Below are 57671 nucleotides of genomic sequence, written 5' to 3'. Positions count from 1 at the left end.
GGATGCTAAAAAACCAGAAGGTGCTGCACCTGCTGTTGAAGCTCCAAAACAGGAAGAAGCTCCGAAAGCTGCTGAGCCTGCTAAACAAGAAGCTCCAAAACCAGCTGCTCCGGTAGCCGCTCCACAAACTTATGCAACAGGAGCTCCATCTCCGGCTGCTAAGAAGATCCTTGATGAAAAAGGAATGGATGCTGCTCAGGTTTCAGGAACAGGAAGAGACGGAAGAATTACTAAAACTGATGCTGAATTAGCAGCAGTACCTGCATTAGGAGGAAGTCCTCTTACTGCAACAGGTTCCAGATCTACCACAACAACTAAACTTTCGGTTTTAAGAAGAAAAATCGCTCAGAGATTAGTTTCTGTGAAGAACGAAACAGCTATGTTAACTACTTTCAACGAAGTTGACATGTCTGAAATCTTCAGATTGAGAAAGCTGTATAAAGAAGAATTTGCTCAAAAGCACGGAGTTGGACTTGGTTTTATGTCTTTCTTTACAAAAGCAGTAACAAGAGCATTACAAATGTATCCGGATGTAAACGCATCTATTGATGGCGACTTCAAAGTAAACTATGATTTCTGCGATATTTCAATCGCAGTTTCAGGTCCTAAAGGATTAATGGTTCCTGTATTGAGAAATGCAGAAAACATGTCTTTCAGTGCTGTTGAAGCAAATATTAAAGATCTTGCTACTAAAGTAAGAGACGGTAAAATTACTGTTGATGAAATGACCGGTGGTACATTTACTATTACAAATGGTGGTACTTTCGGATCTATGATGTCTACACCAATCATCAACCCTCCACAATCTGCAATCTTAGGAATGCACAACATCATCCAGAGACCGGTTGCTGTTGACGGACAGGTAGTAATCAGACCAATGATGTACGTTGCAATGTCATATGACCACAGAATTATCGACGGAAAAGAGTCTGTAGGATTCCTTGTAGCCGTAAAAGAAGGTATCGACAACCCTGTTGAAATTCTAATGGGAGGTGATGAAAGAAAAGGCCTTGGATTATAGTTTTTAATAAAATTATAATATAATATATGATCTCGCCTTAAAAAAGGCGAGATTTTTGTATTTATGAAGAAAATGCTACAATGATGTTTTCAAAAATGACTTCCAATATCAAAGTTTCAGTAATACCTGAATATGATAGTAAAAACAGTTATCCTTCCGAAAACCGTTACGTTTTTAAATACAATATCACGATAGAAAATGACGGAAGCTTTCCTATCAAAGTATTGAAAAGAAAATGGTTAATTTTTGATGTAGGATTCGGATATACAGAAATAATAGGCGACGGAGTGATTGGATTGACTCCTGAGATAGGAACCAGTGAAAATTTTGCTTATTTTTCCAATGTAATGCTTCGTTCCGGAGTAGGGAATATGAGTGGAAAATACCTTGTTAAAAACATGGATACACAGGAAACTTTTGAAATTGATATTCCAAAATTCAATCTGTTGTCTGAAGTGTTGAGCAATTAATAATTGATGCCCTGTATAATGTAAAGTTTTTACAAGAAACCCGGGTTCTGATGACTAAAGCTTTTTAATTTTTGCTTTCATATACTCATTTACTTCATCATTACTGGTGAGGAAGAGTTTTTCAAATGCCAGCAAAGATATTTTGGCACAAACTTCCGCATCAGCTCCTGCTCTGTGATGAGTAAAATCAATTTTATGATATTCTGCCAATGGCTTCAATCCATATTTTGGAAGATAATTCCATGATTTCTTGGCAAGCTGTATACTGCACAAATAGTTCAATTTTGGGGTATACATTCCGTAATGCTCCAGGCAGCCTCTTAAAACAGAAGCATCAAAACCAGCATTATGAGCAATCATAAGACTGCCATACATCAGATCCTGAGCTTCATACCATACTTCATCAAAAGTAGGAGCATCTTTTACATCTTCAGGATGAATTCCATGCACCGCAATATTGAATCTGCTGAAATAAGGAAAGCTGGGTGGTTTAATCAGCCAGGTTTTAGTCTCTACAATTTCAGAATTCTGTACTACACAAATCCCCATCTCACAAGCTGAACTCTTCTCATGAGTGGCTGTTTCAAAATCTATCGCACAGAAATCCATTTTTTAAAATTATAATTTGTTGGTTGGTTTTGTTTATTAGTTGCTTGTTGCTTGTTCTCTTGCCTAGAGTTTAATTTAAAGTTTAAGTTTAATTGAAGTTATGAATTTTTACTTAATGAGTTTTAGTTCATAATAAGAAAAGAAAACTGTAATTTTCCCTAATCCCTGCCGTCTATCACCTTCCTCCCAAAAAATGTTTAAAAATCAGCCATTTTGATTGGTAAAACTGATGTTTCTGGTATTTTTGGCGAAGCTTCCATGTTCCGGGAAGCTGGGTGTAAAATCCAAAATGAGCTCTTATGACAGCCCACAGATGTGGAAAGCCTTGCTTTAAACCAAAATAAATTCCGGCAACACTGTCCAAACATAATCTGAAAAAGATCAACAGGATCAATTGAGGAAAAGGAAGGTTTTTAAACATCATAGAAAGATTATTTCTGATGTTTAAATAAGTCTTTTGTGCACTCTGTTTGTTGAGCGTTCCGCCGCCTACATGATAAATTTTGGATTTCCCGGTATAATAAATCTTTTTTCCGGAATTAATAAGCCTCCAGCAAAGATCAATCTCCTCCTGATGAGCAAAAAACCTTGCGTCAAAACCATTCTGTTTCCAGAAATCTGTTGAACGGATAAAAAAGCAGCATCCTGATGCCCAGAAGATCTCTGTTTCATCATTATACTGTCCTTTATCTTCTTCCAGATCATCAAAAACCCTTCCTCTGCAGTAAGGATATCCAAGATTGTCTATCAATCCGCCTGCAGCACCTGCAAACTCAAAATAGTTCTTATTATGATATGATAAAATCTTAGGCTGTACTGCGGAAATAGAAGAGTTATTTTCCAATAATTCCAATACAGGCACTGTCCAGTTCTCTGTAACTTCTACATCAGAATTGAGAAGGCAGTAATATTCATTTTTGACAGCCTTTAACCCCTCATTGTAGCCGCCTGCAAAACCATAGTTTTTATCATTTTTAATAATATATACTGTGGGGAAATTCTTCTGTAGAAACTCTACGGAATCATCCGTAGAAAGATTGTCAATAACATAAATATCCGCATTCTGAGAAAATTGAACCACACCCGGAAGAAATTTTTCAAGCCAATTTTTACCGTTCCAGTTTAAGATGGCAACTGCCAGTTTTTTCTGCATGTCAATCTATTTTTTTTCAGAATCAAAATTTTTGATAGAGTTCTGATATTTCCATTTTCTGTGTGACCAAAGATAATTGTCAGGATTTTTGTATAAAGTATTTTCCAGTAATTTATGAAATTTTCTCACCACTTCATTTTCCGTGAACTTTTCACCATCCGGGTATATTCTGTGATAATTAACCTGATAATAACCACGTTTTACCTTTTTCATCTCACAATAGATAAAGACAAGATCCATTCTTGTAGCCAGCTTGTCGTATCCCACAAAAGCAGGTGTCCGCTGATTTAAAAATTCTAGTCCGTAAGTAATGTGGGCAAAATGAGGAGTCTGATCCGCAACAAACATATATGCTGAATCTCCATTATTTTTAGATCTGAAGATATTCAGAATTACTTCATTGGCTTCCAGGGCTTCATTCCCGAATTTATTCCTGACCTTCTTCATCTGATTTTCCCAGAAACTATTATTCACCTTTCTGTATACAGGATGACAATGAGCCTGGGGAACAATCTTTGCCAGTGCGTTAATCCATTCCCAATTGAAAACGTGTCCGGCAAGCAGGATAATATTTTTACCCTCCCTTTTGGCTTCATGAAACAGTTCCTGATTGATATGCTGCATTCTTACTCTTGCTTCTGTTTCCGAAATGCTGAAAGATTTTATAGTTTCTACCAGATAATCTGAAAAATTAAGATAGAATTTTTTCCGGATCTCTTTAATTTCTTCTTCAGATTTGTCTGGAAAAGAGTTTTTAAGATTTTGGGTAATAACATCTTTTCTGTAACCTACAATATAATAATTCAGGAAAAAGATGACGTCCGAAAAAATATATAATATTTTAAGCGGAAGCTTGGAGATCAGGTATAATATTTTGATTAGAAATTTCATAAAACACGCAAATTTAGTGATAATAAAATTATGGTTCTATTTTTGCAGAAGGATATATATTATTTTTTTTACCTTTATATTATGAAAAAATTGATAATATTCGCTTTCCTGGGATTAAGTACCCTTGCTTTTTCGCAAAATGTAAAAAAAGCAGCTATTGTAGTACCTGCAGAGCAAGCCAAATTAGAATCTCAGAAAAAGGCAGCTGAAGAAAAAGCAAAGCTTCCTAAGCCCTATGACCCAAAAGCTGACGCTCAGGCTGATATTAATAAATTGGTTGCCCAGGCAAAGAAAGAAGGTAAGAATATAATGATCCAGGCTGGTGGGAACTGGTGTATCTGGTGTCTTCGCTTTAATAATTTTGTACAGACTACTCCCGAACTGAAGGAATTGGCAGAGAAGAATTATGTATATTATCACCTGAACTATTCTCCGGAAAATAAAAATGAAAAAGTTTTTGCCCAATATGGTAATCCGGGTGAGAAATTTGGATATCCGGTGTTTATTATCTTAGATAAAGACGGAAAAATGATCAAAGTTCAGCAGAGTGATGTGTTGGAAGAAGGAAAAGGATACAGTAAAGAAAAAGTAAAAGAATTCTTTACGACATGGGCTCCTAAAAAAGGATAAAATATAGAAACTGCTTCAGTAATGAGGCAGTTTTTTTATTTAGGTCCGTAGAAAATAAAACTTTTAGAATTAAAGTAATTTTTTGATCCAGCTTAATTTTTTGTTAGAATATGGCGGATATTTGATATTCGGTTCGCCCCAGGTTGCTTTTTCAAGAACTGATTTTTGGTGTGAAAATGTTTCGAAGCCATATTTGCCGTGATAATTTCCAATCCCTGAATTTCCCACTCCTCCAAACGGAAGATTGTCATTACTTAAATGCATTACCGTATCATTGATACAACCTCCTCCGAAAGACAGTTTCCTTGTAAAATTTTCTTTTTCCTCAGCGTTATTGGTAAAAAGGTAGGCTGCCAGTGGTTTTTCAAGCTCCAGAATAGAGTTTAGTGCCACATTGTAATTTTGAAAGCTGATGACAGGCAGAATAGGACCGAAAATTTCTTCCTGCATAATTTTGTCATTCCAGTCTATACGATTCAGAATAGTAGGCTCTATATACCGTTTTTCTTCGTTGAAATTCCCGCCGCAATAGATTTTTTCCTGATCAATAAGATGGATAAGCCTTTGGAAATTCCTTTGGTTAATAATTCTTGTGTATTGATCAGAATCCGGCTCATATTTGAATTCTTTGATATATTTTCTGAGCATTTCCAGAAACTGTTCCTTAATGGTTTCTTCCACCAGCAGATAATCCGGAGCAACACAGGTTTGTCCGGAGTTGAGGAATTTTCCCCAGACAATTCTTTTGGCAGCAGTTTCTAGAGAGGCATTTTGGGTGACGATAGCCGGAGATTTTCCGCCCAGTTCAAGGGTTACAGGAGTAAGATGTTCTGCGGCTGCTTTGTAAACAATCTTACCGACTTTTGTGCTTCCTGTAAAAAATATCTTGTCAAATTTTAACTTGAGAACAGCAGTGGTTTCATGAATACCTCCTTCATATACATAAAGATATTCAGACGGAAAGTTTTCATTGATAATGGATGCCATAGCTTTCATTGTATTTTCTGCTATTTCGCTGGGCTTAAGAATACAGCAGTTTCCGGCGGCCATTGCCGCTATGACGGGAGAAAGGGATAGCTGATACGGATAATTCCAGGCACCGATTACCAATACACAGCCCAATGGATCAGCATAAATTTTACTGTTTCCCAGTTGGTTGACAAGATTGGTGCTTACTTTTTTAGGCTTTGAAAGAGATTTTAAGTTCCTGATATAATAATTAATATCATTGAGAATGAAGGATAATTCTGTAGTGAAAGTATCAAATGCTGATTTTCCAAAATCTTTTTTAATAGCTTCATACAACATATTCTCATTAGAAATAATTAGATTTTTCAGCTTTTCAAGGTACATTTTCCTGAAAGCGAGGCTTTTGGTCTGCTGTGTTTTAAAAAAATCCCTTTGACTCAGTAAAATTCTTTCAATTTCCATTCTTAAGCTTTTGTGTAATAAACGTTGCGGTTTGATCAATATTGCATCTTTAAAAATATGAACAATAAATCGGCCAAAGTAGTTGAAGCAGGAAGCAGAAAATTACTCTTTATCGTTTGAAGAGAGGGTGTTAATTTTATAAGAATTTGCTATTATCAGCATATAAACTGAGAAAGGATAAGTAGCGAGTAAGAGGTCCGGTTGCGTATTACCTGATAACAGTATCGTAAAGCACCTGTATATTTGAATGATGTAAGGTTTGCGGAAAACGAATAATATTGGTTGAGATGTTCACATTCTCTTCCGCTGAAGGGTGGATTTTTACAAAGCAAAAGGCAGGATAGTTCTGTAAACAATGCTTTACATAAAAAAACCACCTCAATAAATTGAAGTGGTCTTATATTGTGAGAAATTCTCAGTTGCTTATTAAGCTTCTTCAGTTTTAGCTTCTTCTTTTTTAGGAGCTGCTTCCACTGGAGCGTCAGATACGATATCAAACTCGTAGTTGTACTCAACATTTCTGTGAAGTCTGATAAGAGCTGTGAATTTACCAGTTCTCTTGATGGTATTACCAGGAATTTTGATGTATTTTTTCTCTACAGAAACACCAGCTTTTTCTAAAGCAGCAGATAGATCAGCATTGTTGATAGATCCGAATAATTTGTCACCAGCACCTACTTTTGCAGGAATAGTGATAGAAGTTTTCTTCAATTGCTCAACTACAGCGTTAGCAGCAGCGATTAATTTAGCTTCTTCTTCTTTTCTAGCTTCTAATGTAGCTTCTAAAGCAGCTTTGTTTTTAGGGGTAGCTAAAAGAGCAATTCCTTGAGGAATTAAGAAGTTTCTAGCATAACCTGGCTTTACGTTTACTGTATCAAACTCAAGTCCTAAGTTTTCTACGTCTTTTTTTAGGATAATTTCCATTGTTGTTGTCCTTTTTTAGATTTTAGTTTTATAGCTAAAATCAAGTTAGAATTAATGATTTATTCAGCAACAAAAGAAGAGGGAGACCTCTTCTTTTATTTATTTTTGTCTTATTTCAATAAGTCAGCTACGTATGGTAGTAATGCAAGGTGTCTTGCTCTTTTGATAGCAGCAGAAACTTTTCTTTGATATTTTAAAGAAGTTCCAGTGTATCTTCTTGGTAAAATTTTACCTTGTTCGTTTACAAATTGTAATAAGAAGTCAGCATCTTTGTAATCAACGTGCTTAATTCCGTATTTTTTGAATCTACAATATTTCTTTTCAGATTTTGTATTGATATCAAGCGGAGTAAGGAATTTTACTTCTGATTCTCCTCCAGCTGAGGCTTGTTTAGCCATTTCATCTATTGCCATGTCTTGTCTTTTTTAAAAAATAGGGTTAATAATTAAGCTTTAGCTGCTTTTACTTTAGTTCTTCTAGTTACAGCGTACTCAACAGCATGCTTGTCAAGTTTTGTAGTAAGGTAACGGATTACTCTCTCGTCACGCTTAAATGCTAATTCCAGATCAGCTACTACAGTACCTTCTCCTTTGAATTCAATTAGAGTATAAAACCCGTTCTTTTTCAATTGGATAGGATAAGCTAATTTTTTTAATCCCCAGTTTTCTTTAGCAACGATTTCGCAGTTCTTTTCTTTGATAAGATCTACATACTTGTTCACTGCTTCCTCTACCTGTGACTCAGATAGAACGGGAGTTAAAATGAAAACAGTTTCGTAATTGTTCATAATGTTAAATGAATTTGTTAATTATTTCGAGGTGCAAAAGTAGAGAATAATTTCCGCATATGCAAGAATGTTGGTGAAATAGTTGGTGTTTCCTGACAATATGTATTTGCTTTTATTTTAGTTATTGAATTAATTTTCATCTTTTGATCTGATTTCAGCCAGAAAATTCACCTTCAAAACATCATACAAAGAATGTCTGCTTACCAGGATTGAAGCAATAGAGGAGACCATTCCGGCAAGCATCAGATGGAATATCAGAGAATGCCTGTCCGTCATTTCCAAAACAATAATAGCGGAAGTAAATGGGGCTCTCGTAATCCCGGTAAGAAAAGCCACCATTCCGGCGAGAACGACTACATTGGTTTCGTTAGGCGTTAAATGTATGGCTCCTGAAATAACTGAGCCTATACTTGCTCCTGCAGTAAGAGCAGGAGCGAAAATTCCGCCCGCACCACCAGAAGTGAAAGAAAGGGCAGGGCCAAGCATTCTTAAAATAGGGACATACCACTCTTCATGTTTATTTTTGGTAAAAAGAACACGCTCCATAATTTCTTTTCCTGAACCCAGAATTTCTCTGTTGATGAAGTATGCAATGGAAGCGATAATTAATGCACAAATGATAAGAAAGATTACATTAGCCTTATCTGTTTTCAGTTTTTTCTTCTTCCAGCTATTGATTTTAAGCATAATGACAGATAGCTGGCTTGCCATAATGCCGGCAGTGGCTGCAACCAATATGATGGGAAACATAACCATTAAAGAAACATCATTGGTTTTCGGATATCCAAGATATAAATAAGACCCGGCCAATGTTTGAGCTGTTAAACCTGCGATAATCACCGCTGTAAATAAAGCAGTTTTAAAATAATTAATGTGGGTTTTTGACAGCTCTTCCACAGCAAAAACAATTCCTCCAAGGGGAGTATTGAACGCTGCAGCAAGTCCGGCAGCCGCTCCTGTCATAATCATGTTTTTCTTGGAAATTTTTGGCCACCATTCAGGAAGGTACTCATTCACTTTTCTGAAAACGGAACCTGCTATCTGAATCGTAGGGCCTTCACGTCCTACTGCACCTCCTCCGATGACCAGAACAACAGAGGATAGTATTTTGAAAAAAATAATTTTAATACTTAACAGATTCCGGATTTTCCGATGCTCTTTCGGGTTGGCAAGTTCTACTGCGGCCATCACTTGAGGAATACCGCTTCCTTTGGCATTGGGAGCAAATTCTTTCACCAGCCACCACGATAATACAAATCCTATGGGAGCAATAATGAAAATCATCCAGGCATGCCAGTTGAAAATAAAATTCATGAGATGTTCGCCCCAGGCAAATACCTGCGCATACATTACAGCAAAAAAGCCTGTAATTACAGATCCTATCCAAAAAGGAATGGCCTGAAGCAGGTTGTGTTTCAGCTGTTCGTTCCGGATATTGTCGAAGGAGTTTTTAAGAGATCTTTTTATGAGGGTGAAAATTTTCAGCATTTGTAGGTTTTGAAGGATAAAATTACGGTAAAATTCCGGAAATTGTATTTCGTTGAATTGAGATGATACTATAATGTGACTCAGAAAGAGGATTAAACCTCAGTCATTGGTTCTTCATCTTCTTTGGTGACATCAAAAAATCTTTTGATGTCATATTTACTATAATCTAAATCCATTTTCCAAATAATTTGTTTAAAAATAATGCTAATCAATCTGATTTCCAAAAAAATTAGTACAGTATATAAATATTTTTAATAATTATTGATTTTGTTTTTAATTATTGTTTTTGTTAAATATCTCATATTTATTTAGCGTAATATTTAATCTTTTATGATGTTGTCAAGCTTAAGTAATAAAAAAACAAAAAAACCTCCGATTTAATCGAAGGTTTTCATTTATATGATCAGTAATAAGTAATTTTGCTTATTACTGATTATTTATTACTTATATTTCTGTGTTCAGATCCCAGTTTTCAAGGTAGTCGTGAACGTGCTTCAGCATCATTCCACCTAAAGATCCGTCTACCACTCTGTGGTCATAAGAGTGAGACATGAACATTAAGTTTCTGATAGCAATTACATCTCCGTCAGCTGTTTCAAGAACTGCAGGCTTCTTAACGATTGCTCCGATGGCTAAAATAGCTACCTGAGGCTGAGGAATAATTGGTGTTCCCATAAGGTTTCCGAAGCTTCCTACGTTAGAAATTGTATACGTTGCCCCTTGAGTATCTTCTGGTCTCAATTTCTTGTTTCTTGCTCTGTAAGCTAAATCATTGATTGCTTTTGCAAGACCTGAAAGAGATAACTGATCAGCATTTTTGATAACTGGAACAATAAGGTTTCCGTCCGGAAGGGCAGTAGCCATACCGATGTTGATGTTTTTCTTTTTGATGATGTTCTCACCATTGATAGAAACATTGATCATCGGGAAATCCTGAATAGCTTTCACTACCGCTTTTACGAAAATAGGCATGAAAGTCAGTTTTTCACCTTCACGTTTTTCGAATACAGCTTTGTTTTTATTTCTCCATTTTACAACGTTGGTAACGTCTGTTTCGATGAAAGAAGTAACGTGTGGAGCAATTTGTTTTGCTTTCACCATATTTTCAGCGATGATCTTTCTCATTCTGTCCATTGGAATGATCTCATCACCTGCGCTCACCGGAATGGTAGCTGCCGGAGCAGATACTGCCGCTGGTTGTGGAGCAGAAGCTGCCGGTACCGGAGCTGCCTGTTGAACTGGCTTGCTTCCTCTGTTAGCAACATATGCTAGTATATCTTCTTTTGTAATTCTTCCTTCCAAACCGTTGCCTTTGATGGATTTCAGTTCAGTTTCAGAAATGTTTTCCTGTTGAGCGATAGACTTAACGAGTGGAGACAGATAAAGGTCTCCTGAGAATTCTACGTTTGAAGCAGCTGCTGTCTGTAGAGGCTCTTCAATCGCTTTTAAAGTTTCAGTATCAGGAGCAGCCGCCGGAGTTTCAGCTTTCACCTCTTCTGAAGCTGTACCTTCTCCTTCAATTTCTAAAATAGCAATGGCTTCACCTACTTTTGCAACTTCATCTTTTTGCTTTAAAATTTTCACAATTTTCCCCGAAACTGGTGTCGGTACGTCTGAATCTACCTTATCTGTTGCAATTTCTACCACGGAGTCATCCTCCTTTACGTTATCACCTTCATTGAATAACCAAGTGATAATTGTCGCTTCCATAACCCCTTCTCCCATGGAAGGAAGCAATAATTTGTATTCTGCCATTTTTGATTTTTAGATTTTGACAAATATATAAAAAAAATCGGTTTTTTTAAGAAATATATAATCTTAGCTGAATTCGATATAAATATTTTCACCCACATTTAGTCCAAACAGGCTTTTAGCGCCGTTTTTTTTGCTTCCTTTGTAGATGGTAAGCTCCAATAACTGACTATCATTGAATATTGCCGCAGACTGTCCGTGGAATTCGGTCTCCCTTTTCCAGTCTGAAACAACTTCTGTATGACTTGAAAATATTCTTGAAAGGCTTAAATTTCTGAATTTTATGGTAAAACTGCTGTAACCTTTACTGATGTTCTCAAAAAAATCTTTATTGATATTTGATATTATATTTCCGAAATTATCAATATAAGTCACTTCACCAATAATCATCCCTTCCGATTCATTATAAACTGCACGAGGGAACATTAGTTGTTTTGCCGTGTTTATTTTTCTTCCTATGACTTCAGGGAGTCCGCCATTGGCAAGATGTACCGCTGCAGGAACAAAAATGTCTGTAGAAGTGAAGTTGATAACGTCATCAAAACGGTTGTTCAGCGTAAGCTCGTAGATGGCTTCCGGTTTAATATCAAAAAATATAAGGCTTAAAAGACCATTGTCTGCCGCCAGGAAGTAAGATCCGTCAGCTTTATAAATAATATTCTTTCTGGATTTGTGATAAAAGCTGTCTACAGAAAGAATGTGTATGCTTCCTTTTGGAAAATATTTATAAGCATTTCTTACAATATACGAAGTCTGTATAAGGTTGAATGCCTGGATTTCGTGGGTGATATCAATAATATTAACCTCAGGGTTTAGAGACAGAATTTTGCCTTTCACAGCAGAAACTCTGTAATCTAAATTTCCGAAATCCGAAGTAAGGGTAATAATTGACATGAGCAATTTATAGAATAGTGTAGTATTGCAAAGTTATTTAAAATAAAAAGAAAGCCCGAAAGATTGTTGAAAAGAATTTGATATAAATTTGAAAAAAAGCTTTAATTTTAAAATCTAAAAATAAAAATACTGCATGTTTGAATTAACATATGATTTGGAAGATATCGATGCGAAAATCTTCTATGGAGTTAATAACCAATATTTCAACTTAATAAAATCAAGCTTTCCAACCATTAAAATTACAGGAAGAGATCATTTCATTTTTGCCATGGGAAATCAGGAAGCTTTAGACATACTGAAACAAAAACTTGACGATATTGTCAGTTTTATCTCCAAAAACAATTCAATAGGACTGAAAGACGTTGAAAATATTTTGAATATTAAAGACGAAAATGAGAAACAGCTGGTATTCGACCAGGACATTATCGTAAAAGGAGTTAACGGGAAAGTTATTAAAGCTAAGACGACCAATCTTAAAAAGCTGGTGAAGGAAACTGAGAAAAAGGACATGGTTTTTGCCATTGGGCCTGCAGGTACAGGAAAAACATATACCAGTGTGGCATTGGCAGCAAGAGCGTTAAGAGACAAGGAAGTGAAAAGAATTATCCTGACAAGGCCTGCTGTAGAAGCGGGAGAGAGCCTGGGATTTCTTCCCGGAGATCTTAAAGAAAAGCTGGATCCGTATTTGCAGCCGTTGTATGATGCACTTCGTGATATGATTCCGCACGAGAAACTGGAAGGTTTCATGGAAAAGAAAGTCATTGAAGTAGCGCCATTGGCTTTCATGAGAGGACGTACACTGGATGATGCTTTTGTGATTCTTGATGAAGCACAGAATACTACTCATGCACAGATGAAAATGTTCCTTACGAGAATGGGAATGAATGCCAAGTTTATTATTACAGGAGATCCAAGCCAGATTGACCTGCCGAAAAATCAACAGTCCGGGCTGAAAGAAGCCATGAGAATTTTAAATGGAGTAAAAGAGATCGGATTCGTTCATCTTACAGAAGAGGATGTGGTAAGGCATCCGGTGGTAAGAAAAATTATCCTGGCTTACAACGATGAGGAAAAAAGACTAAGAAACGACTAGTGAAAATAGGTGAAAGTTTTCGTTAACTTTTTATTAACCTTAAATTTGATGGTTAAAATTTGTTAATTTGAAAAAAATAATTAGTTTTGCAAACCTTAAATGTAAAACTAACTAAACATGAAAAAACTTTTACTTGTTGCGGCGGTCGCTGCTATGGGAATTTGTGCCAACGCACAAGAATTTCGATTTGGTCCAAAAGCTGGTTTCGCAATGTCTACTATTAAACTGGATGATAAGCAAGACGATCTTGACGGAAGAAAAATGTCTCCAAAATATACCTTCTATATCGGTGGAATGGCTGAGTACAAATTCAATGATAACTTTGCTGTTCAGGGAGAGGTTTTGTATTCTCCACTTGGAGCTAAAGAAAAAATTGATGGCGTAAACGCTGGAGGAATTTATTTTGGTGAGTCAACTAAAGTGAATTTTGGAACTCTTTTGGTTCCTGTTTCTGCCAAATACTTTATCACAGAAGGCTTCTCTGTAGCTGCAGGTCTTAATGTAGGAATCATTCTTACAGCTAAACAAAAGACTGTAATTGGTTCAGATTTCCTTGATGTGGAAGTGGAAGGTGAAGGCGGCGAGGTAGATATTAAAAAAGATATCAAATCATTAAACCTTGCTCCGTTCTTAGGTGTTGAATATATGTTGGAAAATGGACTTTTCTTTGATGCAAGATACAGCTTGGGAGTATCAAACCTATCTAATGACAATAGCGGAGGGACTGTAAAGAATAGCTTTGCTCAGATTGGCGTAGGCTTCAAATTCGGAGGAAACTAATTCTGAAATTTTAGCTTCAAAATAATGATAAAAAAGGCTTTCCGAACTTTTCGGACAGCCTTTTTTTTGATGACTCATATATAAGCTGTATGGATTTCTGATCAGAAATTTTTAATAGAGAGGATCTGTAATGATTAAAATTAAAGAAGATAATCCTGAATAATAAACATTTGTTTAAATTTTAAGAGTTAATAACTTTAAAATTAGAGATTTAGGTTAATTAATTTTAGCGTTTTTCCAGAATTCATCGGGTTTTATAAAAAATAAGAAAATTTAAAAAATTAAATATATTGTAGTCTTGTTGAAAAAATAGGATTTTTTTATTCATAATATTGTGAAAAAATCAACAACATCTCTTGATTAGGATTTATTTTTACAAAACCCTTAATTCCAGTAATGATATTAATCACATTAACAAATTTTAATATTAGTGGAGACCACTGTAAATTTGCTCTCAGAAAGTATTAAAATTTTTTACAATGAAAAAAATATTATTAGCGGGTGCTGTTGCACTTTTCGGTTTATCAAACGCTCAGATTGCTAAAGGAACTACATATTTATCAGGGTCTGTTGGTTATTCTCAAGTAGAAACTAACAATGGTAACCTTAAAACTGAAAACTTCAACGTATTACCTACAGTTGGATATTTCGTTAACACTAACTTAGCAATCGGATTAGGCGTAGGATATCAAACTGAAAAAACTACAGCTACTACGACTACGACTATCGGAAACGCTACAACTGTAAGCGAAAATGTAATTAAGCAACCAGCTTTCGTTGTTGCTCCATTCGTAAGAAAATACTGGACTTTGTCTGACAAGTTGTATATCTTCGGACAATTAGCAGTTCCAATGCAGTTCGGAAAAACTGAAACTGAAACTAGCTCTGTAACTACAGCTGGAAATACTACAATTTCTAACTCTACTTCTACTGAAGCTAAATACACTCAAATCGGTGTAACTGTTAAACCAGGTTTAGATTATTTCTTAAACAAGAACTGGTCTATCGAAGCTACTATCGGTGAGTTCGGTTATAGCAACTACAAGCCAAAAGATGGTGATGCTACCAACAACTACAACTTCGGATTGAATTTATCTTCTGTAACTTTCGGAGTTAAATATGTATTTGCAAAATAATAAACAAAGCATATAGCAAGAAAGCCCTGAGAAACTCTTAGGGCTTTTTTCTATACTAAACTAATATAATAATCATGAAAAAAATCGTATTGATGGGCGCTGTGGCGCTTTTCGGTTTGTCAAATGCACAGATTGCAAAAGGAACTTCTTATCTTTCAGGTCAGGTAGGATATTATCACAATGAGAAAAACGAATTTGAAACCAATAGAAAGGATGATGTGATCAGAATCCTTCCTACAGCAGGGTATTTCGTTACTAATAATCTTGCCGTGGGACTTGGTTTAGGTTATAAAAGTGCTGTTACAAAATACAGATTGGGCAATCCTGCCATCAGTAATGTATTTGAAGTTAAATATACAGATAATGCTTTTGTTGTAGCTCCATTCGTGAGAAAATACTGGACTTTATCTGATAAATTATACATCTTCGGACAGTTACAGGTTCCATTGGAGTTCGGTAAGGAAAAAATGAATGCAAACAGTAATATTAACGATGCGGATCCTTTGCTTACAGCTGCTTTGAACAGAGAAAATAATTATACCAATATTGGAGTGAATATCAAGCCGGGTCTGGATTATTTCCTGACTAAGAACTGGTCAATTGAAGCTACAATTGGGGAATTCGGATACAATACTTACAAAAGAGACATTGACGGGGCAAAAAGAACTGATGATTACAAATTGGGTATCAGTTTAACTTCTGTGACTTTTGGAGTGAAATATGTATTTGCAAAATAATAAACAAAGCATATAGGAAGAAAGCCCTGAGAAACTCTTAGGGTTTTTTTGTATTTTTGCGAACATTTTTTAGATAATAAATCATGAAAAAAATTTTATTAGCGTCTGCAATCACTTTATTTGCAGGTTTAAATGCACAAACTACATTCGGTGTAAAAGCAGGTTATGCTTTATCAACATTAAATTCTGATGTAAACAGTGTCGATTTTGGTGGGATAGGAGCAAATCTTGAATCTAAATCCGGTTTTTATATCGGTGGTTTGGTTGAGCATAAATTGAACAATAAATTTGCTTTACAAGGAGAAGTAGAATATGCTAACCTGGGAGGAAAAGCAGTGGTAAAAGCTTCCGGAGTTACCGTAACGGAAAAACTGCACTTTAACAGAATTGTTATTCCTGTATCTGCAAGGTATTATGCAACTCCTGAACTGGGACTTTATGCAGGTCCGTATGTAAGTTTCAGAACCAATACAAAAGCTAAAATTGAAGTGAGTGGAGCTCAGTCGAATCCAGGTGCTATCAGCGAAGGTGAAAAATATCTTGAAAACTATTTTGATGATGGGCTGAAGTCCACGGAATTCGGTTTGTTCTTAGGAGCTGATTATAATCTATACAAAGGATTATTCGTGGATGCACGTTACAGCTTTGGTCTTACCAATATGATTAAAAATCCTGTAGATGGAGAAAAACTAAAAATGAATTTTTTCCAGTTAGGCGTAGGGTATAAGTTTAAATAAACAGATATCTATATAAAATAAAAACTCTCAGAAATTCTGAGAGTTTTTTTATGAATGATTTTGTCTTTCTTATTTCCCGAACATTCCACCCATTCCAGGCATATTCGGCATTTTGCTCATCATCTGCATCATTTGTTTTCCCTGAGGTCCCTGCATCATCTTCATCATTTTACCCATCTGATCAAACTGTTTCATCAATTGATTCACATCTTCGATTTTTCTTCCGGCCCCTTTGGCAATTCTTCCTTTTCTCTGCGTATTGATGATAGAAGGTCTTCTCCTTTCTTCAGGAGTCATAGAGTAGATGATCGCTTCAATGTGTTTGAATGCATCATCACTGATTTCTACATCCTTGATCGCTTTTCCGACTCCAGGAATCATACCCATCAAATCCTTCATATTACCCATCTTCTTGATCTGGTTGATCTGCTTAAGGAAATCGTCAAAACCGAATTCGTTTTTAGCGATTTTTTTGTGAAGTTTTTTAGCTTCTTCTTCATCGAACTGCTCCTGAGCTCTTTCTACTAAGGAAACAACGTCTCCCATTCCCAGGATTCTGTCTGCCATCCTTTCCGGATAGAAAAGGTCTAAAGCTTCCATTTTTTCTCCTGTAGAGATAAACTTGATGGGTTTTTCAACAACAGAACGGATTGTTAATGCAGCTCCACCTCTTGTATCACCATCTAATTTCGTTAAAACAACTCCGTCGAAATTCAAGGCATCGTTGAATGCTTTTGCCGTATTTACAGCATCCTGACCTGTCATAGAGTCTACTACGAAAAGCGTTTCCTGTGGTTTGATGAAATAATGTACGGATTTGATCTCGTTCATCATCTGCTCATCAATGGCCAAACGACCTGCTGTATCCACGATTACAACATCATGACCGTTTGCTTTTGCAAAATTAATTGCATTTTCAGCAATCGTAGAAGGGTTTGTAGAACCTTCTTCGGTAAAAACGGGAACATTGATTTGCCCTCCCAATACTTTCAGCTGGTCAATCGCTGCAGGACGGTAAACGTCACAGGCTACCAATAAAGGTTTTTTATTTCTTTTTGTCTTTAAATAATTAGCAAGCTTTCCTGAGAAAGTAGTCTTACCAGATCCCTGAAGACCAGCAATAAGAATTACAGAAGGTTTTCCTGAAAGATTAATTCCTTCCTGAGAACCTCCCATCAGGTCTACCAGTTCATCATGGACGATTTTCGTCATCAGCTGTCCCGGAGTAAGGGAAGTAAGAACGTTTTCTCCTAATGCTTTATCCTGAACTCTTTTTGTAAGATCTTTCGCAACTTTATAGTTAACGTCGGCATCTACCAATGCTCTACGGATCTCCTTTACGGTTTCCGCAACATTGATTTCAGTAATTTTTCCTCTACCGGAAATATTGTGTAATGCCTTGTCTAATTTATCCTGTAAACTATTAAACATATTTATTGTAAATTATAGGTTTGCAAAAATAAGGAATTTTTAGCATATCCAAAGTGTTTGATCACGTAATATTATATATATACGTAATATTATTACAAACAAGAAAAATGATAAATATCAAATCATGGTATAATCCGATAGAAAAAGTCTATTTTTGCGATCAATTAAAATATAGAATGAAGATCAATCCCAATATTCTTGTTGTCATTTTATTCTTTCTGACCTTCCTGGTGCATTTTTCCCTTTGGAAATTTGTTTTTCACCTGGATGAAATTATAATCATTAAATTTTACCTTTTTCTAAGCGTCATGTTTATGATGATGATCACTCTTGTAATTTTAATTAATAGAGTAGCACCACAATTTTTAGGATTATCTGTTATTGGTTTGATCCTTTTAAAATTCGGTTTGATGTACTTAATCAGAAAAAAACTGGACTTTGAAGTGATTCCTGGCTACAAATTTCATTTTATTATGCCTTATTTTGTCCTGACAGCACTGCTTACATACTATGCGATCGGGTTAATTAATCATGATAAAAAACAGTAAAATTATTTATTGAAACTAGAAAAATTATCATATTTTTGCACAACGAAAAAAACCTATCAATGTTTAAGAAATTCGCAGTTTTATTTTACAGTATTTTTGTATTAAACTTAGTGTCTGCACAGCATGGTGAGGCCACCACGGGTGAGGCTCCTGCTCAAGAGCTTTCAGAGAAAGACAAAGTAACTAAAGAAAACAAAGAGTTCATCGATCATCACTTGTTGGATGCTCATGATTTCACATTGATGGTTGATAAAGATGGTCATCATATAGGTTTTCCTCTTCCTGTTATTTTTTATGATAACGGTTTCCACTCTTTTATGAGTAACAAAGAAGGTTTTATGCATGGAGAACCAACTGAAGTAGACGGTGCTTATTATGTGCTGCATCATGAGAAAATCTATAAAACAGACGAAAAGGGAACAATTACTCTGGATAAAGACCATCACCCAACACAAGAGAAAGTTTTAGATCTTTCTATTACAAAAAGTGTATTAATTATCATCTTAGTGGCGGTTTTCATGTTTGTATTGTTTGTTGGAATGGCTAAATCTTATAAGAAGTCAGCGGTTCCTACAGGAGCAGCAAGATTCTTAGAGCCTTTGGTGATTTTTGTGAGAGATGAGATCGCTCTTCCTAATATCGGACATAAGTATAAAAGATTCATGGGTTATTTATTAACTGTATTTTTCTTTATTCTTTTCCTTAACGTTTTAGGATTGATGCCTTTTGGAATTAATGTTACAGGTAATATTACAATGACATTCTTCCTTGCTATCCTTACGTATTTGATTACAACATTCTCAGCTAATAAAGATTACTGGAAGCATATCTTCTGGATGCCAGGTGTTCCGGTTCCAATGAAATTCATTATGTTGCCAATCGAATTATTAGGAACTATTACTAAGCCATTCGCTTTGATGATCCGACTTTTTGCCAATATGACGGCAGGTCACATCGTAGTAATGACTTTGATTGGATCTATCTATATCTTTAAAAACTGGATCGCAGGAGTAGCATTCCCATTCTTAACATTAGTAATTTATTTACTTGAAGTATTGGTAGCATTCCTACAGGCATATATCTTCACAATGCTATCGGCTTTATTTATCGGAATGGCTGTAGAAGAGCACGAGCACGAACATCATGCTGCTCACTAATTAGAAGGTAAAAAGAGAAATTAAACAAATATTAAAACAATTTTTTAAAATTATATATTATGGAAATCCCTAGAATTATTGGTGCAGGTCTTATCGTACTAGGTGTAGGTATCGGTCTTGGTAAAATCGGAGCTGCTGCTCTTGAAGCTATCGCTAGACAGCCTGAGCAATCTGGAAAAATCCAAACTGCTATGCTTATTGCAGCTGCACTAGTTGAAGGTGTTGCATTTGCTGCGTTATTCGCATCATAAGCCAAACAAAACAAAAACATTGTTGCAGCGGTTGGCTGCAGCAATGTTAATTTTAAAAAAAAAGTAATAATTATTTATACATTTATATAATGGAATTAATTCATCAGTTTTCATCAGGACTATTTATTATCCAGTCTGTTATTTTTCTAGCATTATTATTTTTGTTAGGTAAATTCGCTTGGAAGCCTATTTTAAAGTCAATCGACGACAGAGAAACATCTATTGTTGACGCTCTTAATCAAGCTAAATTAGCTAGAAAAGAAATGGAAACTTTAAAAGAGGATAACGAAAGAATCATTCGTGAAGCTAAAATCGAAAGAGATGCTATCCTTAAAGAAGCCAGAGAAATTAAAGACAGAATCGTAGGAGAAGCTAAAGATGCTGCTAAAGCTGAAGGAGACAAAATGATCGAAGCTGCTAAACAGACTATCAATGCTGAGAAAAATGCTGCTATGGCAGACATCAAAACTCAAATTGGTACTTTATCTGTAAACATTGCTGAGTCTATCCTGAAGCAAAAGCTGGACAACAGTGAAGCTCAAAACGAATTAGTTCAAAATTATTTAAACAAATCAAACCTTAACTAAGAATGCTTACATCTAAAGTAGCTAAAAGATACGCACAAGGTTTACTTGATTTCACAAACGAGTCAGGTCAGACAGCTACTGTATTTTCTGAAATGAAAGATGTAGTAAAGATCATGAAAGAGTCTGTGGACTTAAATAAATTTTTCATGACTCCTTATATTGATTCTAAAAAGAAAATAGAAGTAGCAAACGAAATTTTCAAAGGTTTATCTGTTTCTTCTCAGAACCTGATCAGATTGGTAATTAAGCACGGTCGTGAAAACCAATTGAAAAATATCGCTCAGGAATTCATCAACAAAGTAGAAGACCTTAGTGGTGTACAGAGAGTAACACTTACAACAGCAACTCCGCTTTCAAAAGAAAACCTTGACCAGATTTTAAGATCTACCCATCTTGTAAATGCTGATTCAAACTTTGATCTGAAAGTAAATGTGAAGCCTGAAATTCTTGGAGGATATGTTCTGAGAGTAGGTGACCAGCAGGTAGATGCGTCTGTGAAGACAAAACTGAACCAAGTTAAAAAAGATTTCCAATTAAATTAAGAAAAACAACCATACAATGGCAGAAATAAATCCGGCAGAAGTATCTGCGATCTTAAAACAGCAATTGGCCAACTTCGATACTCAATCCAACGTTGAGGAAGTAGGTACAGTTTTAACCATCGGTGATGGTATTGCTCGTGTATACGGGTTAGAAAACGTACAATACGGAGAGTTGGTGAAATTTTCTAGTGATGTAGAAGGTATTGTACTTAACCTTGAAGAAGACAACGTGGGGGTTGCTCTACTTGGTGAAAGTAAATTAGTAAAAGAAGGTGATACAGTAAGAAGAACAAACAGAATCTCTTCTATCAAAGTAGGAGAAGGTATGTTAGGAAGAGTAGTAGATACTCTTGGTAACCCAATCGATGGTAAAGGTCCTATTACTGGGGATTTATACGAAATGCCATTGGAAAGAAAGGCTCCTGGAGTAATCTTCAGACAGCCGGTAACTGAGCCTTTACAGACTGGTATCGTTGCAATTGATGCGATGATCCCTGTAGGAAGAGGTCAGAGAGAGCTTATCATTGGTGACAGACAAACAGGTAAAACTACTGTTGCTATCGATACGATCATCAACCAAAAAGAATTCTTTGATGCTGGTAAGCCAGTATATTGTATATATGTTGCTATCGGTCAGAAAGCTTCTACTGTAGCACAAATCGTTAAAACTCTTTCTGATAAAGGAGCTTTAGCTTATACGGTAATCGTTGCAGCTAACGCATCAGATCCGGTTCCAATGCAGGTATATTCTGCAATGGCAGGAGCTTCTATCGGTGAGTTCTTCAGAGACACAGGTAGACCAGCACTTATCGTTTATGATGATTTATCTAAACAAGCTGTTGCTTACCGTGAGCTTTCTCTACTATTGAGAAGACCACCGGGCCGTGAAGCTTACCCTGGAGACGTTTTCTACCTTCACTCAAGACTATTGGAAAGAGCGGCAAAAGTAATCGCTGATGATAACATTGCCAAGCAGATGAACGATTTGCCGGAGTCTCTTAAACCAATTGTAAAAGGTGGTGGTTCATTAACAGCCCTTCCGATTATCGAAACTCAGGCTGGTGACGTTTCTGCATACATCCCTACAAACGTAATCTCTATTACAGACGGACAGATCTTCCTGGAGTCTGATCTATTCAACTCAGGGGTTCGTCCTGCAATCAACGTAGGTATCTCTGTATCAAGGGTAGGAGGTAATGCACAGATCAAATCAATGAAAAAAGTATCTGGTACATTGAAACTTGACCAGGCTCAATATAAAGAACTTGAAGCGTTTGCTAAATTCGGTTCGGACCTTGATGCTTCTACGTTAGCAGTAATCTCTAAAGGAGAAAGAAACGTAGAGATCCTTAAGCAGCCGGTAAATGCACCACTTCCTGTAGAAAGTCAGGTAGCGATCGTATATGCCGGAACAGAAAACTTAATGAGAAACGTTCCATTGAACAAGATTAAAGAATTCCAACACGAATACATCGAGTTCCTGAGATCTAAGCACCCAGATACAATGGCTGCTATCAAGGCTGGAAAAATCGATAACGATATTACAGGTGTTCTTAAGCAGGCAGCTAACGATTTAGCTTCTAAATACAACTAAAAAATTCAATGTTTAAGGTTTGAAATATAGTGTTTTAGACCTTAAACTTTAGACCTTAAACTTTGAACCCAAATTAATGGCAAACTTAAAAGAAATACGAGGCAGAATTACGTCAATTTCATCTACGATGCAGATTACACGTGCTATGAAGATGGTTTCCGCAGCGAAACTTAAAAAAGCACAGGATGCAATCGTAATGTTAAGACCTTATTCTGAAAAATTACAGGAGCTTATCCAGAATGTAAATTCTAGCTCTGATCCTGATCAGATTTCTGTATATGCTCAGAAAAGAGAGGTTAAAAGAGTACTATTCATCGCTGTTACTTCAAACAGAGGTCTTGCGGGAGCTTTTAACTCTTCTATCGTAAAAGAGCTTAACCTTCAGTTCCAGAACAACGCTCAGTACGAGGTTGAAGTTCTTCCTGTAGGTAAAAAAGTATATGATGCAGTAAGAAAAAGCCGTACGGTATATACTAATGGAAGTTCTGTGTATGATAACCTGAACTTTGATGCAGTTGCTCATATCACTGAAGGGGTAATGGCAAGCTTCAGAGAAGGTAAATTTGACGAAGTTTATGTTATCTATAACAAATTCGTTAATGCTGCTACTCAGGAAGTAACTACAGAACAGCTTCTTCCCATCTCAATGCCGGAAAATACTGAGCCACAGGTTGAAACAGATTACATCTTTGAACCTAACAGAGCTGAGATTCTGGATAATTTGATTCCAAAGTCTATCAAAACTCAGGTTTTCAAAGCGATTTTAGATTCAGTAGCGTCTGAGCACGGAGCGAGAATGACTGCAATGCACAAAGCAACAGATAACGCTCAGGCTTTAAAGAATGATCTTGTGATCTTCTACAACAAAGCAAGACAGGCTGCAATTACCAACGAAATTTTGGAAATTGTTTCCGGAGCAGAAGCTTTGAAAAATTCATAAGGAATTATTTTACTATACAAATGAAAGCACCGAAATTATCGGTGTTTTTTTGTTTATAATTGACTGAAACCGTCATTTATTATTCAAAAATCGAGTTTTTATCATAAAACAGGAAATTAGTCCGATTGTTTTTTTTATTTAAAAACTGAGGTATTATATCGTGTCATATTTTCTTCCGAAAATTACTTCATGGAAATAATCTATCCCGGATTCAGGTTATTTTTATTTTGCATATCTTTGTAGTTAATAAAATTTATATAATCTCTAAATGGACTCGGACATAGTCAGGCTTTTGCTGGCCTTATTTCTTGTTTTACTCAATGGCTTTTTCGTAGCCGCAGAATTTTCAATTGTTAAAGTTCGTTACTCACAAATTCAGTTAAAAGCTGCAGAAGGAAACTCTATGGCTAAGCAGGCAGAACATATCATCAAGCATCTTGATGAATATCTTTCCGCTACACAATTAGGAATTACATTGGCATCCCTTGCCCTTGGTTGGGTAGGAGAAAGTGCCCTGCACCATATTGTTGAAAATATTTTCACGTCTTTGAGCATTAATCTGACTCAGACAACCATTACTACAATTTCGGTAGTGACAAGTTTTGTATTGATTACCATCATGCACATTGTGTTTGGTGAGCTTATTCCAAAATCAATAGCCATCAGAAAATCTGAAGCAACTACAATGGCAACAGCGGTTCCGTTAAGAGTTTTCTATACGATCTTTAAACCGTTTATCTGGTTGATGAACTCCATGTCAAATGGTTTCTTAAGACTTGTAAAAATTCATCCCGCTTCCGAACAGGAAATTCACTCTACGGAAGAACTTCAGCTTTTGGTGAAACAAAGTGCAGACAGCGGTGAGATTGAAGAAGAGAACTACGAAATTATTAAAAATGCATTTGATTTTACAGATCATTCCGCCAAGCAGATCATGGTTCCAAGACAGAATATTACTTCCATAGACTTTGAAGAAGATGTCAATGACATTATCAATAAGATCATGGATAGTGGATATTCCCGTATTCCTGTATATATCGATTCTATTGACAATATTATTGGAATTTTCTACACAAAGGAAATTATAAGAGAATTTGTGAAGAGAAAAGGAGATCTTGACCATGAAGACCTTAAAGATTTAATGCGTGATGCATTCTTCGTGGTAGAAAGTAAGAAAGTTTCAGACTTATTGAAAACGTTCCAGCTTAAAAAACAGCATATTGCCATCGTTATTGATGAGTTTGGAGGAACTGAAGGAATTATCACACTAGAAGATATTCTTGAGGAACTGGTGGGAGAAATTCAGGATGAAGAAGATGACGAAGAAAAAATAGTTGATAAAATAGCGGATAATACTTATTGGGTGCAGGCTACACAGCCTTTGGACGAAATCAACGAGTTTTTACCCAAAAGGCTTCCTCTTTCCGAAGAAAGCGAATACAATTCATTGGCCGGATTTATTCTTCATGAACTGGAAGAAATTCCGGAAGAAAACCAGGAGTTTGATCTTGAAAATTATCACTTCAAGATCCTGAAAATGAATAATAAAAGTGTGGAACTTGTGGAGCTGGTATATCAGGAACCCAATGCTATTGACCATTTAGCAGATAAAATTGGAGAAGTTTAAAAGAATAAGAATGAGTTTTTATAACAGCATAAAAGACTACGAAAACCCAAAACGTCAGTACGAGGAAGAAGTTCTCGTCTTAGATGATACAGATGAAGTTTATAAACTGGTACTGCATAACGATGATATTCATACATTTGATTACGTAATAGACTGCCTGATCGAAATATGCAAGCATACGTTGGAACAGGCTGAGCAGTGTACCATGCTGGTTCACTACAAAGGCAAATGCACCGTAAAAACAGGATCAATGGATGTTTTGAAGCCTATGCATGAAAAATTAATTTCGCGCGAATTAACAAGCGAAATCGTATAAAATACAAATCCGGCAGTTTGTCGGATTTTTTTATGGAATCCTGAGCAGAAAGCAGAGGAATAGCAACGAATCACAAAGACTGAAAGACTTCCGGCCAATCTTTCAATTTTTAAATGCTTTAATCTTTTAATTTCTCAATACTCTTACATTGTCATATTTTATCTAAAATAGTATATTTGTACCAACTATAAAGAAACAAAAAAACAATGCTTGTAATAGGAATTGCCGGTGGTACAGGATCCGGCAAAACTACAGTTGTTGATAAGATACTTCAGCAGCTTGATATTGAGGGAATGAATATCCTCTCTCAGGATAATTATTATCACGACAACCAAGGTCTTACATTGACGGAAAGAGAAGCTCTGAACTACGACCATCCAAAATCAATAGACTTTGACTTACTGATAAAACACGTAAAAGCTTTAAAAAATAATGAGCCGATTGAGCAGCCGATTTACAGCTTTGTTACCCATTCCAGAACAGGAGATCATGTCACTGTAGAACCTAAAAACGTACTGGTAGTAGAAGGAATTCTTGTTCTTACCAACAAAGAATTACTGAAAGAATTTGATCTGAAGGTATTTGTTCATGCTGATTCTGATGAAAGATTAATCAGGAGGATCAGAAGAGATACTCAGGAAAGAGGAAGAGATCTGAGCGAGGTATTACACCGTTATCAGACCACATTGAAACCAATGCATCAGGAATTCATAGAGCCGTCTAAAAATGAGGCCGATCTTATTATCCCCAATATGAAACAAAATTCCGTAGCCATTGATTTTTTAACTACTGTTATTAAAAACTCGTTGAAAAAACATTAAAAAAATGGAAGAAAACAACCTTATCAAAGACATTCAGCCGAAATCTGAAACATTCAAACTTATCCAGAAATATGTTTTGAACAAGTATACCATTACGATCTGTCTGTTTTTGGTATGGATGATTTTTTTTGATAAAACTTCATTTCTTGTTATTAATGAACTCAATGGTGAGATTCATAAATATGAAGAGCAATTGGATTATTATAAAAAAGAATACGAGAAAAACGATGCTTTTTATAAAAAACTGATGAACAACAAGTCAGAAAAAGAAAAATACGCAAGAGAAAATTATTTTATGAAAAAACCGAATGAAGAGATCTTCATTCTGGTGGTAGACAGCACAAAAGTGGCTAAAAAATAATAAAAGTTGAATAGAATTATATTAATGATGAAATGGATTTTTAGTTTAAAAAAAAATTCAGTTACGAAGCAAAATTCACTATTGATAATTCACAAATAATAAAAAACTAATGTCAAATACAGATATACTTTCAAACTGGGAAAATCTAGTCAAAAAACAGCTTAAAACAGAGGATATTTACCCTGTTTTAGAGAAACAGAATCTGGAAGGAATAGAGGTGAAGCCTTTTTACACAGAGGTTCAGAAACCTTTGGTAAACCTGCCAAGGGTTGAAGAAAGCACTCATCTGGTAGCTAGATATCATGAAAGTCTGGAAGAAGAAGTATTTGCATTTATGCTGGATCAGAATGTAGAAAATCTGGATCAAAAAACTCTTTTTGTTAATAATAAAGATCTGGCAGGACACATCAGTCCTAAAGAAGAAGATCAGTATTTTTCACTGATCGATGTTTTTAATGAAAAAGAAGGAAGCATAGATGATCAACTGGTAAGAGAATTACTTTCAAAAGATTTTAAAAGAAATATCTGTGTAGACATATCATTCCACCAGAATGCCGGAGCAGCCATCTGTCAACAGCTTGGAATTGCCCTTGCAAAAGCTAAGGAGTTAGTAGAAGTTTATGGATCCGAAATTTTAAATAAACTTATATTCAGGATAGCAGTAGGAGGAAGTTATTTCTTTGAGATGGCTAAACTGAGAGCTTTTAAGATCGTTTTTAACCAACTCTCAAAAGAATACGGTCTGGATGAAGTCCCTTATATATTTGCAGAGACTTCCCTTCGAAATAAGGCCGTTTCTGATAATGAAAACAACCTGATCCGTTCTACCCTGGAACTTGCTTCTGCAATGATCGGTGGAGCAGATGCTGTTTTTTCTAACAATTATCTTGTAGACAAAAGTACGGATAACTCGGAAGAAATCTCTTTCAAACAACAGATTGTTCTGGCTTACGAAAGTATTATCAACGTATTTGAAGATGCTTCTAACGGAAGTTATTATGTGGAAGATATTACCCAGCAGTTTGCAGAAAAAGCATGGGCTTTATTTGTTGAAATAGAAGAGGCTGGTGGATATCTCGAACTGTTGAAACAGGGAGTTATTCAGAAAAAGATCTACGATCATGCCATTGAAGAGCAGCAATGGATTGAAGAAGGGAAAATAAAGCTGATAGGAGTGAATATGTACCCTAAATTAGACGTTAAAAAGTCTATTGCAGATCTTTACAGCGAAAAAGAAATAAAAGCCGTTCGTTGGGCTGAAATGTTTGAATAATATTTTAACCACAGATTATACAGATTTTCACAGATGATTATTCATAATATTCTGTGAATTTTTTTTATCAAAAGTTTAAATATGAACAATTATATAAAATTAAAACCAGTTAAAGTTGAAATATAAGTTCTATTTGAATTTTGGTTAAATTAAGAAACTATAGAGTATCTCATAATATTGTACTTTTGATACAAATACAATGGAATGAAAGAAAATGAGATAAATTTTACATCAGAAAATCTATATTTTCTGTTTACAACGAACCAGGTCCAGGTCTTTTGGAGAAAGTTTATGAAAAAGCCTTAGCTTATGAACTGGAAAATAATGGTTTAAGAGTACAGACCCAAGTTTCAATGAATATTAAATTTAAAGATGTATTTATTGATTCAGGTTTTATAACAGATATAATTGTTGAAGATAAAGTAATCATAGAATTTAAGGCAGTTTCTGAAATATCAAATATCCACCATCAGAAATTATTAACATATTTAAAACTAACAAATTTGAAATTAGGGATTTTAGTTAACTTTAATACAGACTATATTGATAAAAGTATTTTTAGAAAGATAAATGGAAAGTTAGACTAAAAAATAAAGAATAATCATCTTCGAAAGTTTATGAAAACTGTAGGATACTTTAATTGCACCACAGATTACATGGATTTCCTCAGATGATTGCACATAATTTATTTGGTATCCTTTAAAATATAAAACATAATCATCTGTGTAATTCTGTGAAAATCTGTGGTTAAATTACTAAACAAAGACGTTCAAAACTATATCAATGCAAATCTAACAACAGATCTGCACTCATTATTATTAAAAAAATCACCATTTTCGGAGGTTTCCATGCATGAAATTGTGCAGCAGATCAAAGGAAAACAGGTTGCAGAAAGAAAATTTCCATTTCTTTTAAAAGAAGGAATTCTTTTCCCGCCACAGCTTAATCTGGAACAGTCATCTTCAGAAAAGACAGCTCTTTATAAATCTGAAATGCTGAAAGGAAATAAATTCATTGATCTAACAAGCGGTTTCGGGATTGATGCCTTTTATCTGTCTCAAAATTTTGACGATATCACTTTAGTAGAACAAAATACTGAGCTTTTAAATATTGTTGAAAATAACTGGTGTATTTTAGGTCGTAAGGCGAAATTCATCAATCTTACACTTGAAGATTTTTTGAGCAGTAATGAGGAACACTTTGATGTCATTTATCTTGATCCGGCCAGAAGAGACAAACAAAAAAACAAAGTTTTTCTTTTGGAAGATCTGTCTCCTGATATTCTGGAAATTCACGAAAAGCTCCTCTCTGTTTCCAGCCAGGTAATTATTAAACTTTCCCCGCTTATTGATCTTAAATATCTTGTTTCAGTACTTCCGGGTATTTCAAGGATTGATGTTATTGCCCTTAAAAATGATGTGAAAGAAGTAGTTGTATTGCTTTCCAGCGAAAATGCGGACAAGATCATTTGTAATTGTGTGAACCTGGACAGCAGTGAGCCTGTTTTTAGCTTTACATTTGGGGAAGAAGAAACTGCGGAATCGGAATATTCTGAACCGGAAAACTATATTTATATTCCCAATCATTCCATTTTGAAGGCGGGAGTCTTTAATTTGATTTCTCAGAAATTTGCCCTGAAAAAGCTTCATCCTAACAGCCATCTTTATACTTCCAGTGAAAAAATTGAGAACTTTCCCGGCAGAACTTTTGAAATGGAATCTGTTGATTCTAAAAGTATTAAAAAGAAAGGGCAGTTTAATATTATTGCAAAAAACTACCCTTTGAAACCTGAAGAAATCAAAAAGAAATACGGTTTAAAAGACGGAGGAGATCAGTATCTTATTTTTACCCAATCCAAAAAAGGGAAAATAATATTAAAATCAGTATAAAAATGTTGCCGAAAAAAGCAGGATTTCTTACTTTTGGGCAATCAAAAATTGAAGCATGTAATCGCTTGCTGTTTGGACGGTCAGAATAGATTGAAAATAGCACGGTTTCATATTACCTTTTAAAAAAAATAATTTTACATATGAAAAAATTAGTTATATGTTTAGCGATTGCAACGGTAGCGGTAAGCTGTAAAAAAGTTCCGCAAGGAGGAAACAAAGCTACTTTGAAACTTGAAGAAGGAGTAGAAAGATATTCTGACGCTCCTCAGGGAGAAGCTCACGGACATGAAGCCGGAGCTGCAGAGCACAAAGAAGAGGCTCATGCAAAACCAGAAGCTGCTGCTCCAAAAACAGACAGTACTGCTGCAGTAAAACCTGCTGAAGCTGATAAAGCTCCAAAAGCTGAACACTAATTAGAAGTACAAAATATATAATTGCCCTGTTTCTGCAGGGCATTTTTTATTAAAAAGAAGGCTATAAGGTTCATTAGTACAAGATTGGGAAAATCCTTTCTTTTTGTTTGTCCCTGCCGGGCATTTTTTTTAATTTTAACAAAATAAATTTTTACAATGCAAGAGACATTAAGTTACATCAACGAAAACAAACAGCGTTTCGTGGATGAATTATTTGAGTTATTGAGAATCCCTTCTATTTCTGCAGATCCGGCGTATAAAGATGACGTTTTGAAATGTGCAGAGGTAGTGGCAGCACACCTTAAAAATGCTGGAGCTGATAATGTGGAAGTGTGCCAGACAAAAGGGTATCCAATTGTTTTCGGGGAGAAAATTTTAGATAAAAGCTTACCTACAGTATTGGTATATGGGCACTATGACGTTCAGCCGGCAGATCCGTTGGAATTATGGACAAAGCCGCCATTCGAGCCTTATATTGAGAAAACTGAATTACATCCTGAAGGAGCCATTTTTGCCAGAGGTTCTGCTGATGACAAAGGACAGTTCTTCATGCATTTGAAAGCCTTTGAAGCCATGATGAAGACCAATGCTCTTCCTTGCAATGTTAAATTTATCTTAGAAGGAGAAGAAGAAGTAGGTTCTGTAAGCTTAGGCGACTGGGTAAATGAAAATAAAGAAAAATTAGCGTGTGACTGTATCTTAATTTCCGATACACATATCTACAGCAACGAACAACCAACTGTAACAACAGGTTTAAGAGGTTTAAGCTATGTAGAAGTAGAAGTGGAAGGGCCAAACAGAGACTTACACTCAGGCCTTTATGGCGGAGCTGTTCCGAATCCTATTCATGTTCTTTCCAGAATGATTGCTAATCTGATCGATGAAAACGGTCATATCACCATTGATGGGTTCTACGACAATGTTGAAACGGTTTCAGATGCTGAGAGAGCTGAAATGAATAAACTGAAGGACAATCCGGAAGAATTTAAAAAATCAATCGGATTAAGCAATATCGAAGGTGAAAAAGGTTATACTACTTTAGAAAGAACATCTATCCGTCCTACTTTAGACTGCAACGGAATCTGGGGAGGATATACAGGAGAAGGCGCTAAAACAGTAATTCCTTCAAAAGCTTTTGCTAAAATTTCAATGCGTTTGGTTCCTTACCAGACTCCACAGGAAATCACAGAGAAATTCACGAAATATTTCGAAAAGATCGCTCCGGATACGGTAAAAGTAAAAGTAACACCTCACCACGGAGGAATGCCTTACGTTTTACCAACCAATACAAAAGAATTTGCTGCTGCAAAACAGGCAATGGAAGCTGCATTTGGAAAAGAAGTTCTTCCGTACAGAGGAGGAGGAAGTATTCCGATTACAGCCATGTTTGAGCAGGTTTTAGTAGCTAAGTCTGTATTGATGGGCTTTGGCTTGGATTCTGATGCCATCCACTCTCCAAATGAACATTATGGGCTGTTCAATTTCTATAAAGGGATTGAAAGTATTCCATTGTTCTTTGAGAATTATTCAAAATAATTAATCGAAAATACGATATCGCAAGGTGTTTCTGCAAAGAAATACCTTGTTTTTTTGCTCTTTTATCAAATGCCGGCAAACCTTTTTCAAGGTTTTGAAAATTAAATTCACTGAAAATAAAAGGGTTAATTTTTATTTGCAATAAGTTATTTCACTATTCATTGAAAGTTTATATTTTTAATACAAAACTTAATTTAATATGAAAAAATACTACCAAATTGCATTTTTGCTATCATCGTTATGCGTTTTTGCCCAACAGACCATATCCTTTGAACCTATTGAGGGATTCAGCGTTGGAGATATTAACGGGCAGGCAGGCTGGATCAGTACTCCTACGGGAGGTGTGCCGGAAAATGTAACCCATCAGACCATCAATTCAGATAAAGCCAGTGATGGAAACCGTTCCCTGAGAATCGTGAAAGAAAATACGTATGGAACTCAAAATGACCCTGTTATAGGGGGATTTTATAACCTTTCAACCCCTTTGGCCTACAATAATTTTTCTGTATCATTCGATATCAATATGTCACAGCTCAATGGTTCAGATTTTGGTTTTCAGGGAGTAAACAATACTGATGACGAGTTTGTTGTAAGATTGGATTTTGGAAAGACCGGATGGATAAAGGTCCTCGATATGTTATCTGGTATACAGAATCTTATTTCTACACCTTCAGCCTGGCTGCCAAATACCTGGTATCGCTTGAAAGTAGTTGGAAGTGCCACAGATGTGCGGTATTACCTTAATAACATACTGATCTATACAGGATCAGCAGCAAATTCCTTGAATATAAACCAGCTTCGTTTCGTACATAATAATTCATTAGGATCAGCTTATGTCGATAATATCAAAATTAATAGTGAAGCTGCATTGTCTGTAAAAGACGCAGTGAAAAATGACATAAAACTGTCTATCTATCCGAATCCGGCTACTGATATTGTAAAAATCACAACTCCAAACAAAATCAAACATGTTGAAGTATATGATATGTCTGGAAAGAGAGTGGATGCAACATTCAACGGAGATCAGGTAAATGTTAGCAGACTGGCTGCCGGAGCTTATTTGCTGAATGTAGAAACAGAAGGAAGAAACTTTACAGAGAAGTTTATCAAAAAATAATTACTGATAAATCTTAGGATCAGCGAAGCGCTCCAATTGGAGCGTTTTTGTTATTTTAGAGAATTAAAATTTCAATCATATGTCAGATCAAAAAACAGCTTATATAACTGGAGGAACCAAAGGAATAGGTTTCGGGATTGCAAAAAATTTACTTGAAAACGGTATTGCTGTGGCATTTTCAGGAAGAAAAAGAGATGATGTAATAAAGGCGGAAGAAGAACTTAAGCAATATTCAGGGAATGTATTGGGAATTGTTTCTGATGTAAGAAGTCTGGAAAGTGAACAGGAAGCTGTAAAATATGCCGTTGAAAAATTCGGAAGACTGGATTATATCATTGCCAATGCAGGATTGGGGATTTTTAAGCCTGTAGATGAACTTACGGCAGAAGAATGGAATGATATGATAGAAACCAATCTTACAGGTGTTTTCTATACTTTAAAAGCCTCAGTGGAAGAGTTAAAAAAGACAGAAGGTTATTATATTACCATTTCCAGCCTTGCAGGCGCTAATTTCTTTGAAAACGGAACAGGATACAATGCTTCCAAATTCGGAGTGGTAGGTTTCACACAGGCTGCCATGATCGATTTAAGAAAATACAATATTAAATCTACAGTGATCATGCCGGGATCTGTGGCCACCCATTTTAATGGAAATATTCCGTCTGAAAAGGACAGTTGGAAGATTCAGCCTGAAGATATGGGGAATCTTGTACTGGATATTTTGAAGATGAATCCAAGAGTTTTACCAAGTAAAATAGAGTTTAGGGCAACGAAACCAGCTAAGTAACTACATCTAATGTATTGAATAATAATTTAATAAGTATTATGCATGCATAATATATTTTTTATTTATATTAGCAAAAATTAATTCAAACAAAATCTCTGCATAAATTGTCATGATTTTATGCATTAAAAGGAAAATAAAATAGTACACGTGAAACCCTAAGGTTACATATGACCAATAAAAAAAATTAAGAACAACATATGAAAATATTAGTTTGCATTAGTAGTGTTCCGGATACTACTTCCAAAATTAACTTTACAGCAGATAAATCTGCTTTCGACAAAAACGGAATTCAGTGGGTAATCAACCCTCTAGACGAATTTGCGTTGACAAAGGCGGTTAAACTTCAGGAATCTCAGGGAGCAACAGTAACAGTAATCAACGTAGGTGATGCTGCTACAGAGCCTGTAATCAGAAAAGCTTTGGCAATTGGTGCTAACGATGCGGTAAGAGTAAATCTTGATCCGAAAGACAGCTATTCTACAGCAAAAGAAATTGCAGCTGTGGCACAAAACGGAGGATATGATCTTATCCTTTGCGGAAAAGAATCTATCGATTATAACGGAGGTTCTGTTCCGGGAATGGTAGCTCAGTTATTAAACCAGCCTTTCGTAAATGCTTCAGTAGGATTAGACGTAAACGGAAGTGAAGCTACAGCAGTAAGAGAAATTGAAGGAGGAAAAGAAACTATTTCAGTAAAATTACCGGCAGTTATTGCAGGCCAGAAAGGATTGGTAGATGAGAAAGATCTTATCATCCCGAATATGAGAGGAATTATGTCTGCAAGAACAAAACCTTTGCAGGTGGTAGAGCCTTCTTCTTCAGAAGTAAAAGTTCAGGGAGTATCTTATGACAGCGTTCCGCCAAGAGCAGCTGTGAAAATGGTTTCTCCGGATAATCTTGATGAATTGGTAAGATTACTTCACGAAGAAGCTAAAGTAATTTAATAAGAATCAAGTAAAAAGTAAAAAGATTCAGGATAAAATTTGATGTCATCAGACATGATCTGAATTTCATTACTATTCAGAATTGGATAACCTTGAATCCTGAACGTTAAACCTTAAACAAATTAGAAATGGCAGTATTCGTATACGCAGAAAATATAAACGGAGTTTACAAAAAAGCAGCTTTCGAAGCAGTTTCTTATGCTAAAGCTATCGCTGATAAAGCAGGAGATACCGTTACGGCAATCTCTGTAAACCCAACAGATTCTTCAGATTTATTATACAAATATGGAGCATCAAACGTAATCAATATCAAAGACGAAGGTCTTAAAAATTTCTCAGCAAAAGCATTTGCACAGGCTGTAAGTGAAGTAGCAGACGGAAATATCATTGTTTTCCCTCACACTACTGATGCTTCTTCCATTGCTCCTATGCTTGCGGTAATGAAGAACTATTCTTTAATTACTAATGCATTGGAAGCTCCTGAAAGCCTTTCTCCTTTCCAGGTAAAAAGAAGAGCATTCTCAGGAAAAGGTTTCATGCACGCAAAAGCAGAAGGGAACGGAGTAATCGTTACTGTTTCTCAAAACGCTTTCGGTGTTAAAGAAAATGCAGTATCAGGTTCTGAAGAAGTAAGAAACTTATCGGTAGCTAATGAAGATACTAAAGTGATTTCTCACGAGCAGAGCTCAGGTAAATTAGACCTTAAAGAAGCTGAAGTTGTTGTTTCTGCAGGTAGAGGAATGAAAGGACCTGAAAACTGGGGAATGATCGAAGATCTGGCAAACGTTTTAGGAGCAGCTACAGCATGTTCTAAGCCCGTTTCTGATATCGGATGGAGACCTCACACAGAACACGTAGGACAAACAGGAAAAGCTATTTCTCCGAATCTTTACATTGCTGTAGGGATTTCAGGAGCGATTCAGCACCTTGCAGGGGTTAACTCTTCAAAAACTATCGTAGTAATTAACAGTGATCCTGAAGCGCCGTTCTTCAAGTCTGCTGACTACGGAGTAGTAGGAGATGCTTTCCAGATTATTCCTGCACTAACAGAGAAAATTAAAGCAATTAAAGGATAAGAAAGTGAATTGTGAATAGTCAATTCTCGCTTTGCTCGTCGATTTTTAATTAAATAATTCACTTGCGAAGCAAAATTCACTATTGACGTTTGACAATCATCAACTATACAGATAAAAGCTCGGCTTTCCGGGCTTTTATTTTTGCGTAAAAAAGTGAAAACACAATAAAAAATTAATCTATATTTGTAGCTATGGATTATAAGCAGCTAATTATTCGCGGAATATCGTACAGCCAGACCCAGTCGGGGGCTTATGCATTGTTATTGGAACATGAAGAAACACACATAAAATTACCTGTTGTTATAGGAAATTTCGAAGCCCAGTCTATCTCTCTCGGTTTGGAAAAAGATATTCATCCACCGCGTCCTCTTACTCATGATTTATTTACAAAATTTATAGTTTCTGCCAATTATGAGCTTATTTCTGTCATTATCTATCAGATTGTAGACGGAGTTTTCTTCTCCAATATCAACTTTAAAAATAAAGTAACCGAAGAAGAACTGATCCTTGATGCCAGAACTTCTGATGCTGTTGCCATGGCCGTAAGATTTGACGCGCCAATATTTACAACTCAGCAGGTTTTAAATGAAGCCGGAATTTTATTGGAACTGGAAGATGTTTCAAAAGAAGAGCAATCATTCTCAGAAACAGTACAGACAGAAGATAACTTAAAATCTATTTCTATGGAAGAGCTTCAGAAATTATTAGACGAAGCTGTTAAAGAAGAAGACTATGATACCGCCCTTGAAATCCAGGAAGAAATCAAGAGGAGGAAAAAGAAAATTGATTAAAGAGATACTTTTTATATAAACTATGAATTTAAAATTACGACTGACCATCCTCAGTTTTCTCCAGTTTTTCGTTTGGGGAGCTTGGCTGATTACGATGGCAAACTTCTGGTTTGGCACAAAACATTGGGATGGAACTCAGTTTGGAGCTGTGTTCGGAACAATGGGAATTGCTTCTATCTTTATGCCAACCATTACCGGAATTATTGCTGACCGCTGGGTAAATGCGGAGCGCATATTTTCAGTATTACACATTCTTTATGGGGTTATTCTTTTTATTTTACCTCATTCTGCAGACCCGAATTCCTTCTTTTCAGTAATGCTTATGGCCATGTGCTTCTATATGCCTACCATTGCACTTGCTAATTCAATTTCTTATACAATCCTGAAAAATAACAATCTGGATGTGGTGAAAGACTTTCCACCGATTCGTGTATGGGGAACTATTGGTTTTATTGTTGCCATGTGGATCACAAACCTTAGCGGGAATAAAGAAACAGAAGGTCAGTTTTATATCGGAGGTGTTGTAGCAATTTTCTTAGGAATTTATGCCCTTACTCTTCCTAAATGTCCACCACAAAAACTGATTGACAAAAACTCACCATTATCCGAGCAGTTAGGCTTGAATGCATTTAAGCTTTTTGGAAGCTACAAAATGGCATTATTCTTTATGTTTTCAATGCTTTTGGGAGCTGCACTTCAACTTACCAATGCATATGGAGACGTATTTTTAAGTGAATTTGCCCATTTTCCTAAATATGCAGACTCATTTGTAGTAAAAAGATCTACCATTATTATGTCCATCTCACAGGTTTCAGAAACCCTGTTTATTTTGGCAATTCCTTTCTTTCTGAAGAAATTCGGAATTAAGAAAGTAATGTTGATATCGATGCTGGCCTGGGTATTAAGATTCGGATTCTTTGCTTATGGGGTACCGGACGGGTTTGGACTTTCACTGATCATTCTTTCATGTATTGTGTACGGAATGGCTTTCGATTTCTTTAATATCTCAGGATCCCTTTTCGTGGAAACGACTACCGATAAAAAGATACGTTCTTCAGCTCAGGGATTATTCATGATGATGACTAACGGTTTTGGAGCGGTTTTCGGAAGTTATGCCGCTGGATGGGCTATTGATAAGTTCTTTACCCACAAGTTTTCTACAGCTTCAGATCTTTCTGCTTATCTTCAGACAACCCCTGATAATCCTACTTTCCTGAACATTTTAAAGAAAAGCTTCAACGCAGCAGTGAATACAGATGGAACTCTTTCCTCTGTGGTGATGGTAAAAGACTGGCAGCAGATATGGCTTTCTTTTGCAATATATGCGTTAATACTGGCGGTGTTCTTTGCCGTACTGTTTAAGCATAAACATAACCCGGAAGATGTTTCATCAGTGAAACACTAATTGAAACTTATAATTTATTAAGATATTAAATTGCATTTTTTTTCAAAAATGCAATTTTTTTATTTTCATATCCTTGTATATAATTAAAGCTTTGCTGAAGAAAAATATGGATTCATATCGGTATTGAAATTGTAAGCGGTGATTTTTAATTCTGTAATAAATAAATTATTTCTTTATCTAATGAATAACAATAGTGATCTTTTTTTATGACTAATGAGCGTTTGTGTAGTGAAATTGTATTTTTAAAACACACTCTTTAAAAGTGTGTTTTTTTTTGTATTTTGGCACTTTAGTAAATATGAAAAATATTCAGTTATTAGGATTACTGTTAGTAATTGCAGGCAGCTTTTTACCCCTGGTACACGTGCCTGTAATAGGGAGCTGGAACTATTGGAAGCTTGATCATTATCTGGCTATTACCTGCTGGATCTTTTCCGCTTGTGCAGTTTTTGGAATTGTAAATAACAGTGCTAAAATCGTTAGATTTTTTGGTATTCTGCTTATTCTTTTATTCGGATTTACCCTGGTTGCTGTGAAAATGCAATCGCTGCAATACTTTAGCTTTTTGCCCTTCAAATCCTGGCAGGAGACTTTTGCCGGAATTGTTACATTGAAATGGGGTTGGGCTGTAGAGTTTTTAGGGGCTTTTCTGATGGTTTTTGCAGGTGGAAGTAAAAAAGTAAATAATAGAACACAAATATAAATATGAACTTCTTAAAAATATTTTCAGCAGGAATTTTGTTGATGACGGCCGCACAGACGTATGCCCAGTCAACAGAACAGAAAAAACCGGATAATCCTCCTAAATGTACTAACATAAAAGAAGGGAAGTTTTTAAGACCTAAATATCCGGAAGCAATATGGTATATGACCATTAAAGATAATGTTCAAACCGAATATTTCAATAATGGAAAAGATTATATTAAATCGACATTGGTTTTTGTGGATGACTGCAATTATAAAGCAATTGTGATAGAGAAATCCGATAAAAATGACCCAGCACAGATAGGGGATGTCTTCAATAATAAAATAGTAGCCACTCAGGATAATCTTCTGAAAGTGAATTCCAAAATTGAGGGGACTCAATTCGATCTGGTATACATAAAAGTGAAATAAATTCTAACTATAAAAATGGAATCTTTATTCCGTTTTAGCTAAATAAAAATTATATACATGAAAGAAGTATTCATTGTTTCCGCAGTAAGAACACCTATGGGGAGTTTTATGGGAAGCTTATCAACAGTTCCGGCTACAAAACTTGGAGCAACTGCCGTAAAAGGTGCATTAGATAAAATCGGTTTAGATCCTAATACTGTTCAGGAAATCTATATGGGAAATGTTCTTCAGGCAGGAGAAGGCCAGGCGCCGGCTCGTCAGGTGGCTTTAGGAGCAGGTCTTTCAATCAATACACCATCTACTACCGTAAATAAAGTTTGTGCTTCAGGAATGAAAGCTGTAACAATGGCGGCTCAGGCGATCAAAGCTGGTGATGCTGATGTAATTGTTGCAGGAGGTATGGAGAATATGTCTTTAGTTCCTCATTATTACAATGCAAGAGTAGCTACAAAATTAGGTGATATCAAAATGCTTGACGGAATGGTACTTGACGGTCTTACAGACGTATACAACAAAGTACATATGGGAGTATGCGCAGAAAAATGCGCCGCAGACTATAATATTACAAGAGAAGATCAGGATAACTTCGCAGTAGAATCTTACAAAAGATCAGCAAAAGCTTGGAGCGAAGGTAAATTCAACGAAGAAATTGTACCGGTTTCTATTCCTCAGAGAAAAGGAGAGCCTGTAATTTTTGCTGAAGATGAAGAATATAAAGCAGTAAACTTCGACAGAATTTCAACACTTCCTACGGTATTCAAAAAAGAAGAAGGAACAGTAACAGCAGCAAACGCATCTACTCTGAACGACGGTGCTTCTGCACTGATCCTTGTTTCTAAAGAAAAAATGGAAGAACTTGGATTGAAACCTCTTGCAAAAATCGTTTCTTACGCTGATGCAGCCCATGAGCCTGAAAACTTTACTACTGCTCCGGCAAAAGCATTACCTATCGCTCTTAAAAAGGCAGGATTAGAAGTTTCGGATATTGATTTCTTCGAATTCAATGAAGCTTTCTCTGTGGTAGGGCTAGCTAACAACAAAATCTTAGGATTAGATGCCGCTAAAGTAAACGTAAACGGAGGTGCTGTAGCATTAGGACATCCACTGGGAAGTTCAGGTTCTAGAATCATTGTTACATTGATCAATGTATTGAAGCAAAACAATGGTAAATATGGTGCAGCAGCAATCTGCAACGGAGGCGGTGGAGCTTCTGCTATCGTAATTGAAAACTTATAATTGATAAGGATATAACCATATTTTGTGGTTTAAGATATAAAAATCGGGGTCTTTTAACCCCGATTTTTAGTTACAGAATAGGATAAAATTATCTGACAGTCCTACATTACTATACATTAACCTTTCGATTGTATATCCGATCAGCTGATTTACTGATATGAATGAGAAAGTTTCAAACCTTACAACACATATACTCTAATATGAGAAAGTATAAATTATATTAAAACTTTGATGATTGATTTCAATGCCTTACAATTATTATTTTCAAAATAATATTAAAAACCGTAGAATATTCCGTAGTTTTTCTATTTTTGTGCTACTAATATATATTTGAAATGTCTGAAACTGAGAATCGACAGCCTAAAAACATAAAGAATAATCCGAAAATTATGAAAGCCTGGGCTGTATATGACTGGGCAAATTCTGTTTACTCCCTGGTTATTACCTCTACTATTTTTCCTATTTATTACTCTATCCTTACCACTGCTTACGAGAAAAAAGAATATGTGGCAGAAACCAAAACATGGATTGATGTTCCGGTAAGGCATATGATCAGAATTTTCGGAGAAGAATATCAGCCGGATGCAGTGTATGGATATTCCCTTACCATATCATTCTTTGTTGTAGTATTACTTTCTCCATTTTTATCTTCATTAGCAGATACCATTGGAAATAAAAAGTCTTTCCTGCAGTTTTTCTGTTATCTTGGAGCAACATCTTGTATGGGATTGGCCATGTTTACGGGAATGCATAACGTATTTCTGGGGCTTTTATTCAGTATTACAGCCAGTGTCGGTTTCTGGGGAAGTTTGGTGTTTTACAACTCTTTCCTTCCGGATATTGCCACACCGGACAGACAGGATGCTCTTTCTGCAAGAGGGTATGTTTATGGATATATCGGTTCTGTAGTTTTAGTGGTAATCTGTTTGGTATTGATTCAGGTTTTTGCCAAAGGGGCAGCTCAGCAGTTACTGTTTACAAGAATCAGTTTCCTGTTAACAGGAGCGTGGTGGTTCGGTTTTTCTCAATATACATTCAAGCACCTTCCTCAGTTTGGAGATGTGAAAGATAAACTTCCTAAAGATTTAGTGCTTTTGAACTATAAGAATATCTTCAAAAGACATGAAGAACAGGGTGGCTTTTTTGAGGTATTTAAAGATAATCTGAGCTTCTATAAAGATATTGCAAAAGAAAGTTTTCACGAACTCTTTAAAGTAGGAGGAGAGCTTTTTAAAGATAAAAACCTGAAATTCTTCCTGTCAAGTTTCTTCTTTTACAGTGTAGGAATGCAGACAATTTTCCTTATGGCAACTTTATTCGGAAAGAGTGAGATCAATCTTGCTCAGGATAAACTGATAGGAACCCTTTTGGTGATTCAGATCGAAGCGATCATCGGAGCCGTTATTTTCTCAAGATTATCCAAGAGAATTGGTAATAAAAATGTTATTTCAATTGCCATCATCCTTTGGATTGTGGCTTGTCTTTGGGCTTATTTCCTGAATAAAGAAAACCCGACCGTTGAATACCAGTTTTATGGAGTGGCTGCAGTAGTAGGTTTGGTAATGGGTGGTCTTCAGGCAATGTCCAGATCTACTTATTCAAAATTACTTCCGGAGAACTCAATGGAGAATACTACTTACTTCAGTTTCTATGATGTATTGGAGAAAATTGCCATTATTATCGGAACATTTATCTTTGCAACATTGATCGAGCATTTCAATAATATGCGTATTGCAGCATTGTCTATGACCATATTCTTTGCCGCAGGATTGATTTTAATCAGATTCCTGAAGGTTAAAATGAGAAAAGACAGAGAAACATTATAAAATTGAAAGACGTTATTTTTAACGTCTTTTTTTTATTTTAAAGAATAAAAAACATTTATTAAGCTTTTTGGTTGAATTTTGTTATATAATTAGTATAAATATTAGAATATAGCGGTTGTTTTTCACTATGTGTTGATTTTTTTTGTTTATTTGTAAAAATGATAAAATTATCAAAATCATGAAAAATTTTCTATTAATTTGTTTTTTGCAGTGTTTTGTGCTGAGTTTTTCTCAGAATTTAAAACCGGTCGCTCAAAAAGTTTTAGAATTTCATAATCGAAAATCAGAATTTAAAACGTATGACTTATTTGAAACGAATAAATCTGCAGATAAAACAGCCGAATACAAAAAAGCAGCAACAGACATCACTGTAATGTCTTTAAAATCTGCAGAATTAAAAAGATTAATCAAAGATAAACCTGATTTTATTGAAATTTCTTTTCCTTTTGATGATGGGAGACAGATCATTGTTGAAATGTACAGACATCAGATCTTAACCAGCGATTTTAAAGTAATTACAGATAAAGGAACAACCGTAGAATATACGCCTGGAGTTTATTATCAGGGAATAGTAAAAGGAGATAATGCTTCTATCGCAGCCTTTAGCTTTTTCAATAACGACATTGTTGGAGTTGCTTCCACCCCTGAGTCAGGAAATATAGTGGTAGGAAAAGCTAAAAATTCTGAAGATTTTGTAAGCTATTCAGATTCTAAGTTAACAGGATCTAATCCGTTTGCCTGTGATGTAGACGGGCTGAAAGAAAATCAGGTTCAGAGACCTGTCTTTACACCGGATAATACTAACAAAAAAACAGATAATTGCGTAAGGATCTACTATGAAGCAGGTTATGGTCCTTATACCCAAAATGGGAGTAACACTACCACTACCACCAACTGGGTTACCGCTATGCATAATAATGTTTCAACACTTTATGCCAATGAGAATGTTAATGTAGCATTAAGTGAAGTTTTTGTCTGGACTACCACCGATCCTTATACAGGATCACCCGGCACAATTCTGAACCAGTTTAGAACCACCAGAACCACTTTTAATGGTGATTTGGCACAATTATTAAGAAACCCTGCCACAACAAGTATCGCATATGTAAATTCATTATGTACCGATTACAGATATTCTTATTGCGGTACGAATTTTAATTATCAAAATGTCCCCACTTACTCATGGAATATAGAAGCTATGACCCATGAACTCGGGCATAATTTAGGTTCACCACATACTCACGCCTGTTTCTGGAATGGAAATAATACAGCTATTGATGGCTGTGGACCAGCTTCAGGAAATAATGAAGGATGTACCGCAGCTCTTCCTCCGGCAGGTGGTGGTACCATTATGAGTTACTGCCATCTGGTAAGCAGCGTAGGAATTAATTTCGCAAATGGCTTTGGTGTGCAGCCTGGAACATTGATCAGAAATACCGTGGATTCAAAAGGATGTCTTGGTACCAATTGCATAGCATCATGCCCTGCATCAATTACCAATTTTACAATTACCAATATCACACAGAACTCTGCAAATGCAAATTTTACAGACGTAAGTTCATCATCATGGAAATATAAATTAACTACAAGTAACGGAGCGCTCGTATCTTCCGGAAGTACCAATACACCTTCTTTTAATTTTACAAACCTTCAGCCTGCCACTTATTACAGACTAAATGCAGGCACAAATTGCAGCGGCCCTAATGCATTCCAGCTATCAAAATTGTTTTTAACTGATGGAGCATGGTGTGACGGAGTTCAATTCTTGGACACAGGAGGCTCAGCAGGTCAATATGGAGATAATGAAGAATTAGTAAAAACATTCTATCCAGCGTCCGGTTCCTCTTTAACAATGACGTTTACTGCATTCGATCTTGAACAAGGCTATGATTATATGTATGTGTATAATGGGGCTTCTACGGCTTCACCATTGTTTGCCAATGGAAATAATTTGAGTGGAAATACTATACCAGGTCCGTTCACATCTACAGATCCTTCAGGAGCAATAACAGTAAAATTTGTTTCAGATGGAGGCGTTACAGGAAATGGATGGAATGTAAATTTCTCTTGCAGCGTTTTAGCCGTAGAAGATATCAATCACCCAAATAATTCAATAGACATTTATCCGAATCCTGCCAAAAATATGATAACGGTGTCTTCAAAAGAAAGATTAAGAGGATATAAGATTTATGATGAAGCAGGGAGGTTGATCATTTCTGATTCTTCTCTTAAAGGAAATAAACAGGAAATAAATCTTTCCTCAATTCAGACAGGAAACTATGTTATCACCGTGGAAACAGAAAAACAAACCATCAATAAAAAGCTGATCAAACAGTAATTATAGGACGAATCTTTGCAAAAGCCTGATTTTATCAGGCTTTTTTCGTATCTTTATATAGAAAAAATTCGGCCTGAGTTTTGCTTATATTCAGAGGAATAATTTTTAACTTTGCAAAAAGATTTATTGTCAATATGACCAACCCTTTATTTTATGCAAAAATAATCCTGTTTGGAGAATACGGAATGATTGAAGATTCCCAGGGGCTTGTTGTACCTTACAGCTTCTATAAAGGAACTTTGAAATTTTCAGATTTGAGTTCTGATTTTGAACTTAATTCCAACAGACATCTGCAGAAGTATTCTGAATTTCTTACAGCACTTGATCTTTCCGATAACTTTAAGCTGGATATTGATAGCTTTAAAAAAGATATTTCAAACGGACTTTTCTTTGATTCCAATATTCCTCAGGGATATGGAGTGGGAAGTTCAGGAGCCTTAGTCGCTGCTATTTTTGAAAAATATTCAATCAGTAAGCTGAATCCTGAAAACATTTCAAAAGATAATCTTAAAAAATTAAAAGCTGTTTTTGGGGAAATGGAAAGCTATTTCCATGGAAAAAGTTCAGGAATGGATCCATTGATCTGTTATATGAATCTGCCAATTCTTATCGAAAATAAAGAAAATTTAGACAGGGTAAATATTCCGGAAGGAGAAGAAGGAAAAGGAGCTATTTTCCTGATTGATTCCGGAATGACCGGCGAAACAGGACCTATGATTCAGATTTTCTTTGAAAAAATGAAAACAGAAGGTTTCCGAAAAACCCTGAAAGAGGAGTTCATCCGTTACAACAACGCATGTATCGAATCTTTCCTTAAAAAGGACATGAATCCATTCTTCAGAAATCTTAAGAAGCTTTCTCACTGGGCTTATGAACATTTCCGTCCTATGATCCCTGAAAGTATATTTAATATCTGGAAAAAAGGGCTGGATTCCAATGCTTATTATCTGAAACTGTGTGGTAGCGGTGGAGGCGGCTATATCTTAGGATTTACCAAAGATTATGCAAAAGCTGAAAAAATGCTTGACGGCTTCCAAAAAGAAGTGATTTACAGATTTTAAACAGATTGGAATGAATTCTGAAAAAGAACCTTTCCAATCTAAAAACTATTTATCAAAATCTCTATTTTACAGATTTTCACAATTCGTGGGCTTTCTCCTCGGAGCACGTTTTTTTGTAGCAGCTCTCCTGACGTTTGCTCTCTATGTTTCTACTTTTTTCCTGTTCAACCAGGATGAATCTTTCAGAAAATTTGTTTTCGATTTTAAAGTACACGGTATTATTTTTTGTACCGTTCTTACTATTCTGGCAGGCGGTATTATCAACCAATTTTACGATCTGGAGAAAGATCATGTAGTAAAACCTTTCAGAACACGGGTTCAGAGCTTTATCAAACAGAAATATTTTCTTTATGCCTATCTGGCGCTCAGTGCTATTTCTTTAGGCATAGCCTGGATGATTTCTCATAATGTATTTGCTTTTTTTGTAGTTTATCAGTTCTTTATGTGGTTTTACAGCCATAAACTGAGCAGAATATTGATCCTGAATAATCTTACATTTGTCAGTCTCACTTTGTATCCGTTCTTTGGAATGATGGTGTACTACGAAACCTTTTCCAAAAAGGTTTTCCTGATGGCTGTCTTTCTCTTTCTTATCCTGCTCTGTATTGATATTGTGAAAGATACTCTTACCAGGAGTGTAGATAAGGCTTTCGGATATACTACTATTCCTAATTATTTTAAAAGCAGAAATACAAAAATCATTCTGACATCTTTATTGATAGTTACTATGGCAGTTTCAATGAAGATTATTACAAAAACCGGCATCACCGGGTTCATGGCTTATTATTTTGCCGGAGGGCTTTTTGTCATGATTGTATGTATTTATCTCCTTTTAAAAGCTTCAAGAAGAAGCAACTTTCTCACATTGAATGTATTAAGGTTCTGGGTTTTTGTCGGAATCATTGCCATGCTGTTAAATGGAATAGAGCATAAATTGTAAAAAAAATCTTTAAATAAACTGAGGTTATTATTACCTTTGCATAACTAAATTTAATAAATAGGAATGCCCATTTTTAATGATACTAAAATTGCATTTGCAGACAAGTCTGATGCACAATTGAGAAAGGCTTACTGGATGTTTAAAATGATTGAACAACCAGCTCTTACCAGCCTTGGAACATCTGTTCTGAATTTCACAGTACACAACAATTTCCCTTTCGTTACCGGAATTGTAAAAAATACCTTATTTGCACAGTTCTGTGGTGGTGAAACCCGTGAAGAAAGTATGAAAGTGGTGAAGCAGCTGTTCAAAAGAGGAGTTGGAAGTATTTTTGATTATTCCATTGAAGGAAAAGAAGATGAAGAAACTTTTGATGCGGTTTGCAAAGAAATCAAGGACATTGTAAGATTCTCAGTAGGAAATCCGGCGATTCCCTTTATTGTGTTTAAGCCTACTGCTTTTGGAAGAATTGATCTTTATGAAGCTGTTGGAAAAGGGGCTGAGCTTACTACCAGCCAGAAAGAAGAATGGGAAAGAGTGGTAAAAAGATTTGATGAAGTATGCAGTCTTTGCCATGAGCATGATAAAAAAGTAATGGTAGATGCTGAAGAAACCTGGATGCAGGATGCAGCAGACCACCTTTGTGAAGAGATGATGGAGAAATATAACCAGCAGAAACCTATCGTCTGGAATACCATCCAGATGTACAGAACCGGAAGACTGGAATATATGGAAGCTCATCTTCAGAGAGCAAGAGAGAAGAATTACTTTATTGGTTACAAGATCGTACGTGGTGCTTACATGGAAAAAGAAAGAGCCAGAGCAGCAGAAAAAGGATATGCAGATCCGATTCAGCCAACCAAAGAAGCGTCAGATAAAAATTATAATGCAGGAATCGATTTCGTGATGGATCATTTGGATAAGGTTTCAGCATTCTTTGGAACTCATAACGAAATCTCTTCTGAGCTGATTATGGATAAAATGAAAGCAAAATCTCTGGAAAGCGGTAATCCTCATGTATATTTCGGACAGCTTTACGGAATGAGTGATAATATTACTTTCTATCTGTCAGATAAAGGCTATAATGTGGCTAAATATCTTCCATACGGACCTGTAAAGGATGTTGTCCCTTATTTAACAAGAAGAGCTCAGGAAAATACCTCTGTAGCCGGACAAACCGGAAGAGAGCTTGGACTGATCAAAAAAGAATTGGAAAGAAGAAAGAAATAATAATATTGTTCTTAATACATTTAATTAGACCTGCAGTTTTGCAGGTCTTTTTTTATGGCAATTAAAGGGGCTGAATTGTATGGTCAATTGATAATAATCAGGGTAATCATCTTATGAATTAATTATATTTTAAAATAATTTAATTTTTATTGCTGATTTTATTTTAAATATTTATATTTGATAGAGTCATAAAAAAACGTATAACTATATCCTCATTTACTATTATGCTTCTGTCTTATGGCAGAACCTTTCCAGTACACGAATCAACTTTATTATAGGTAAATTTTAAAAATAAAATAAAGCAATAGCTTTAGTTTTCTTCTTCAAATATTTTTTAACCTGATCATTTTCTTTGGTCAGGTTTTTTTTAAGGCTCAAAACTTTCGAATTTTCCATTTTCGTAGAAGAGAACGATACGTTTTATTTTATTTTGCTGATTACCAAATAGTTGGCCTAATATATGATCGCCGGAATTTTCTAATCGCTGAGAATCCGATATTTTTTCCTGAGCTTTATCCTTGGCGGGTATAAACGATTCTCCGGGACTTGATTTTGGAGCCTCTGTTTCCGTTTCATCACTTCCAAATTCATCGTCATCTTTCATCATGGTAAAAAGATCGGGTAGTGGAGTCGTTTTTATTTTCTCTTCTTCAGTATTCTCTTCGCTAATTTCTGATTCGGGCAGTTGAGATTTCAACATTTCACCTTCACCGGTAACCAGCCAGTCCCATAGAAGTTCAGGGAAACGGGATTTTATTTTTATGATAAATTCAAGAGACGGTTTGTTTCTTCCTGATGTGATATGTGAAATGGATGAACGCTGCACATCAATCTCATCAGCAAACTCGGAAGGAGTAAGACGAGAATACTCTATAATTTTGGAAATTCTTTCATTTAAACTCATAAAAATAAGCCTTTAATTATTTTACAAATGTAACTCTAATAATTTACAAATGCAAAACACAAATGTAAATAAATGAAAATATCATCTGTATACATTTGTAACTTTAATTTAATTGTTTTCAAATCAATAGATTATACTTTAATTACAATTGTATTTATTTAATATGATAATCTTATTCAGTATATTTCTGTAACCATCTTTGATGGAGTAACGAATCATTATTTTACTTAAATATTAGTTTAAAATTGTAAATTAATGCTTTATTGCATGATATTTTGACCGTTAGATCTCTATAAAAATGCGATTTACATTATTAAACTACTAAACCTACTCCAGAGAGTAGGTTTATATTAAAATCTTCATGAAAATACACATAGAACTTATTATGTTTGATGACAGTTTTGTAAATTACCGATGTAAATGCACTATTTTAAGCCCCTATTAAGCTCAATTTAAAGGAAAACGCCTTCCTATTAAGCAACTAATTTTTTGTAAGATTAAGGCTCTTAAAAAAAGTGTTATTTGAATAATTTTCTGAAGGGCATCTTGTTTTTTACTCATTTTACATATGTATACATTACTAAACAACCTGGTTTTCCACAATTTTAATGTTTAATAAAATAACACTCAAATGCCTTTAAACAGCATTTTTCGCACTTCAAGTATTGTTAGAATTACTATTTATATAAATCTTATAAATCGTTGACTTTTAACATCTTATTTGTTAGTTATTAAATTATTCGCAATCCACAATTTTATCCACAGACAAAATGTCATTATGTACTGTTTGATAATGTTACAAGTGTTAACACACTTATTAAGTTTAAAAATGGAAATAATAAATGTTTGTAAATCGCAATTAAAATATTTGTCAAATGTAAATTCGTGGTTTTTAATAGTATTTACAAATGTTAATTTATGTTTTTGGCTAAAAATGGCTAAATTTGATTTTTGTAAACTATTCCTAAAATGAATTTTGAACAGATCTATTCTCAAAACCCCGATTTCTCAAATCGCTATATTTCCCCTGAAAAATTATTTTCCTATCTACAGACCAATCTCAGCGATTATATTCAGGAGATCGGAACATCCTATTTAGATAAACCTATTTATCAGTTAAGCATTGGTACCGGAAACATTCACGTATTAGCATGGTCACAAATGCACGGAAATGAATCCAACGCCACTCATGCTATGCTTGATCTTTTGGTAAGCCTTGATAAAGCTCCCAAAATGAAAGAAGACTTATTCAGTAAGATAACACTTGATTTCATCTTCATGCTGAATCCGGACGGATCTGAAAAATGGACCAGACTGAATGCAGCCGATATTGATCTGAACAGAGACTTTCATAATGAAGCAAGTAAAGAGATTAAATTCCTGAAAAAAGCAGCTGCTTCCAAAAAATATGATTACGCTTTAAACCTTCATGAGCAGAGAACCATATTTACTACTGATGGAATTCATCCTGCTACACTTTCCTTTTTAGCTCCTTCCGAAAATGTAGAACGTACCGTTACCGAAAACAGAAAAAAATGTATGGCAGTAATCGGAAGTGTTTATAACCATTTAAAAGAAATGATTCCCAACCAGATCGGAAGATATTCTGATGAATTTTATCCTACTTCTACCGGAGATAACTTTATTAAATCAGGAATGCCAACGATTTTATTTGAAGGCGGACATTTTGTAGATGATTATACGAGAACAGGAACAAGAAAATATTATACAATTGCTCTTTATTATGCACTGAAAGCAATCAGTGAACTGAACTCTGATAGTACAGGATGGGAAACTTATCTTGAAATTCCTGAAAACAAGGAAACGCATTATGATATTATTTACAGAAATGTAAAGCTGAATACAGAGCATGAATGTATTCTGGATATTGCAGTTCAGTACAGGGAGATCAAAGAAGAGGGGAAAAGTGAGATCTCATTTATTCCTTTTGTAATGGAAGCAGGAGATGTAAAACAAAAGAAAGGCTGGCTGGAAATAGACTGTACCGGAAAGAAATTTATTTCTGTCACTAAATATCCGAAACTGGATTCTGTGGTAGAATTTACAATTGAAGATTAAAAGATTTTAAATAATCTCCTCATACAAAAGCTTCGGCAGCCCTTGAGGGCTGCCGAAATTTTTTTATAACTAATTTCCAAAATTCAAATGGCTGTCCACTCATTTATAATGTTATTCAATAGGAATGGGCTTTAGCCCATTTAATTTAATGAATATTCAACCGGCTTTAGCCAAAACTTAATTTTAGAATGTGAATTCCTCTAAAGATTAGTTAACCACTTTAATTCCGTTCGCTACAAATCTGATTTCCTCTTTTGGTTCAGTGATAGCATCAATTTCAGACTGGGATTGTTTAGCATCTTCTGCATAATGTTTCTGCTCATTTACAGAAATTACTTTTCTTTCTGCATTCCCATCCAATACTACATTTTTTCCTTTTAACGCTGTAGGTACAAAGAAAGCATAATCTTTCATTTTTACAAAAAACTTAGAATTATCTTCGGTCTGGATGGTAAGCCAGCAGCCTTTTTTGTCACATACGTCAGTCACTTTTCCTTTAATAGATACATTTTCAACTTTTTTGTTATCTTTTTTAAGCTGCTTATTCAATTTATCTACGGTGATCGCTTTGGATTCAGCTGATGAAGTTACTTGACTGCCATAAGTATCACCTACCAATGCTTTCCCTTCCGGAGGTCCGGATTGGGCAAATGCTAGCGAAGAACCTGTTAAAGCGGCTGAAAATAATAAAACTTTAAATTTCATGTTTAATATTTTTCTCAAAAATACTAATTAAAATTGAATCATAAAGGAATAAAAAATGATAAAAAACAGGTGTTTTGATGAATTTTTAACAAAATTGAAAATGAAAGGCAGATTTGATTATATTTGATCCCTATACTTGACTATGCAAAAAAAACTGAAACTATGGGATGCCATCATGCTTGTGATGGGATCTATGATCGGAAGCGGGATCTTTATTGTAAGTGCTGATATGATGCGAAACCTGGGATCAGGATTTTGGGTGATTATCGTATGGGTAATTACAGGAGTGATGACCGTAGCTGCTGCCATAAGCTATGGAGAACTGTCTGCACTTTTTCCGAAAGCCGGAGGACAATATACTTACCTGAAAGAGATCTTCGGTAAAAGAATGGGATTCCTTTACGGATGGGGATTGTTTACCGTAATACAAACCGGAACAATTGCTGCCGTAGCAATGGCTTTTGGAAAATTTACGGCCTACCTGATTCCCTCATTAAATGATGCTGCACCTATTTTCCAGAGTGGTGAATTTAAAATTACATGGATACAGATTCTGGCGATTGCCGTCATTGTTTTGCTTACCTATATCAACACCAGAGGAGTGGAAAGCGGTAAAATTCTTCAGAATATTTTTACAGGTTCCAAAATTATTGCATTATTGGGTTTGATAGCTGCCGGTTTTATATTGGTAGACATTTCTCATTTAGCAGAAAACTTCAGCTGGGGAACAGATTCTTTCAATAACCTTAAAAAAGATTTGAGTGGTAATTTCCTTAAAGAAGGCTGGGAACCCATAGGAGGAATGACTCTGTTAGGCGGAATTGCTGCTGCAATGGTAGGTTCTGTTTTCAGTTCTGTAGCCTGGGAAAGTGTAACATTTGTTTCAGGAGAGATTGAAAATCCTAAAAAAAATGTAGTAAAATCAATGATTTTCGGAACTTCTGCCGTAATGATCCTTTATATAGCAGTAAACTACGTCTACTTAAATGCATTAGACAGAGACGGAATTGCATTTGCTGCCAACGACAGGGTAGCAGTTGCTGCCTCTCAGAATATTTTTGGAAGTGCCGGAACCATTATTATTGCTTTACTGGTTATGATCTCCACATTTGGGTGTAATAACGGATTGATTCTGGCAGGAGCAAGAGTTTTTCAGACCATGGCAAAAGACGGAATGTTCTTTAAATCTGCAGAAAAAAATAATAAAAATGAAGTTCCTGAAAATGCACTTTGGATGCAGGGAGTCTGGGCTTCTATTCTATGTTTAAGCGGACAGTACGGAAACTTATTGGATATGATTTCTTTCGTGATCGTTCTGTTTTATATGATTACGGTTTTTGGAGTTATCTATTTAAGAATGAAACAGCCGGAACTGGAAAGACCTTATAAGACATGGCTTTATCCGGTAACACCTGTTATTTACCTTGTAATCGGAACTTGTTTCTGTATTCTATTGCTTATTTATAAACAGCAGTATACATGGCCCGGCTTTGTTTTGGTGTTGCTGGGACTTCCGGTATACTATTTTATCAATAGAAAAAAAGCAAATACTTAAAATAAAAATAGATCAGATTAAGGGCTTTCAATTCAGTTTGAAGGCCCTTTATTTTGAATAAAATTTTAAAGTATTACCATTATTATTGGGCGAAAATGTGTATTTTGGTATTCCGTTTTTAAATAAACGGATACCATGAAGTAAAAACTAAAAGTTATGGATACACCAAATTACAGAATGCCTTTCGTGCCGTCTACTTTAATGACTGAAGGCGGAAGTATCGATACCTGCGATATGGGGGAAAGTATTGCCCACAATATTATGCTGCTGATCACCACCAAAAAAGGGGAAAACAGATATGATGAAAACTATGGAAACGATGTCTGGAATCTCGAATTCGATAATGGAGTCACAAGTGCCATCTGGGAAAGCGTTTTTATCAAAAGCTTAAGGAGACAGATTCAGGAATATGAACCAAGAATCGTAAACCCGCAGATTGATGCTCACATACAGTTTGTAGAGCACAGTTATGATACTAAAGAACACACCGAAATTAAAAAGAAAGTAAGAATTGCCATCAATGCAAAAATGGAAGAAACAGGAGAGCGTTTTAGTTTTTCCACAGAATTGTTTCTAAGCCCGATGTCTATTGATTAATATTTTTAACAGCGAAAGAAAATTATGAATTTAGATCAGAATATTTATTCCAAAGAATCTGTAAAAGCAAGAATGCTGCAAAATGCAACTAAAGTATGGGGATTGAAAAGTCCACAGTCTTTAGATCCTTTTGTAAAACTGCTGATAGATGCATTCAGTACAGAAGTTTTTAAAGCGAATAATGAAATACAGACGGTGAATGCCCGTATATTGGAAAAACTGGCAAAACTGCTTACACCGTCCATCTATACACATCCTATTCCGGCTCATTCTGTAGCTTTTACACAGCCTTATGAGTCTTCCGAAATTTTATTGGAACACACGGAATTTTTCTTCCGTAAACAGATGACCTCCACTGTAAAATCAGAATCAGACAAGCAGCTGAACATTCCTTTTACTCCTGTAGGAAATGTAAGAATCAATAAAGTTCACACTTCCATCATGTTTGTAGGAAATACGTGTTACAGCATTGATGACAGATTTAATAAAATTCCTATTGCAAGATTCCAGGGAAAACCTGAAGATTACAGAAAAATTACCATTGGAGTAGATGTAAGCAAATATATAAGTGAAAACTTTCCAAAATACCTGAGTATATTCTGCTCCAACACGGCTTTTGAGCACCTTGATTTCGTATACAAATTATTGCCATACATTACGGTAACAAGTAATGGCAACCCTCTTTTTGTAAGAGAAGGATTAAGCTATGTTACAGAAAACCAAAATGATGGTTACGAGCAGATGTTCAAAGAACAGTCCATCAGAAATAAGGTGATTGAGGATATTAAAAGTATCTATCGCCATAAATTTATTGAAGTAACAGGAATTTCTCAAAGTCTGTTTTCAGAACCCGGACAGCTTCCACAGAACCTTGATTTTCTTTCCGGAAAAGAAGAGATCACAAAATTTCTTGATAGTAAACAATATCTATGGCTTACTTTTGAGTTTCCACCACAATTTTCAGCAGAAATCCTGGATAATTTTTCCTTTGTTCTGAATGCTTTTCCGGTATACAACAGAGGCTGGAAAAAAACAGAGTACAGCCTGGATATCATGGGGAATAATATCCCCTTGGTAACAGATGAAGGGGAACACTTCCTTTACGTAGACGAAGTTCAGGACGGTGATGGAAGAAAGTACACCGAAATCCCTTTCACTCCGGCTGATGATCTTAAAAAAGGGTTATACACAGTAAGAAAAGGAGGAATGGAACGCTTCACCAGCAGAAATGCTGTTGATATGATTGCCAATGTTCTGGAACTGACAAGAGACGAAATTGCAGCATTTTCCCTTTTGAACAGAGACAATGTAAAAGGCGTTCTAAGCGAAATGTCCGATAAAATGAAATCCATGGTACAAAAAGTAAACAATGCCAAAAGGAGTATCAGACAAGAGCTGAACTACGTGATCATGGAGCCTGTTGAAAAAACAGATCATACCTATGCTGCTTTCTGGGTAACTCATTGTACGCTTGCCAATCATATGCGTCCCGGAACTGAACTTTCCAATCAGTTGAAATCTCAGACCGTAGTGTTGCTTACCGAAACATTAGGCGGAGCTGAAGAGCAGAAAGGGACAGACAGTATTCAGGCTTATAAATATGCACTCACGACCAGAGATAAGATCATTTCTTTGGAAGACGTTAAAAATTACTGCCGCATGATTCTGAAAGATGAGGTAAGAGAAGTAAGGGTAAGAAGAGGCACCATGATCAGCAACAAACCAAAAGAAGGTTTTGTAAGAACTGTTGAGGTAGAAATTATTCCTCAGAATTATTCTTTCTACGGAAGGGCGTATTGGGAAAATATGGCCAATATCATCAGAAACCAGATTATTGCCAAAGCCATCGACGGAATTGAATATATTGTAAGAATTAACAATGAAGATGTTGATTTTCAGGATATATAAATCATTTTAAAAATAAAATCAATTTAAAATATAAAATGCCGTACCCACTACGGCATTTTTAATGTAATAATCAGAATCACAATTCAATGAAAAAAATATCTTTTTTGCTGCTGCTTATCCTTTTCGGAGCCCATTTGAAAAGCCAGACTATTCAAGAGCTGAGAAATAAGATCAATCAGATTATCTCTACAAAAAATGCAACTGTTGGAATATCTTTAAAAGGAATAGAAGATAAAGATACGCTCAGCATCAACGGAAATAAAGAAACCCCGATGTTGAGTGTTTTCAAATTTCATATTGCCTTAGCTGTTTTGAATCAGGTAGATAAAGGAAAATTAAAACTTAATCAAAAATTCTTTATTAAAAAAGAAGACCTTTTGCCTGATACCTGGAGCCCAATCAGAGAAGAATATCCTCAGGGAAATATGTATCTTACATTAGATCAATTGATAAGGTATACGGTTTCCCATAGTGATAACAATGGCTGTGATATTTTGCTGAATATCATTGGCGGAACAGAGACCGTGCAGAAATTCATTAATCAACAGGGAATTAAAGATTTTACAATAAAAGTAAACGAGAAGGAAATGGCATCCTTCGAAAAATGCTACATAAATACCACAACGCCCTTGGCAACCACGGAACTTTTAGAAAAATTCTATAAAGGAAAAGTGCTGAAAAAAGAATCTACAAAATATCTGTATCAGGTAATGGTAGAAACCTCACGAGGACTTACCTGGATGAAAGCGGGATTGCCTGTAGGTACAGAGTTGGCTCACCGGACAGGAATTTCCGGAAGAAACGAAAATAATCTACGTGCAGCAATGAATGATGTGGGAATTATAAAGCTTCCTAATGGAAAGCACATCGTTTTATCCATTTATCTGAAAAATATCAATGAAGAAATGACAGATACGGAAAAAATCATTGCAGATGTCACCCGCGCTGTCTGGGATTACTACACGCGCAAATAAGTTGGTAATATGAATTATGAATTATGAATTATGAATTATGAATTATTCTTTTTCTAAACATCAATAGAATGGGTTGTTATCCTGAGCCTAGTCGAAGGGAGCCCATTTTTAATTTTTAAAACAAACCTGCTGGCTTTAGCCAAAACCTAATTACCTGAAATCAAAACTAAATAATATCTTATTCAATCCATTAACAAAACCTAAGAATTTTTTATGAAACTTTTATCCCTTTTATATTCAAAAAAAGTCTATAAAATTTCGTATTTTTGCACGTTGTGATTTTCAGGCAAAGTCACTCCAAATTATGAGCAAATCAACAGAATATATAGAAGTTTACGGAGCCCGTGAACACAACCTAAAAAATATCAATGTAAAAATTCCACGCAATGAATTGGTCGTAATTACAGGCCTTTCCGGAAGTGGAAAATCGTCATTGGCTTTCGACACTATTTTTGCGGAAGGCCAGCGTCGTTATATCGAAACATTCTCTGCTTATGCACGCCAGTTTCTAGGCGGGCTGGAGCGTCCGGATGTAGATAAAATTGAAGGACTTTCTCCGGTGATTGCTATAGAACAGAAAACAACCAATAAAAACCCGCGTTCTACTGTGGGAACGGTTACCGAGTTGTACGACTTTCTGCGTCTTTTATATGCAAGAGTTTCGGATGCTTACTCTTTATCTACAGGACAGAAGCTGGTAAGCTATACTGAAGATCAGATCCTTGAAACCATCAAAGAAAATTATAAAAAAGAGAAAATCATGCTTTTGGCGCCAGTGGTGCGTTCCAGAAAAGGACATTATCATGAGCTTTTTGTACAGATGGCTAAAAAAGGCTACGGACAGGCAAGAATTGATGGAGAACTGCAGGATATTGAATATGATTTAAAACTTGACCGTTATAAAACCCACGATATCGATATTGTGATCGACCGTTGGATTATCGGGGAGAATGCCTCAGAAGGCAGAATGGAAAAATCATTGCGCACCGCGATGGATATGGGTGAAGGCATTATAGGAATTCAGAAACTGGGGAGTACAGACATTGAATATTTTTCTAAAAACCTGATGGATGCAGAAACAGGACACTCTCTGGCGCTGCCTGAACCCAATACTTTCTCATTCAACTCTCCAAAAGGAAGCTGCCCGAACTGTAAAGGTCTGGGAACTATTAAAAAGATCAATACCGATTACTTTATAGACAATCCGAAACTATCCATCAACCAGGGAGGATTGTTGCCATTGGAAGATATCAAATCCAACAA

The 57671-nt window shown here is 35.6% G+C and carries 57 protein-coding genes (2 of these 57 running past the window's edge); 44 read left to right on the top strand and 13 right to left on the bottom strand.

Annotated features, from left to right (window positions below; genetic code table 11):
- Both odhB and apaG read left to right on the top strand, forming a co-directional pair.
- Positions 1-1021 carry the 3' portion of a 2-oxoglutarate dehydrogenase complex dihydrolipoyllysine-residue succinyltransferase gene (odhB, locus tag C8D70_RS02580; RefSeq protein ID WP_110366279.1) on the top strand. It extends 233 nt beyond the left edge of the window, so the window shows 1021 of its 1254 coding nt (coding positions 234-1254); the start codon falls outside the window, past its left edge; it ends in the stop codon at positions 1019-1021.
- Between the two features lie 80 nt (positions 1022-1101).
- Positions 1102-1491 (top strand): Co2+/Mg2+ efflux protein ApaG, encoded by a 390-nt coding sequence (apaG, locus tag C8D70_RS02575; protein WP_110366278.1) that lies wholly within the window; start codon positions 1102-1104, stop codon positions 1489-1491.
- A 54-nt stretch (positions 1492-1545) separates the two neighbouring features.
- Here apaG and C8D70_RS02570 read toward each other — a convergent pair whose 3' ends face one another.
- The 3 genes from C8D70_RS02570 to C8D70_RS02560 form a co-directional block, all read right to left on the bottom strand.
- Entirely contained in the window at positions 1546-2100 is a 555-nt protein-coding gene (locus tag C8D70_RS02570; RefSeq protein WP_076594564.1) for a 3'-5' exonuclease, read from the bottom strand.
- Positions 2101-2275: 175 nt separating this feature from the next.
- Complete coding sequence (locus C8D70_RS02565) at positions 2276-3253, bottom strand: glycosyltransferase family 2 protein (RefSeq protein WP_110366277.1); 978 nt, start codon at positions 3251-3253, stop codon at positions 2276-2278.
- Positions 3254-3259: 6 nt separating this feature from the next.
- Positions 3260-4144 (bottom strand): lysophospholipid acyltransferase family protein, encoded by an 885-nt coding sequence (locus C8D70_RS02560; RefSeq protein WP_110366276.1) that lies wholly within the window; start codon positions 4142-4144, stop codon positions 3260-3262.
- An 81-nt stretch (positions 4145-4225) separates the two neighbouring features.
- Between C8D70_RS02560 and C8D70_RS02555 the strand changes: the two genes are divergently transcribed.
- The gene (locus C8D70_RS02555) at positions 4226-4774 is read left to right on the top strand and encodes a thioredoxin family protein (protein ID WP_110366275.1); all 549 of its coding nucleotides are present in this window, start codon (positions 4226-4228) and stop codon (positions 4772-4774) included.
- A 69-nt stretch (positions 4775-4843) separates the two neighbouring features.
- Here the strand turns inward: C8D70_RS02555 and C8D70_RS02550 are convergent, their stop codons facing one another.
- The 7 genes from C8D70_RS02550 to C8D70_RS02520 all read right to left on the bottom strand — a co-directional run bounded on the left by C8D70_RS02550 (position 4844) and on the right by C8D70_RS02520 (position 12050).
- Positions 4844-6205 (bottom strand): aldehyde dehydrogenase, encoded by a 1362-nt coding sequence (locus C8D70_RS02550; protein WP_110366274.1) that lies wholly within the window; start codon positions 6203-6205, stop codon positions 4844-4846.
- Between the two features lie 426 nt (positions 6206-6631).
- Positions 6632-7129 carry a 50S ribosomal protein L9 gene (rplI, locus tag C8D70_RS02545; protein WP_076594569.1) on the bottom strand — a complete coding sequence of 166 codons (498 nt, stop codon included), beginning with the start codon at positions 7127-7129 and terminating at the stop codon, positions 6632-6634.
- Between the two features lie 110 nt (positions 7130-7239).
- Positions 7240-7542 carry a 30S ribosomal protein S18 gene (gene rpsR / locus C8D70_RS02540; RefSeq protein WP_002979091.1) on the bottom strand — a complete coding sequence of 101 codons (303 nt, stop codon included), beginning with the start codon at positions 7540-7542 and terminating at the stop codon, positions 7240-7242.
- A 32-nt stretch (positions 7543-7574) separates the two neighbouring features.
- On the bottom strand, positions 7575-7916 hold the full coding sequence (gene rpsF, locus C8D70_RS02535) for a 30S ribosomal protein S6 (RefSeq protein WP_047429790.1): 342 nt from the start codon (positions 7914-7916) through the stop codon (positions 7575-7577).
- A 129-nt stretch (positions 7917-8045) separates the two neighbouring features.
- Positions 8046-9404, bottom strand: coding sequence for a chloride channel protein (locus C8D70_RS02530; protein ID WP_110366273.1), 1359 nt, complete (start codon positions 9402-9404; stop codon positions 8046-8048).
- Positions 9405-9848: 444 nt separating this feature from the next.
- Positions 9849-11159: a dihydrolipoamide acetyltransferase family protein gene (locus C8D70_RS02525; RefSeq protein WP_076594571.1), complete on the bottom strand. Its 1311-nt coding sequence runs from the start codon at positions 11157-11159 to the stop codon at positions 9849-9851.
- 63 nt (positions 11160-11222) lie between these two features.
- Positions 11223-12050, bottom strand: coding sequence for an S-adenosyl-l-methionine hydroxide adenosyltransferase family protein (locus C8D70_RS02520; protein WP_110366272.1), 828 nt, complete (start codon positions 12048-12050; stop codon positions 11223-11225).
- Between the two features lie 133 nt (positions 12051-12183).
- Between C8D70_RS02520 and C8D70_RS02515 the strand changes: the two genes are divergently transcribed.
- The 5 genes from C8D70_RS02515 to C8D70_RS02495 all read left to right on the top strand — a co-directional run bounded on the left by C8D70_RS02515 (position 12184) and on the right by C8D70_RS02495 (position 16533).
- Positions 12184-13143, top strand: coding sequence for a PhoH family protein (locus tag C8D70_RS02515; RefSeq protein WP_002979097.1), 960 nt, complete (start codon positions 12184-12186; stop codon positions 13141-13143).
- Positions 13144-13260: 117 nt separating this feature from the next.
- Positions 13261-13923 carry a porin family protein gene (locus C8D70_RS02510; RefSeq protein ID WP_076594573.1) on the top strand — a complete coding sequence of 221 codons (663 nt, stop codon included), beginning with the start codon at positions 13261-13263 and terminating at the stop codon, positions 13921-13923.
- Between the two features lie 479 nt (positions 13924-14402).
- On the top strand, positions 14403-15059 hold the full coding sequence (locus C8D70_RS02505) for an outer membrane protein (RefSeq protein ID WP_110366271.1): 657 nt from the start codon (positions 14403-14405) through the stop codon (positions 15057-15059).
- A 74-nt stretch (positions 15060-15133) separates the two neighbouring features.
- Positions 15134-15796 carry an outer membrane beta-barrel protein gene (locus tag C8D70_RS02500; protein WP_110366270.1) on the top strand — a complete coding sequence of 221 codons (663 nt, stop codon included), beginning with the start codon at positions 15134-15136 and terminating at the stop codon, positions 15794-15796.
- Positions 15797-15879: 83 nt separating this feature from the next.
- Positions 15880-16533, top strand: a complete 654-nt coding sequence (locus C8D70_RS02495) for a porin family protein (RefSeq protein WP_110366269.1) — start codon at positions 15880-15882, stop codon at positions 16531-16533.
- A gap of 69 nt (positions 16534-16602) precedes the next feature.
- Here C8D70_RS02495 and ffh read toward each other — a convergent pair whose 3' ends face one another.
- Complete coding sequence (gene ffh / locus C8D70_RS02490; RefSeq protein ID WP_076594576.1) at positions 16603-17964, bottom strand: signal recognition particle protein; 1362 nt, start codon at positions 17962-17964, stop codon at positions 16603-16605.
- 107 nt (positions 17965-18071) lie between these two features.
- Between ffh and C8D70_RS02485 the strand changes: the two genes are divergently transcribed.
- The 30 genes from C8D70_RS02485 to C8D70_RS02340 all read left to right on the top strand — a co-directional run bounded on the left by C8D70_RS02485 (position 18072) and on the right by C8D70_RS02340 (position 47686).
- Positions 18072-18512 (top strand): hypothetical protein, encoded by a 441-nt coding sequence (locus C8D70_RS02485; RefSeq protein ID WP_146212843.1) that lies wholly within the window; start codon positions 18072-18074, stop codon positions 18510-18512.
- Positions 18513-18571: 59 nt separating this feature from the next.
- Entirely contained in the window at positions 18572-19669 is a 1098-nt protein-coding gene (gene atpB, locus C8D70_RS02480) for a F0F1 ATP synthase subunit A (RefSeq protein WP_110366267.1), read from the top strand.
- 59 nt (positions 19670-19728) lie between these two features.
- Positions 19729-19920, top strand: coding sequence for an ATP synthase F0 subunit C (gene atpE, locus C8D70_RS02475; RefSeq protein WP_027384648.1), 192 nt, complete (start codon positions 19729-19731; stop codon positions 19918-19920).
- 89 nt (positions 19921-20009) lie between these two features.
- Positions 20010-20507 carry a F0F1 ATP synthase subunit B gene (locus C8D70_RS02470; protein ID WP_110366266.1) on the top strand — a complete coding sequence of 166 codons (498 nt, stop codon included), beginning with the start codon at positions 20010-20012 and terminating at the stop codon, positions 20505-20507.
- A gap of 2 nt (positions 20508-20509) precedes the next feature.
- The gene (atpH, locus tag C8D70_RS02465) at positions 20510-21049 is read left to right on the top strand and encodes an ATP synthase F1 subunit delta (RefSeq protein ID WP_076594578.1); all 540 of its coding nucleotides are present in this window, start codon (positions 20510-20512) and stop codon (positions 21047-21049) included.
- Positions 21050-21065: 16 nt separating this feature from the next.
- Positions 21066-22643, top strand: coding sequence for a F0F1 ATP synthase subunit alpha (atpA, locus tag C8D70_RS02460; RefSeq protein ID WP_076594579.1), 1578 nt, complete (start codon positions 21066-21068; stop codon positions 22641-22643).
- Positions 22644-22719: 76 nt separating this feature from the next.
- Positions 22720-23583, top strand: coding sequence for an ATP synthase F1 subunit gamma (gene atpG, locus C8D70_RS02455; protein ID WP_076594580.1), 864 nt, complete (start codon positions 22720-22722; stop codon positions 23581-23583).
- 268 nt (positions 23584-23851) lie between these two features.
- Positions 23852-25210 carry a hemolysin family protein gene (locus tag C8D70_RS02450; protein ID WP_076594581.1) on the top strand — a complete coding sequence of 453 codons (1359 nt, stop codon included), beginning with the start codon at positions 23852-23854 and terminating at the stop codon, positions 25208-25210.
- 10 nt (positions 25211-25220) lie between these two features.
- Positions 25221-25526: an ATP-dependent Clp protease adaptor ClpS gene (locus C8D70_RS02445; RefSeq protein WP_110366265.1), complete on the top strand. Its 306-nt coding sequence runs from the start codon at positions 25221-25223 to the stop codon at positions 25524-25526.
- A gap of 206 nt (positions 25527-25732) precedes the next feature.
- Positions 25733-26347, top strand: coding sequence for a uridine kinase (udk, locus tag C8D70_RS02440; protein WP_002979122.1), 615 nt, complete (start codon positions 25733-25735; stop codon positions 26345-26347).
- A 4-nt stretch (positions 26348-26351) separates the two neighbouring features.
- A complete protein-coding gene (locus C8D70_RS02435; RefSeq protein ID WP_002979124.1) occupies positions 26352-26708 on the top strand; it encodes an FtsB family cell division protein in 357 nt (118 codons plus the stop codon).
- 109 nt (positions 26709-26817) lie between these two features.
- A complete protein-coding gene (locus tag C8D70_RS02430) occupies positions 26818-27981 on the top strand; it encodes a methylmalonyl-CoA mutase family protein (RefSeq protein ID WP_110366264.1) in 1164 nt (387 codons plus the stop codon).
- Between the two features lie 278 nt (positions 27982-28259).
- On the top strand, positions 28260-28568 hold the full coding sequence (locus C8D70_RS02425; RefSeq protein ID WP_317047788.1) for a GxxExxY protein: 309 nt from the start codon (positions 28260-28262) through the stop codon (positions 28566-28568).
- 156 nt (positions 28569-28724) lie between these two features.
- The gene (locus C8D70_RS02420; RefSeq protein WP_228407960.1) at positions 28725-29870 is read left to right on the top strand and encodes a class I SAM-dependent methyltransferase; all 1146 of its coding nucleotides are present in this window, start codon (positions 28725-28727) and stop codon (positions 29868-29870) included.
- Between the two features lie 140 nt (positions 29871-30010).
- Positions 30011-30283 (top strand): hypothetical protein, encoded by a 273-nt coding sequence (locus C8D70_RS02415; protein ID WP_076594584.1) that lies wholly within the window; start codon positions 30011-30013, stop codon positions 30281-30283.
- 156 nt (positions 30284-30439) lie between these two features.
- Positions 30440-31819, top strand: a complete 1380-nt coding sequence (locus C8D70_RS02410) for a dipeptidase (protein WP_110366262.1) — start codon at positions 30440-30442, stop codon at positions 31817-31819.
- A 199-nt stretch (positions 31820-32018) separates the two neighbouring features.
- Positions 32019-32936 carry a T9SS type A sorting domain-containing protein gene (locus C8D70_RS02405; protein WP_110366261.1) on the top strand — a complete coding sequence of 306 codons (918 nt, stop codon included), beginning with the start codon at positions 32019-32021 and terminating at the stop codon, positions 32934-32936.
- Between the two features lie 79 nt (positions 32937-33015).
- Positions 33016-33723 (top strand): SDR family oxidoreductase, encoded by a 708-nt coding sequence (locus C8D70_RS02400; RefSeq protein ID WP_110366260.1) that lies wholly within the window; start codon positions 33016-33018, stop codon positions 33721-33723.
- Between the two features lie 197 nt (positions 33724-33920).
- Entirely contained in the window at positions 33921-34667 is a 747-nt protein-coding gene (locus tag C8D70_RS02395) for an electron transfer flavoprotein subunit beta/FixA family protein (protein ID WP_047429867.1), read from the top strand.
- 128 nt (positions 34668-34795) lie between these two features.
- Complete coding sequence (locus C8D70_RS02390) at positions 34796-35743, top strand: electron transfer flavoprotein subunit alpha/FixB family protein (protein ID WP_076594589.1); 948 nt, start codon at positions 34796-34798, stop codon at positions 35741-35743.
- Between the two features lie 191 nt (positions 35744-35934).
- Positions 35935-36534 carry a bifunctional nuclease family protein gene (locus C8D70_RS02385; protein ID WP_076594590.1) on the top strand — a complete coding sequence of 200 codons (600 nt, stop codon included), beginning with the start codon at positions 35935-35937 and terminating at the stop codon, positions 36532-36534.
- A gap of 22 nt (positions 36535-36556) precedes the next feature.
- Positions 36557-37939: a nucleoside permease gene (locus C8D70_RS02380; RefSeq protein ID WP_076594591.1), complete on the top strand. Its 1383-nt coding sequence runs from the start codon at positions 36557-36559 to the stop codon at positions 37937-37939.
- Between the two features lie 298 nt (positions 37940-38237).
- Positions 38238-38642, top strand: a complete 405-nt coding sequence (locus C8D70_RS02375; RefSeq protein ID WP_076594592.1) for a hypothetical protein — start codon at positions 38238-38240, stop codon at positions 38640-38642.
- Positions 38643-38644: 2 nt separating this feature from the next.
- Positions 38645-39055, top strand: coding sequence for a hypothetical protein (locus C8D70_RS02370; protein WP_136522307.1), 411 nt, complete (start codon positions 38645-38647; stop codon positions 39053-39055).
- 57 nt (positions 39056-39112) lie between these two features.
- Positions 39113-40291 (top strand): acetyl-CoA C-acyltransferase, encoded by a 1179-nt coding sequence (locus tag C8D70_RS02365; protein ID WP_076594594.1) that lies wholly within the window; start codon positions 39113-39115, stop codon positions 40289-40291.
- Between the two features lie 335 nt (positions 40292-40626).
- Entirely contained in the window at positions 40627-42117 is a 1491-nt protein-coding gene (locus C8D70_RS02360) for an MFS transporter (protein WP_076594595.1), read from the top strand.
- A gap of 178 nt (positions 42118-42295) precedes the next feature.
- Entirely contained in the window at positions 42296-44455 is a 2160-nt protein-coding gene (locus C8D70_RS02355) for a M12 family metallo-peptidase (protein ID WP_228407959.1), read from the top strand.
- A gap of 134 nt (positions 44456-44589) precedes the next feature.
- On the top strand, positions 44590-45516 hold the full coding sequence (locus tag C8D70_RS02350; RefSeq protein ID WP_076594596.1) for a mevalonate kinase: 927 nt from the start codon (positions 44590-44592) through the stop codon (positions 45514-45516).
- Between the two features lie 10 nt (positions 45517-45526).
- Positions 45527-46456 (top strand): UbiA family prenyltransferase, encoded by a 930-nt coding sequence (locus C8D70_RS02345; RefSeq protein ID WP_110366259.1) that lies wholly within the window; start codon positions 45527-45529, stop codon positions 46454-46456.
- 63 nt (positions 46457-46519) lie between these two features.
- Positions 46520-47686, top strand: a complete 1167-nt coding sequence (locus tag C8D70_RS02340) for a proline dehydrogenase family protein (RefSeq protein WP_076594598.1) — start codon at positions 46520-46522, stop codon at positions 47684-47686.
- 367 nt (positions 47687-48053) lie between these two features.
- On the opposite strand, the gene C8D70_RS02335 is transcribed toward C8D70_RS02340, so the two are convergent.
- Positions 48054-48590: a helix-turn-helix transcriptional regulator gene (locus C8D70_RS02335; RefSeq protein WP_110366258.1), complete on the bottom strand. Its 537-nt coding sequence runs from the start codon at positions 48588-48590 to the stop codon at positions 48054-48056.
- 969 nt (positions 48591-49559) lie between these two features.
- Here C8D70_RS02335 and C8D70_RS02330 point away from each other — a divergent pair.
- Positions 49560-50669, top strand: a complete 1110-nt coding sequence (locus C8D70_RS02330) for a M14 family zinc carboxypeptidase (RefSeq protein WP_110366257.1) — start codon at positions 49560-49562, stop codon at positions 50667-50669.
- 207 nt (positions 50670-50876) lie between these two features.
- Here the strand turns inward: C8D70_RS02330 and C8D70_RS02325 are convergent, their stop codons facing one another.
- Positions 50877-51374 carry a DUF4920 domain-containing protein gene (locus C8D70_RS02325; RefSeq protein ID WP_076594602.1) on the bottom strand — a complete coding sequence of 166 codons (498 nt, stop codon included), beginning with the start codon at positions 51372-51374 and terminating at the stop codon, positions 50877-50879.
- A 142-nt stretch (positions 51375-51516) separates the two neighbouring features.
- Between C8D70_RS02325 and C8D70_RS02320 the strand changes: the two genes are divergently transcribed.
- The 5 genes from C8D70_RS02320 to uvrA all read left to right on the top strand — a co-directional run.
- Positions 51517-52929 carry an APC family permease gene (locus C8D70_RS02320; protein ID WP_076594603.1) on the top strand — a complete coding sequence of 471 codons (1413 nt, stop codon included), beginning with the start codon at positions 51517-51519 and terminating at the stop codon, positions 52927-52929.
- A 156-nt stretch (positions 52930-53085) separates the two neighbouring features.
- On the top strand, positions 53086-53526 hold the full coding sequence (locus tag C8D70_RS02315; RefSeq protein WP_002979175.1) for a GPW/gp25 family protein: 441 nt from the start codon (positions 53086-53088) through the stop codon (positions 53524-53526).
- A gap of 24 nt (positions 53527-53550) precedes the next feature.
- Positions 53551-55434 carry a type VI secretion system baseplate subunit TssF gene (locus C8D70_RS02310; RefSeq protein ID WP_110366256.1) on the top strand — a complete coding sequence of 628 codons (1884 nt, stop codon included), beginning with the start codon at positions 53551-53553 and terminating at the stop codon, positions 55432-55434.
- Between the two features lie 86 nt (positions 55435-55520).
- Complete coding sequence (gene bla, locus C8D70_RS02305; protein ID WP_110366255.1) at positions 55521-56408, top strand: class A beta-lactamase, subclass A2; 888 nt, start codon at positions 55521-55523, stop codon at positions 56406-56408.
- Between the two features lie 304 nt (positions 56409-56712).
- Positions 56713-57671, top strand: the 5' end (the start) of a protein-coding gene (gene uvrA, locus C8D70_RS02300) for an excinuclease ABC subunit UvrA (RefSeq protein ID WP_110366254.1). It continues 1873 nt past the right edge of the window; the window shows 959 of its 2832 coding nt (coding positions 1-959); its start codon is at positions 56713-56715; its stop codon lies off the right edge, out of view.

This window comes from Chryseobacterium sp. CBTAP 102 (assembly GCF_003201365.1).
GTDB classification, from domain to species: domain Bacteria; phylum Bacteroidota; class Bacteroidia; order Flavobacteriales; family Weeksellaceae; genus Chryseobacterium; species Chryseobacterium candidae.
Note: the sequence above shows the minus strand (reverse complement) of the source record. Positions and strands in the feature narration are given on the sequence as shown.

What these genes read in the sequence shown, in the direction of transcription:
- apaG (WP_110366278.1), top strand. Translation starts at nt 1,102, where the DNA reads ATGATGTTTTCAAAAATGACTTCCAATATCAAAGTTTCAGTAATACCT.
- atpA (WP_076594579.1), top strand. Translation starts at nt 21,066, where the DNA reads ATGGCAGAAATAAATCCGGCAGAAGTATCTGCGATCTTAAAACAGCAA.
- C8D70_RS02415 (WP_076594584.1), top strand. Translation starts at nt 30,011, where the DNA reads ATGAAAAAATTAGTTATATGTTTAGCGATTGCAACGGTAGCGGTAAGC.
- C8D70_RS02500 (WP_110366270.1), top strand. Translation starts at nt 15,134, where the DNA reads ATGAAAAAAATCGTATTGATGGGCGCTGTGGCGCTTTTCGGTTTGTCA.
- C8D70_RS02485 (WP_146212843.1), top strand. Translation starts at nt 18,072, where the DNA reads ATGATAAATATCAAATCATGGTATAATCCGATAGAAAAAGTCTATTTT.
- atpB (WP_110366267.1), top strand. Translation starts at nt 18,572, where the DNA reads ATGTTTAAGAAATTCGCAGTTTTATTTTACAGTATTTTTGTATTAAAC.
- C8D70_RS02505 (WP_110366271.1), top strand. Translation starts at nt 14,403, where the DNA reads ATGAAAAAAATATTATTAGCGGGTGCTGTTGCACTTTTCGGTTTATCA.
- C8D70_RS02445 (WP_110366265.1), top strand. Translation starts at nt 25,221, where the DNA reads ATGAGTTTTTATAACAGCATAAAAGACTACGAAAACCCAAAACGTCAG.
- C8D70_RS02400 (WP_110366260.1), top strand. Translation starts at nt 33,016, where the DNA reads ATGTCAGATCAAAAAACAGCTTATATAACTGGAGGAACCAAAGGAATA.
- C8D70_RS02330 (WP_110366257.1), top strand. Translation starts at nt 49,560, where the DNA reads ATGAATTTTGAACAGATCTATTCTCAAAACCCCGATTTCTCAAATCGC.
- C8D70_RS02350 (WP_076594596.1), top strand. Translation starts at nt 44,590, where the DNA reads ATGACCAACCCTTTATTTTATGCAAAAATAATCCTGTTTGGAGAATAC.
- C8D70_RS02380 (WP_076594591.1), top strand. Translation starts at nt 36,557, where the DNA reads ATGAATTTAAAATTACGACTGACCATCCTCAGTTTTCTCCAGTTTTTC.
- C8D70_RS02385 (WP_076594590.1), top strand. Translation starts at nt 35,935, where the DNA reads ATGGATTATAAGCAGCTAATTATTCGCGGAATATCGTACAGCCAGACC.
- C8D70_RS02360 (WP_076594595.1), top strand. Translation starts at nt 40,627, where the DNA reads ATGTCTGAAACTGAGAATCGACAGCCTAAAAACATAAAGAATAATCCG.
- C8D70_RS02550 (WP_110366274.1), bottom strand. Translation starts at nt 6,205, where the DNA reads ATGGAAATTGAAAGAATTTTACTGAGTCAAAGGGATTTTTTTAAAACA.
- C8D70_RS02395 (WP_047429867.1), top strand. Translation starts at nt 33,921, where the DNA reads ATGAAAATATTAGTTTGCATTAGTAGTGTTCCGGATACTACTTCCAAA.
- C8D70_RS02335 (WP_110366258.1), bottom strand. Translation starts at nt 48,590, where the DNA reads ATGAGTTTAAATGAAAGAATTTCCAAAATTATAGAGTATTCTCGTCTT.
- bla (WP_110366255.1), top strand. Translation starts at nt 55,521, where the DNA reads ATGAAAAAAATATCTTTTTTGCTGCTGCTTATCCTTTTCGGAGCCCAT.
- C8D70_RS02355 (WP_228407959.1), top strand. Translation starts at nt 42,296, where the DNA reads ATGAAAAATTTTCTATTAATTTGTTTTTTGCAGTGTTTTGTGCTGAGT.
- C8D70_RS02370 (WP_136522307.1), top strand. Translation starts at nt 38,645, where the DNA reads ATGAACTTCTTAAAAATATTTTCAGCAGGAATTTTGTTGATGACGGCC.
- C8D70_RS02530 (WP_110366273.1), bottom strand. Translation starts at nt 9,404, where the DNA reads ATGCTGAAAATTTTCACCCTCATAAAAAGATCTCTTAAAAACTCCTTC.
- C8D70_RS02470 (WP_110366266.1), top strand. Translation starts at nt 20,010, where the DNA reads ATGGAATTAATTCATCAGTTTTCATCAGGACTATTTATTATCCAGTCT.
- C8D70_RS02565 (WP_110366277.1), bottom strand. Translation starts at nt 3,253, where the DNA reads ATGCAGAAAAAACTGGCAGTTGCCATCTTAAACTGGAACGGTAAAAAT.
- C8D70_RS02325 (WP_076594602.1), bottom strand. Translation starts at nt 51,374, where the DNA reads ATGAAATTTAAAGTTTTATTATTTTCAGCCGCTTTAACAGGTTCTTCG.
- C8D70_RS02320 (WP_076594603.1), top strand. Translation starts at nt 51,517, where the DNA reads ATGCAAAAAAAACTGAAACTATGGGATGCCATCATGCTTGTGATGGGA.
- C8D70_RS02375 (WP_076594592.1), top strand. Translation starts at nt 38,238, where the DNA reads ATGAAAAATATTCAGTTATTAGGATTACTGTTAGTAATTGCAGGCAGC.
- udk (WP_002979122.1), top strand. Translation starts at nt 25,733, where the DNA reads ATGCTTGTAATAGGAATTGCCGGTGGTACAGGATCCGGCAAAACTACA.
- C8D70_RS02570 (WP_076594564.1), bottom strand. Translation starts at nt 2,100, where the DNA reads ATGGATTTCTGTGCGATAGATTTTGAAACAGCCACTCATGAGAAGAGT.
- atpG (WP_076594580.1), top strand. Translation starts at nt 22,720, where the DNA reads ATGGCAAACTTAAAAGAAATACGAGGCAGAATTACGTCAATTTCATCT.
- C8D70_RS02520 (WP_110366272.1), bottom strand. Translation starts at nt 12,050, where the DNA reads ATGTCAATTATTACCCTTACTTCGGATTTCGGAAATTTAGATTACAGA.
- C8D70_RS02365 (WP_076594594.1), top strand. Translation starts at nt 39,113, where the DNA reads ATGAAAGAAGTATTCATTGTTTCCGCAGTAAGAACACCTATGGGGAGT.
- rplI (WP_076594569.1), bottom strand. Translation starts at nt 7,129, where the DNA reads ATGGAAATTATCCTAAAAAAAGACGTAGAAAACTTAGGACTTGAGTTT.
- atpH (WP_076594578.1), top strand. Translation starts at nt 20,510, where the DNA reads ATGCTTACATCTAAAGTAGCTAAAAGATACGCACAAGGTTTACTTGAT.
- rpsF (WP_047429790.1), bottom strand. Translation starts at nt 7,916, where the DNA reads ATGAACAATTACGAAACTGTTTTCATTTTAACTCCCGTTCTATCTGAG.
- C8D70_RS02435 (WP_002979124.1), top strand. Translation starts at nt 26,352, where the DNA reads ATGGAAGAAAACAACCTTATCAAAGACATTCAGCCGAAATCTGAAACA.
- C8D70_RS02515 (WP_002979097.1), top strand. Translation starts at nt 12,184, where the DNA reads ATGTTTGAATTAACATATGATTTGGAAGATATCGATGCGAAAATCTTC.
- C8D70_RS02315 (WP_002979175.1), top strand. Translation starts at nt 53,086, where the DNA reads ATGGATACACCAAATTACAGAATGCCTTTCGTGCCGTCTACTTTAATG.
- C8D70_RS02560 (WP_110366276.1), bottom strand. Translation starts at nt 4,144, where the DNA reads ATGAAATTTCTAATCAAAATATTATACCTGATCTCCAAGCTTCCGCTT.
- C8D70_RS02450 (WP_076594581.1), top strand. Translation starts at nt 23,852, where the DNA reads ATGGACTCGGACATAGTCAGGCTTTTGCTGGCCTTATTTCTTGTTTTA.
- C8D70_RS02390 (WP_076594589.1), top strand. Translation starts at nt 34,796, where the DNA reads ATGGCAGTATTCGTATACGCAGAAAATATAAACGGAGTTTACAAAAAA.
- rpsR (WP_002979091.1), bottom strand. Translation starts at nt 7,542, where the DNA reads ATGGCAATAGATGAAATGGCTAAACAAGCCTCAGCTGGAGGAGAATCA.
- C8D70_RS02405 (WP_110366261.1), top strand. Translation starts at nt 32,019, where the DNA reads ATGAAAAAATACTACCAAATTGCATTTTTGCTATCATCGTTATGCGTT.
- C8D70_RS02555 (WP_110366275.1), top strand. Translation starts at nt 4,226, where the DNA reads ATGAAAAAATTGATAATATTCGCTTTCCTGGGATTAAGTACCCTTGCT.
- atpE (WP_027384648.1), top strand. Translation starts at nt 19,729, where the DNA reads ATGGAAATCCCTAGAATTATTGGTGCAGGTCTTATCGTACTAGGTGTA.
- C8D70_RS02525 (WP_076594571.1), bottom strand. Translation starts at nt 11,159, where the DNA reads ATGGCAGAATACAAATTATTGCTTCCTTCCATGGGAGAAGGGGTTATG.
- C8D70_RS02510 (WP_076594573.1), top strand. Translation starts at nt 13,261, where the DNA reads ATGAAAAAACTTTTACTTGTTGCGGCGGTCGCTGCTATGGGAATTTGT.
- C8D70_RS02410 (WP_110366262.1), top strand. Translation starts at nt 30,440, where the DNA reads ATGCAAGAGACATTAAGTTACATCAACGAAAACAAACAGCGTTTCGTG.
- ffh (WP_076594576.1), bottom strand. Translation starts at nt 17,964, where the DNA reads ATGTTTAATAGTTTACAGGATAAATTAGACAAGGCATTACACAATATT.
- C8D70_RS02340 (WP_076594598.1), top strand. Translation starts at nt 46,520, where the DNA reads ATGCCCATTTTTAATGATACTAAAATTGCATTTGCAGACAAGTCTGAT.
- C8D70_RS02430 (WP_110366264.1), top strand. Translation starts at nt 26,818, where the DNA reads ATGTCAAATACAGATATACTTTCAAACTGGGAAAATCTAGTCAAAAAA.
- C8D70_RS02495 (WP_110366269.1), top strand. Translation starts at nt 15,880, where the DNA reads ATGAAAAAAATTTTATTAGCGTCTGCAATCACTTTATTTGCAGGTTTA.
- C8D70_RS02345 (WP_110366259.1), top strand. Translation starts at nt 45,527, where the DNA reads ATGAATTCTGAAAAAGAACCTTTCCAATCTAAAAACTATTTATCAAAA.
- C8D70_RS02310 (WP_110366256.1), top strand. Translation starts at nt 53,551, where the DNA reads ATGAATTTAGATCAGAATATTTATTCCAAAGAATCTGTAAAAGCAAGA.